The sequence below is a fragment of the Streptomyces sp. NPDC102490 genome, from assembly GCF_044765285.1.
Taxonomy (GTDB): domain Bacteria; phylum Actinomycetota; class Actinomycetes; order Streptomycetales; family Streptomycetaceae; genus Streptomyces.
This window is the reverse complement of sequence record NZ_JBIWJU010000011.1, coordinates 113,899-167,347: the sequence shown is the minus strand read 5'-3', so window position 1 is coordinate 167,347 and position 53,449 is coordinate 113,899. Positions and strand designations below refer to the sequence as shown.

Annotated in this window: 54 protein-coding genes and 6 tRNA genes (1 of these 60 cut by a window edge); 21 read left to right on the top strand and 39 right to left on the bottom strand. The window is 73.0% G+C overall.

The window, feature by feature from the left end; genetic code table 11:
• From ACIRGB_RS25770 to ACIRGB_RS25760, 3 genes are all read right to left on the bottom strand, one after another.
• On the bottom strand, positions 1-746 hold the 5' portion of the coding sequence (locus ACIRGB_RS25770) for an ABC transporter substrate-binding protein (RefSeq protein ID WP_403869910.1). 556 nt of this gene lie to the left of the window's left edge; only the first 746 of its 1,302 coding nucleotides appear in the window; the start codon lies at positions 744-746; the stop codon falls past the left edge of the window.
• 352 nt (positions 747-1,098) lie between these two features.
• Positions 1,099-1,170: transfer RNA gene (locus ACIRGB_RS25765), tRNA-Val, on the bottom strand.
• A 78-nt stretch (positions 1,171-1,248) separates the two neighbouring features.
• The gene (locus ACIRGB_RS25760) at positions 1,249-1,701 is read right to left on the bottom strand and encodes a TIGR02611 family protein (protein ID WP_403869505.1); all 453 of its coding nucleotides are present in this window, start codon (positions 1,699-1,701) and stop codon (positions 1,249-1,251) included.
• Between the two features lie 191 nt (positions 1,702-1,892).
• On the opposite strand from ACIRGB_RS25760, the gene ACIRGB_RS25755 reads away from it, so the two are divergent.
• Both ACIRGB_RS25755 and ACIRGB_RS25750 read left to right on the top strand, forming a co-directional pair.
• Positions 1,893-2,306, top strand: coding sequence for an SsgA family sporulation/cell division regulator (locus ACIRGB_RS25755; RefSeq protein ID WP_004002642.1), 414 nt, complete (start codon positions 1,893-1,895; stop codon positions 2,304-2,306).
• A gap of 299 nt (positions 2,307-2,605) precedes the next feature.
• A complete protein-coding gene (locus ACIRGB_RS25750; RefSeq protein ID WP_403869502.1) occupies positions 2,606-3,166 on the top strand; it encodes a CGNR zinc finger domain-containing protein in 561 nt (186 codons plus the stop codon).
• A gap of 93 nt (positions 3,167-3,259) precedes the next feature.
• On the opposite strand, the gene ACIRGB_RS25745 is transcribed toward ACIRGB_RS25750, so the two are convergent.
• Together ACIRGB_RS25745 and ACIRGB_RS25740 are read right to left on the bottom strand one after the other, a co-directional pair.
• Complete coding sequence (locus tag ACIRGB_RS25745) at positions 3,260-3,439, bottom strand: hypothetical protein (RefSeq protein ID WP_003977283.1); 180 nt, start codon at positions 3,437-3,439, stop codon at positions 3,260-3,262.
• Between the two features lie 178 nt (positions 3,440-3,617).
• Positions 3,618-4,070, bottom strand: a complete 453-nt coding sequence (locus ACIRGB_RS25740; protein WP_403869499.1) for a hypothetical protein — start codon at positions 4,068-4,070, stop codon at positions 3,618-3,620.
• A 191-nt stretch (positions 4,071-4,261) separates the two neighbouring features.
• Here ACIRGB_RS25740 and ACIRGB_RS25735 point away from each other — a divergent pair, with 191 nt between their 5' ends.
• A complete protein-coding gene (locus ACIRGB_RS25735; RefSeq protein ID WP_403869496.1) occupies positions 4,262-4,786 on the top strand; it encodes a DsbA family protein in 525 nt (174 codons plus the stop codon).
• Positions 4,787-4,819: 33 nt separating this feature from the next.
• On the opposite strand, the gene ACIRGB_RS25730 is transcribed toward ACIRGB_RS25735, so the two are convergent.
• The 3 genes from ACIRGB_RS25730 to ACIRGB_RS25720 form a co-directional block, all read right to left on the bottom strand.
• On the bottom strand, positions 4,820-5,644 hold the full coding sequence (locus ACIRGB_RS25730; RefSeq protein ID WP_403869493.1) for a GNAT family N-acetyltransferase: 825 nt from the start codon (positions 5,642-5,644) through the stop codon (positions 4,820-4,822).
• 115 nt (positions 5,645-5,759) lie between these two features.
• A complete protein-coding gene (locus ACIRGB_RS25725; protein ID WP_403869491.1) occupies positions 5,760-6,581 on the bottom strand; it encodes an aminotransferase class IV in 822 nt (273 codons plus the stop codon).
• Positions 6,578-7,639 (bottom strand): chorismate-binding protein, encoded by a 1,062-nt coding sequence (locus ACIRGB_RS25720; RefSeq protein WP_403869488.1) that lies wholly within the window; start codon positions 7,637-7,639, stop codon positions 6,578-6,580. Before ACIRGB_RS25720 ends, ACIRGB_RS25725 begins: the two co-directional genes overlap by 4 nt.
• 177 nt (positions 7,640-7,816) lie before the next feature.
• On the opposite strand from ACIRGB_RS25720, the gene ACIRGB_RS25715 reads away from it, so the two are divergent.
• The 5 genes from ACIRGB_RS25715 (at position 7,817) to ACIRGB_RS25695 (ending at position 8,275) form a co-directional block, all read left to right on the top strand.
• Positions 7,817-7,889: transfer RNA gene (locus ACIRGB_RS25715), tRNA-Gly, on the top strand.
• A gap of 38 nt (positions 7,890-7,927) precedes the next feature.
• Positions 7,928-8,001: transfer RNA gene (locus ACIRGB_RS25710), tRNA-Cys, on the top strand.
• 1 nt (position 8,002) lies between these two features.
• Positions 8,003-8,074, top strand: a tRNA-Val gene (locus tag ACIRGB_RS25705).
• 36 nt (positions 8,075-8,110) lie between these two features.
• Positions 8,111-8,182 (top strand) — tRNA-Val (locus ACIRGB_RS25700).
• A 21-nt stretch (positions 8,183-8,203) separates the two neighbouring features.
• Positions 8,204-8,275, top strand: a tRNA-Val gene (locus ACIRGB_RS25695).
• 56 nt (positions 8,276-8,331) lie between these two features.
• On the opposite strand, the gene ACIRGB_RS25690 is transcribed toward ACIRGB_RS25695, so the two are convergent.
• The 3 genes from ACIRGB_RS25690 to ACIRGB_RS25680 form a co-directional block, all read right to left on the bottom strand.
• Entirely contained in the window at positions 8,332-8,619 is a 288-nt protein-coding gene (locus ACIRGB_RS25690; RefSeq protein WP_052837822.1) for a zf-TFIIB domain-containing protein, read from the bottom strand.
• 101 nt (positions 8,620-8,720) lie between these two features.
• Positions 8,721-9,656 (bottom strand): phosphotransferase family protein, encoded by a 936-nt coding sequence (locus tag ACIRGB_RS25685; protein WP_403869485.1) that lies wholly within the window; start codon positions 9,654-9,656, stop codon positions 8,721-8,723.
• Between the two features lie 365 nt (positions 9,657-10,021).
• Positions 10,022-10,204, bottom strand: coding sequence for a hypothetical protein (locus ACIRGB_RS25680; RefSeq protein WP_052837821.1), 183 nt, complete (start codon positions 10,202-10,204; stop codon positions 10,022-10,024).
• A gap of 589 nt (positions 10,205-10,793) precedes the next feature.
• Between ACIRGB_RS25680 and ACIRGB_RS25675 the strand changes: the two genes are divergently transcribed.
• A complete protein-coding gene (locus ACIRGB_RS25675) occupies positions 10,794-12,254 on the top strand; it encodes a protein kinase (protein WP_403869907.1) in 1,461 nt (486 codons plus the stop codon).
• Between the two features lie 21 nt (positions 12,255-12,275).
• On the opposite strand, the gene ACIRGB_RS25670 is transcribed toward ACIRGB_RS25675, so the two are convergent.
• From ACIRGB_RS25670 to ACIRGB_RS25630, 9 genes are all read right to left on the bottom strand, one after another.
• Positions 12,276-13,094, bottom strand: coding sequence for a TrmH family RNA methyltransferase (locus ACIRGB_RS25670; protein ID WP_403869482.1), 819 nt, complete (start codon positions 13,092-13,094; stop codon positions 12,276-12,278).
• A gap of 1 nt (position 13,095) precedes the next feature.
• Positions 13,096-14,328: a uroporphyrinogen-III C-methyltransferase gene (gene cobA, locus ACIRGB_RS25665; protein WP_403869479.1), complete on the bottom strand. Its 1,233-nt coding sequence runs from the start codon at positions 14,326-14,328 to the stop codon at positions 13,096-13,098.
• A gap of 191 nt (positions 14,329-14,519) precedes the next feature.
• Positions 14,520-18,014: a nicotinate-nucleotide--dimethylbenzimidazole phosphoribosyltransferase gene (gene cobT, locus ACIRGB_RS25660; RefSeq protein WP_403869476.1), complete on the bottom strand. Its 3,495-nt coding sequence runs from the start codon at positions 18,012-18,014 to the stop codon at positions 14,520-14,522.
• A gap of 371 nt (positions 18,015-18,385) precedes the next feature.
• Positions 18,386-19,612, bottom strand: a complete 1,227-nt coding sequence (cbiE, locus tag ACIRGB_RS25655) for a precorrin-6y C5,15-methyltransferase (decarboxylating) subunit CbiE (protein ID WP_403869473.1) — start codon at positions 19,610-19,612, stop codon at positions 18,386-18,388.
• Between the two features lie 117 nt (positions 19,613-19,729).
• Positions 19,730-20,368 carry a GNAT family N-acetyltransferase gene (locus ACIRGB_RS25650; protein WP_403869470.1) on the bottom strand — a complete coding sequence of 213 codons (639 nt, stop codon included), beginning with the start codon at positions 20,366-20,368 and terminating at the stop codon, positions 19,730-19,732.
• 171 nt (positions 20,369-20,539) lie between these two features.
• Positions 20,540-21,367: a MetQ/NlpA family ABC transporter substrate-binding protein gene (locus ACIRGB_RS25645; RefSeq protein WP_403869467.1), complete on the bottom strand. Its 828-nt coding sequence runs from the start codon at positions 21,365-21,367 to the stop codon at positions 20,540-20,542.
• Between the two features lie 64 nt (positions 21,368-21,431).
• Positions 21,432-22,169: a methionine ABC transporter permease gene (locus ACIRGB_RS25640; protein ID WP_403869464.1), complete on the bottom strand. Its 738-nt coding sequence runs from the start codon at positions 22,167-22,169 to the stop codon at positions 21,432-21,434.
• Entirely contained in the window at positions 22,166-23,230 is a 1,065-nt protein-coding gene (locus ACIRGB_RS25635) for a methionine ABC transporter ATP-binding protein (RefSeq protein ID WP_403869461.1), read from the bottom strand. Before ACIRGB_RS25635 ends, ACIRGB_RS25640 begins: the two co-directional genes overlap by 4 nt.
• A 427-nt stretch (positions 23,231-23,657) precedes the next feature.
• Positions 23,658-24,308, bottom strand: a complete 651-nt coding sequence (locus ACIRGB_RS25630) for an HAD family hydrolase (RefSeq protein WP_403869458.1) — start codon at positions 24,306-24,308, stop codon at positions 23,658-23,660.
• 60 nt (positions 24,309-24,368) lie between these two features.
• On the opposite strand from ACIRGB_RS25630, the gene ACIRGB_RS25625 reads away from it, so the two are divergent.
• Both ACIRGB_RS25625 and ACIRGB_RS25620 read left to right on the top strand, forming a co-directional pair.
• Positions 24,369-24,728 carry a hypothetical protein gene (locus ACIRGB_RS25625; RefSeq protein WP_087810295.1) on the top strand — a complete coding sequence of 120 codons (360 nt, stop codon included), beginning with the start codon at positions 24,369-24,371 and terminating at the stop codon, positions 24,726-24,728.
• Between the two features lies 1 nt (position 24,729).
• On the top strand, positions 24,730-25,146 hold the full coding sequence (locus ACIRGB_RS25620) for a hypothetical protein (protein WP_403869455.1): 417 nt from the start codon (positions 24,730-24,732) through the stop codon (positions 25,144-25,146).
• A gap of 24 nt (positions 25,147-25,170) precedes the next feature.
• On the opposite strand, the gene ACIRGB_RS25615 is transcribed toward ACIRGB_RS25620, so the two are convergent.
• The 3 genes from ACIRGB_RS25615 to ACIRGB_RS25605 all read right to left on the bottom strand — a co-directional run bounded on the left by ACIRGB_RS25615 (position 25,171) and on the right by ACIRGB_RS25605 (position 27,488).
• Entirely contained in the window at positions 25,171-25,668 is a 498-nt protein-coding gene (locus tag ACIRGB_RS25615) for a GNAT family N-acetyltransferase (RefSeq protein WP_356366095.1), read from the bottom strand.
• A gap of 57 nt (positions 25,669-25,725) precedes the next feature.
• Positions 25,726-26,226 carry a sigma-70 family RNA polymerase sigma factor gene (locus ACIRGB_RS25610; RefSeq protein ID WP_403869452.1) on the bottom strand — a complete coding sequence of 167 codons (501 nt, stop codon included), beginning with the start codon at positions 26,224-26,226 and terminating at the stop codon, positions 25,726-25,728.
• Positions 26,227-26,300: 74 nt separating this feature from the next.
• Positions 26,301-27,488 carry a glycerophosphodiester phosphodiesterase gene (locus tag ACIRGB_RS25605; protein ID WP_403869449.1) on the bottom strand — a complete coding sequence of 396 codons (1,188 nt, stop codon included), beginning with the start codon at positions 27,486-27,488 and terminating at the stop codon, positions 26,301-26,303.
• Between the two features lie 508 nt (positions 27,489-27,996).
• Here ACIRGB_RS25605 and ACIRGB_RS25600 point away from each other — a divergent pair.
• On the top strand, positions 27,997-28,617 hold the full coding sequence (locus ACIRGB_RS25600; protein WP_231909120.1) for a 1-acyl-sn-glycerol-3-phosphate acyltransferase: 621 nt from the start codon (positions 27,997-27,999) through the stop codon (positions 28,615-28,617).
• 76 nt (positions 28,618-28,693) lie between these two features.
• Here the strand turns inward: ACIRGB_RS25600 and ACIRGB_RS25595 are convergent, their stop codons facing one another.
• The 4 genes from ACIRGB_RS25595 to argH form a co-directional block, all read right to left on the bottom strand.
• Entirely contained in the window at positions 28,694-30,226 is a 1,533-nt protein-coding gene (locus ACIRGB_RS25595) for an MFS transporter (RefSeq protein ID WP_403869446.1), read from the bottom strand.
• Positions 30,223-30,774, bottom strand: coding sequence for a TetR/AcrR family transcriptional regulator (locus tag ACIRGB_RS25590; RefSeq protein WP_403869443.1), 552 nt, complete (start codon positions 30,772-30,774; stop codon positions 30,223-30,225). Before ACIRGB_RS25590 ends, ACIRGB_RS25595 begins: the two co-directional genes overlap by 4 nt.
• Before the next feature lie 97 nt (positions 30,775-30,871).
• Positions 30,872-31,843 (bottom strand): aldo/keto reductase, encoded by a 972-nt coding sequence (locus ACIRGB_RS25585; RefSeq protein WP_403869440.1) that lies wholly within the window; start codon positions 31,841-31,843, stop codon positions 30,872-30,874.
• A 144-nt stretch (positions 31,844-31,987) separates the two neighbouring features.
• Positions 31,988-33,415 (bottom strand): argininosuccinate lyase, encoded by a 1,428-nt coding sequence (argH, locus tag ACIRGB_RS25580; protein WP_403869437.1) that lies wholly within the window; start codon positions 33,413-33,415, stop codon positions 31,988-31,990.
• A gap of 119 nt (positions 33,416-33,534) precedes the next feature.
• Between argH and ACIRGB_RS25575 the strand changes: the two genes are divergently transcribed.
• The 5 genes from ACIRGB_RS25575 to ACIRGB_RS25555 all read left to right on the top strand — a co-directional run bounded on the left by ACIRGB_RS25575 (position 33,535) and on the right by ACIRGB_RS25555 (position 37,914).
• On the top strand, positions 33,535-34,122 hold the full coding sequence (locus ACIRGB_RS25575) for a pyridoxamine 5'-phosphate oxidase family protein (protein WP_403869434.1): 588 nt from the start codon (positions 33,535-33,537) through the stop codon (positions 34,120-34,122).
• A gap of 3 nt (positions 34,123-34,125) precedes the next feature.
• Positions 34,126-34,842 carry a L,D-transpeptidase gene (locus ACIRGB_RS25570; protein WP_403869431.1) on the top strand — a complete coding sequence of 239 codons (717 nt, stop codon included), beginning with the start codon at positions 34,126-34,128 and terminating at the stop codon, positions 34,840-34,842.
• A gap of 89 nt (positions 34,843-34,931) precedes the next feature.
• Positions 34,932-36,314, top strand: coding sequence for a ferric reductase-like transmembrane domain-containing protein (locus ACIRGB_RS25565; RefSeq protein ID WP_403869428.1), 1,383 nt, complete (start codon positions 34,932-34,934; stop codon positions 36,312-36,314).
• Between the two features lie 27 nt (positions 36,315-36,341).
• On the top strand, positions 36,342-37,118 hold the full coding sequence (locus tag ACIRGB_RS25560; protein ID WP_403869425.1) for an FMN-binding protein: 777 nt from the start codon (positions 36,342-36,344) through the stop codon (positions 37,116-37,118).
• Positions 37,119-37,173: 55 nt separating this feature from the next.
• On the top strand, positions 37,174-37,914 hold the full coding sequence (locus ACIRGB_RS25555) for an FAD:protein FMN transferase (protein ID WP_403869902.1): 741 nt from the start codon (positions 37,174-37,176) through the stop codon (positions 37,912-37,914).
• Positions 37,915-38,066: 152 nt separating this feature from the next.
• Here the strand turns inward: ACIRGB_RS25555 and ACIRGB_RS25550 are convergent, their stop codons facing one another.
• From ACIRGB_RS25550 to ACIRGB_RS25520, 7 genes are all read right to left on the bottom strand, one after another.
• Positions 38,067-38,606: an arginine repressor gene (locus ACIRGB_RS25550; protein WP_007447727.1), complete on the bottom strand. Its 540-nt coding sequence runs from the start codon at positions 38,604-38,606 to the stop codon at positions 38,067-38,069.
• A gap of 7 nt (positions 38,607-38,613) precedes the next feature.
• Positions 38,614-39,822 carry an acetylornithine transaminase gene (locus tag ACIRGB_RS25545; protein ID WP_403869422.1) on the bottom strand — a complete coding sequence of 403 codons (1,209 nt, stop codon included), beginning with the start codon at positions 39,820-39,822 and terminating at the stop codon, positions 38,614-38,616.
• A complete protein-coding gene (gene argB / locus ACIRGB_RS25540) occupies positions 39,819-40,739 on the bottom strand; it encodes an acetylglutamate kinase (protein ID WP_403869419.1) in 921 nt (306 codons plus the stop codon). Before argB ends, ACIRGB_RS25545 begins: the two co-directional genes overlap by 4 nt.
• The gene (gene argJ / locus ACIRGB_RS25535) at positions 40,736-41,887 is read right to left on the bottom strand and encodes a bifunctional glutamate N-acetyltransferase/amino-acid acetyltransferase ArgJ (protein ID WP_403869415.1); all 1,152 of its coding nucleotides are present in this window, start codon (positions 41,885-41,887) and stop codon (positions 40,736-40,738) included. The genes argB and argJ overlap by 4 nt, the downstream gene beginning before the upstream one ends.
• Positions 41,884-42,912: an N-acetyl-gamma-glutamyl-phosphate reductase gene (argC, locus tag ACIRGB_RS25530; protein WP_403869412.1), complete on the bottom strand. Its 1,029-nt coding sequence runs from the start codon at positions 42,910-42,912 to the stop codon at positions 41,884-41,886. The genes argJ and argC overlap by 4 nt, the downstream gene beginning before the upstream one ends.
• A gap of 93 nt (positions 42,913-43,005) precedes the next feature.
• Complete coding sequence (locus tag ACIRGB_RS25525; protein WP_403869409.1) at positions 43,006-43,530, bottom strand: AAA family ATPase; 525 nt, start codon at positions 43,528-43,530, stop codon at positions 43,006-43,008.
• A 73-nt stretch (positions 43,531-43,603) separates the two neighbouring features.
• Positions 43,604-46,078: an alpha-L-arabinofuranosidase C-terminal domain-containing protein gene (locus tag ACIRGB_RS25520; RefSeq protein WP_403869406.1), complete on the bottom strand. Its 2,475-nt coding sequence runs from the start codon at positions 46,076-46,078 to the stop codon at positions 43,604-43,606.
• A gap of 142 nt (positions 46,079-46,220) precedes the next feature.
• Here ACIRGB_RS25520 and ACIRGB_RS25515 point away from each other — a divergent pair, with 142 nt between their 5' ends.
• Positions 46,221-46,673: a DUF6314 family protein gene (locus ACIRGB_RS25515; protein WP_403869403.1), complete on the top strand. Its 453-nt coding sequence runs from the start codon at positions 46,221-46,223 to the stop codon at positions 46,671-46,673.
• Here the strand turns inward: ACIRGB_RS25515 and ACIRGB_RS25510 are convergent.
• The 3 genes from ACIRGB_RS25510 to ACIRGB_RS25500 all read right to left on the bottom strand — a co-directional run bounded on the left by ACIRGB_RS25510 (position 46,636) and on the right by ACIRGB_RS25500 (position 49,264).
• Positions 46,636-47,256 (bottom strand): histidine phosphatase family protein, encoded by a 621-nt coding sequence (locus tag ACIRGB_RS25510; RefSeq protein ID WP_403869400.1) that lies wholly within the window; start codon positions 47,254-47,256, stop codon positions 46,636-46,638. The two genes, ACIRGB_RS25515 and ACIRGB_RS25510, sit on opposite strands and share 38 nt — an antisense overlap.
• 73 nt (positions 47,257-47,329) lie before the next feature.
• Positions 47,330-47,770 carry a GNAT family N-acetyltransferase gene (locus ACIRGB_RS25505; protein WP_403869397.1) on the bottom strand — a complete coding sequence of 147 codons (441 nt, stop codon included), beginning with the start codon at positions 47,768-47,770 and terminating at the stop codon, positions 47,330-47,332.
• Between the two features lie 54 nt (positions 47,771-47,824).
• On the bottom strand, positions 47,825-49,264 hold the full coding sequence (locus ACIRGB_RS25500) for a PLP-dependent aminotransferase family protein (RefSeq protein ID WP_403869394.1): 1,440 nt from the start codon (positions 49,262-49,264) through the stop codon (positions 47,825-47,827).
• Here ACIRGB_RS25500 and ACIRGB_RS25495 point away from each other — a divergent pair.
• Positions 49,263-50,189 (top strand): DMT family transporter, encoded by a 927-nt coding sequence (locus tag ACIRGB_RS25495; protein ID WP_403869391.1) that lies wholly within the window; start codon positions 49,263-49,265, stop codon positions 50,187-50,189. The genes ACIRGB_RS25500 and ACIRGB_RS25495 overlap by 2 nt on opposite strands.
• A 74-nt stretch (positions 50,190-50,263) precedes the next feature.
• Positions 50,264-50,458 (top strand): DUF1918 domain-containing protein, encoded by a 195-nt coding sequence (locus ACIRGB_RS25490; RefSeq protein ID WP_403869388.1) that lies wholly within the window; start codon positions 50,264-50,266, stop codon positions 50,456-50,458.
• A gap of 30 nt (positions 50,459-50,488) precedes the next feature.
• On the opposite strand, the gene ACIRGB_RS25485 is transcribed toward ACIRGB_RS25490, so the two are convergent.
• A complete protein-coding gene (locus tag ACIRGB_RS25485; protein ID WP_403869385.1) occupies positions 50,489-51,748 on the bottom strand; it encodes a glycoside hydrolase family 10 protein in 1,260 nt (419 codons plus the stop codon).
• A gap of 137 nt (positions 51,749-51,885) precedes the next feature.
• Between ACIRGB_RS25485 and ACIRGB_RS25480 the strand changes: the two genes are divergently transcribed.
• Positions 51,886-52,797: a 3-hydroxybutyryl-CoA dehydrogenase gene (locus ACIRGB_RS25480; RefSeq protein ID WP_398917280.1), complete on the top strand. Its 912-nt coding sequence runs from the start codon at positions 51,886-51,888 to the stop codon at positions 52,795-52,797.
• Here ACIRGB_RS25480 and ACIRGB_RS25475 read toward each other — a convergent pair.
• The gene (locus ACIRGB_RS25475) at positions 52,788-53,330 is read right to left on the bottom strand and encodes an NUDIX domain-containing protein (protein WP_403869382.1); all 543 of its coding nucleotides are present in this window, start codon (positions 53,328-53,330) and stop codon (positions 52,788-52,790) included. The two genes, ACIRGB_RS25480 and ACIRGB_RS25475, sit on opposite strands and share 10 nt — an antisense overlap.
• Positions 53,331-53,449 lie beyond the last annotated feature (119 nt).

Sequence of the window (53,449 nt, the reverse complement as noted above, 5' to 3'; positions counted from 1 at the left end):
ACGCCCTTCTCCGCCTTGGTCCACCAGGTGGTCAGGTCCGCCTCGGTGAAGCCGAGTCCGTCCTCGGTGAAGAACGCCTTTCCGTTCTGACGCAGGTACAGGTCGTAGAGGTACATGACGCCGTACATGCCGCTGTCTCCGGCCCGGCCGGTCTTGTCGCGGATCTTCGTCATCGCCGCGTCGAAGTCGTCCCACGTCCAGCCCTGTTCGGGGGTGACGCCGGCCCGGGTGTAGACGGGCTTGTCGATGACCAGCGCCATCGAGTTGGAGCCGACGGGCACGCCGAGGAGTTTTCCGTCGATCTCGCCGAACTTCTCCAGGCCCGCGCGGAAGCCGTCCATGGCGAGATTCCCCGCCTTCACCTGCTCGCCGAGATCGAGCAGGACATTCTTGGCGTCGTATTTGCGGAGGAATCCGATGGCATTCTGGAAGACGTCCGGTGGATTCCCCCCGGAAGCCTGGGTGTTGAACTTCTTCCAGAAGTCGGTGTACGGCTGGAAGTCGGTCTTGACCTTGATCTTCGGATACTTCTTCTCGAAGAGCGCGATGGTCTTGTTGATGCGTTCCGCCCGGTCCTCGGCACCCCACCAGGAGTAACGGATCGTCACCGTTCCGTCCCCCGAGCCGCTCCCGCCGCCGCAGGCGGTGGCCGTGGCACCCAGCCCCGCGACGGCCAGCGAGGCCCCCGCCGCCTTGAGGATCGTCCGCCTCCCGGCCTGCCGCTCCGCATTCCCGCCCTGCTGCATACGAGCCTCCCCGCGCCATCGCGTTCGCTTCATGAATCGTTTCAAGTAAGCGCTTGCTGGCACAAGGTACGGAGGGCCCGGGGGCGCGTCAATGATTCGGACAGGAATTCACCGGCTCCGCCCGGGGACGAGGCCGGCGCCCGACCGGAACCCGCCGGTCACCACCGTGCGGAACCCACAGGTCGACGCGGCGTGACCGACGGGCCGAACGCGCGCCGGGCCGCTGTGGACGGCGGCGCGGAAGGTCACGGTTGAGTGAAGGCGGGCCGCGGCGCACTGCCCGGGCACCCGCGGCACCGCACACGAAGACGGCCCCGCTCACGAAGGTGAACGGGGCCGTCTGATGATCCGGTGGGCGATACTGGGTTCGAACCAGTGACCTCTTCGGTGTGAACGAAGCGCTCTCCCACTGAGCTAATCGCCCGGACGCAGGAAGAACATTACCCCATGTCAGGGGCGCCCGTGACCAGCGGGGGCCGCGACGGCGACCCCCGGCGGGCGATCACTGGTCCTTGATCTTCCAGGGCATCTGGAGGCCGAACTTCCACAGGTAGATCCCGGCCAGCACGGCGATGATCACCACGCCGATCACGGTCAGGGTGATGTTCCGGCGCCGCACCTTCGGATCGAGGGCACGCTGCGCCGCCTCGGTGACCTTGCGCTTGGTCCAGCGCAGCACCAGCTGGGCCCAGACGAACTCGGTCGCCCAGATCGCCATGCCGCCGAAGATCACCACCCAGCCCGGTCCGGGCAGCGGCAGCATGATGATGCCGGCCACCACGACCGCGAGGCCGACGATGAAGACGCCGACCTGCCAGCTCAGGTGCAGCGCACGCCGCGCCTTGATGAATTCCGGTGCCCGCGAACCGAGCGCTCGCTCGACCGTGGCCTCGTCCGTCCCCGTACGGTCTGCCGCCACGGCCGCCTCGCCGGGCTTGTTACTCCCCGTGTTCATACGGCCAAACACTACCGGAGCGAAACCTGTCACCGGAATGGGCGTACGACCCGAACGATCTCTCGGCCGGAAGAGTTACGTAAACACACGCAAAACACTCAGAGGGGTTTACAACGGCACCGTAGGTGGCATGTCGATTTCGCCGACGTGCGAATCCCCGAGCGCACACTGAGCGAAAGGCCCTGGCGCTTATGAACACCACGGTCAGCTGCGAGCTGCACCTGCGCCTCGTTGTGTCGAGCGAGTCCTCCCTGCCTGTCCCCGCAGGCCTGCGGTACGACACGGCCGACCCCTACGCCGTGCACGCCACCTTCCACACCGGAGCCGAGGAGACCGTCGAGTGGGTGTTCGCCCGCGACCTCCTCGCCGAAGGCCTCCACCGCCCCACAGGTACCGGCGACGTCCGTGTCTGGCCGTCCCGCAGTCACGGCCAGGGCGTCGTGTGCATCGCTCTCAGCTCCCCGGAGGGCGAAGCACTGCTCGAGGCCCCGGCGCGGGCCCTGGAGTCCTTCCTGAAGCGCACAGACGCCGCCGTGCCCCCCGGCACGGAACACCGGCACTTCGACCTCGATCAGGAGCTCTCGCACATCCTGGCGGAAAGCTAGGGCGGGGCCCCGCGTGAAGCCGCCCGTCGCCGTCGACTCGGGGTGACGGCACGGGCTCGGACAACCGCATACGGCACACACGGCACATACGGCGTCGTCGCCGCGGGATCATCCGCGGGGGCGGCGCCGCCGTGTGCGCGGTACCGGGGAACGAAGGCGGGCCGGCCGCCGTTGTAGGGGCAACCGACGACCGGGGCCGGCTCGCGGCCGGCTCGCGGCCGGTTCGCCCGCCGCGCCGGCCGCTACCATCGGCCAGCATCGGCGGGCGCCCGCCCGACCCCCAGGCCAGGGAGCGAAACGTGCTGATCACCCACGACACCCGGTGCGCGCTCGACACCGTGGTGGATCTGGTGAACACGGTGCCGGAGGACGAATCGACTCCGGACGGGCTGCCGGACGTCGCGGCCCTCCAGGAATTCGTGGCGGCGCACGACATCAGCGAGGTCGGCGTGCTCACGGAGCTCGATCTCTCGGCGGTGCGGGGCATCCGCGGCCGGTTCGCGGCGGTCTTCGCCGCTCCCGACGCCCGGACCGCGGCGGGGCTGATCAACGACCTGGTCGCGGCCGCCGGGACCACGCCCCGGCTCACCGACCACGACGGCTACGACTGGCACATCCACTACTTCGCGCCCGGCGCCTCCGTCGCGGACCACCTCACCGCGGACTGCGGGATGGCCCTGGCGTTCTTCGTGGTGGCCGGGGAGCAGGAGCGGCTGCGGCGGTGCGAGGCCCCCGACTGCCGGCGCGCCTTCGTCGACCTGTCCCGGAACCGCTCGCGGCGGTACTGCGACAGCCGCACCTGCGGGAACCGCTTGCACGTGGCCGCCTACCGGGCCCGGCGCAAGGAGGCGGCGGGCTGACACCGCCCTCGGGAGATTGGTGCGGCCGCGGCCGCGGATGCGCGGACGGCCACGCGGCCCCCGGCGGGTGGCGCCGGGGAGCGCGGGTACGGCTCACAGCAACAGCAGATCGTGCAACGAAGCCATGAGCAGCAGACACCCGATCACCGCCAGGAAGATCATGAGCGGTGGCTGGGATAGGGCGAAGAGGCAGCCGCGTGGTTCGTCCTGCACCCGCGCGGTTTCGCTCTGTCTCGTGTCCAGCTGGGAATCCAGCTGAGTGGTGTCCGGCATCTCGCCGCGATGATGACGCAGCAGGTGGGGTCCACGCGATCAACACGCCCGTGACGACCAGGTGTTGGTTGAATGTCGCAATGTCCGGTCGGATCGTGATCATTACGGAGCGCGCACTGTCGGCCTCGGACCGCTGTGTCGTTTCAGCCCCCGGCGCCAGGCCGTCAGGCCGCGCGCTTCATATCCCGTGCTTCTTGAGGATGGCCTCGATGTCGCTGAAGTCGTCGTCACCGCCCCGGGACGCCTTCGCCGGGCGGGGCGCGGGCTGGGCCGCCGGACGGGAGGGCGCCCCCAGGGAGGGGGCGGGGGCGCCGGGGGCCACCGCGTCGCGCTGTGCCGCGGCCCGGGCCTCCTTGCGCTCCTTGCGGGTGCCGCCGCGGCGGCGCTCCACCGCGCGGGTGGTCATGAAGAGCACCCAGGACACGCCCAGCACACCGAAGCCCGCCCAGGCCACCGGGCTGAAGGCCGTGTCGGCCAGCCACTCGACGACTCCGGTCATCACCAGGCCGATCGGGACCAGTGCGTAGGCGGCGATCCGGGCGGCGGCGAGGAAGCGCTTGCGGTACGCGGTGACCGCCGCGATACCCAGGCCCGCCGCGGACACCGCGGAGCAGACGGTCTCGGCAATCATCCGGTCCTCCAGGGCTGGGCTCGGTCGGGCGTGAGTACGTCGCCTCTTCCATCCTGCACCGTCCGCCCGCCGTGAGGCCATGCCGTGGGACCGAGATCAGGGAGATCTAGGGGTCGGCTCCTCCGCAGGTGCCGGGCTCGCGGTACGAGGCCGGTTGGGGCGGCACGCCGTGGGCTGGGAGGATGGAGGGCATGAGCGACTCCTCCCCCGTCCGTCCCGCCGCGCCCGTCCTCGACGTCTGGTGCGAGCTCCAGTGCCCGGACTGCCACACCGCCCTGGACGACCTCCGCGCCCTGCGCGCCCGCTACGGCGACCGGCTGGACGTGCGGCTGCGGCACTTCCCGCTGGACAAGCACAAGCACGCCTTCGCCGCCGCGCAGGCCGCCGAGGAGGCGTTCGCCCAGGGCCGGGGCTGGGCGTACGCCGAGGCCGTCCTGGACCGGGTCGCGGAGCTGGACCGCGCGGGAGAACCCCTCCTGGTCGAGGTGGCCCGGGAACTGGGGCTGGACGCGGAGGAGTTCGACACGGCGCTCATCGACGGCCGGCACATCCTGATCGTCGACGCCGACCAGGCCGAGGGCAAGGCGATCGGCGTGACCGGCACCCCCACGTACGTGATCGGCGGCGAGCGCCTCGACGGCGGCAAAAGCCAGGAAGGGCTGCGCGAGCGCGTCGAGGAGATCGCGGACCGGCTGCTGGGCGAGCAGCGGGACTGAGGACGGCGGGCGGCCGGGACCGGTCGCCCGCCGTCACAGCAGCGGCTTGCAGTAGCTGTACCGCGTGGTCTCGTAGCCGAGCGACTCGTAGAGCCGCTCGGCCGCGGTGTTCCCCGCGAAGACGTTGAGGCCGATCAGGGGGCGGCCGGCGGCGATCGCCTGGGCCTCGGCCAGCAGCATCAGGGTGCGGCCGTGGCCCCGGCCCCGGTGGGACGCGTCGGCCTCGACGTCGAAGACGAAGGCCCGGTCCTCGCGCAGCGCCAGCCACAGGGTCCCGACCCGTTCACCGTCGTGTTCCAACACGCTGAACAGCGTGTTCTCGGTGTCCAGCCCGTGGGGCAGCAGCACCTCGTGGTCACGGCGGGCCTTCTCGTGCGCGTCGGCCTCGGGCACGCCCCGCTCCATCCAGGTGCGGGCGTACCGCTCCGTCTCGTACGCCTGCCAGGCGGCGAACTCTTCCGGCGTCATGGGCCGGGCCCGGCTGCCCGCGGGCAGGGCGGGCGGGGTCGCGCCGAGCGGCTTGACCATGGTGCGGTTGCGCAGGGCGTAGCCGAGTGCCTGGGCGAGCCGGGTGCCCGCCTCGGCGTCGCCGGCGACGCCCGCCTCGATCTGGCGGCAGCCCCAGGAACGCGCCACCTCCTCCGCGGCGAGCGCGGCCACCGTGCCCCGGCCGCGCCGGCGGTCCGGCTCGTCGACGCGCAGCTCGTGGATCACGGCCACCGAGTCGCCGAGGGAGGAGGAGGTGCCGAGGTGCAGCACACCGACGGGGCGGCTGTTCACGCACACCTGGTAGTGGCGCGAACGGGTCCCGTCGGCGGCGCGCTGGAGCGGCTCGGTCGGCCGCAGGGTCGTGGTCATCACGGCAGTTCTACCCACCGTGGACGAGAACGGCAGCCGAATATCGGCGGCTTCGCGGCTCCGGCTCACCGGTCCCGGCCCGCGGAACCGGGCTCACGGGCTCACGGCCCCGGGCTCACGGGTCCAGGTCGTCCCCGGATCGCTCCTCGAAGATCCGCACGGCCTTGGCGGTCACCGGTCCCGGGGTGCCCGGTAGTTCGCGGTCGTCGACACGGTGCACGGCCTGGACGTCCCGCAGGGTCGAGGTCAGGAAGATCTCGTCGGCACGCTCCAGGACGTCCATCGGAAGGTCGGTCTCGCGGGCGTCGGTCCACTCGACGGCCAGGGCGCGGGTGATCCCGGCGAGGCAGCCGGAGGCGACCGGCGGGGTGTGGATCTCGCCGTCGAGGACGACGAAGACGTTGGACCCGGTGCCCTCGCACAGCTGCCCCACCGTGTTGCCGAACAGCGCCTCGGAGGCGCCCCGTTCGCGGGCGCGGGCGAGGGCGACGACGTTCTCGGCGTAGGAGGTGGTCTTCAGGCCGGTGAGCGCGCCGCGTTCGTTGCGGGTCCACGGCACCGTGATCACGGCCGTGGAGCCGGGGCGGCGGGCGGCCTCGCCGAGGGCGACGACGAGGGTCGGGCCGTGCTCGCCGCGGTCGGAGCCGAGGGGGCCGTGGCCGCCGGTGTAGGTGATGCGCAGCCGGCCGAGCCGCATCGGGTTGGCGTCGAGGACGGCGGCACAGGCGCGGCGCACCTCGTCGAGGTCGGGGTCGGGCAGGCCCAGTCCCCGGGCCGAGCGGGTCAGCCGGTCCAGGTGCCGGGTCAGCGCGAACGGCCTGCCGTCCACCGCCTTCACCGTCTCGAAGATGCCGTCGCCCACGGTCAGCCCGTGGTCGAGGACGGAGACGCGGGCGGACCCGATGTCCTGCAACCCGCCGTCGAGCCAGATCTTCACGTCGTCAGCGCCTCTCCGGTTCCGTTCGCCTCGTACGCCCCCGACGCTATCGCGAGCAGCCGGGAGGCCTTCAGTTCGGTCTCCCGCCACTCGCCCTCCGGGTCGGAGCCCCAGGTGATGCCGGCGCCGGTGCCGAAGCGCAGCCGCGCGGCGCCGTCGGGGGCCCGGTCGATCCAGAAGGTGCGGATGCCCACGGCCAGCTCGCCCGTGCCCCGGTCGGCGTCGACCCAGCCGACGCCCCCGCAGTACGGGCCCCGGGGCGCGGTCTCCAAAGCGTCGATGATCCGCAGGGCGCTGGACTTGGGCGCGCCGGTGACGGACCCGGGCGGGAAGGCGGCGTCGAGCAGCTCGGGCCAGCCGGCGTCCGCGGACAGCTCGCCGCGCACCGTGGACACCAGGTGGACGAGGCCCGGATGCTTTTCCACGGCGCACAGGTCGGGCACCGTGACCGTGCCCGTGGCGCAGACCCGCCCCAGGTCGTTGCGGACCAGGTCCACGATCATGACGTTCTCGGCGTAGTCCTTTTCCAGCAGGTCGGCCTCGGTCCGGCCGGTGCCCTTGATCGGCCCGGACTCGACCGTCCGGCCGTCCCGGCGCAGGAACAGCTCGGGCGAGGCGGTGGCGATCTCGACGCCGTGCCCGGGCAGCCGGATCGTTCCGGCGTACGGCGCCGGGTTGCCGCGGGCCAGCAGGGCGGTGAGCGCGTCCACGTCGGCGCCGGGGCCGACGGGTGCCGAGAGCACCCGGCAGAGGTTGGCCTGGTAGACCTCGCCGGCGGCTATGTGGGCGCGGATGCGCCGTACGCCCGCCGTGTACGCGCCGTGGTCGAGCGAGGACGTCCAGTCGCCGACGGCGGGGCCCCGCCACGCTCCCGGCCCGGGCGCGGGCACCGGCTCGGTCCGTACGTGCGCGAAGCGCGCGCAGGTCAGGCGGCCCTCGAAGCCCGCGCACACCGCCCAGAACCCCTCGGAGTCGAGGGCGGCGGGATCGCTCGTGACGTCGAGGAGACCGGTGGCGAGACGGTCGCCGAAGCGGGCGAGGGGAGGGAGGTCGAGCACGCTGTCGAGTCTAGGCCGGTGGCCCTGAGGTGACCCGAACGTGTCCTTCCGGGTGCCCTGACCTGGTGCGCGGGCGCACGCACCGCAGCACGCTGCGCAAACGCGTTTTTGTGCTGGCCCCGGAATCCGCTAGAGTTCATCACGTCGCCGGGCCGCGCAAGCGGACCGAACCGACAGGCGGACGTAGCTCAGTTGGTAGAGCGCAACCTTGCCAAGGTTGAGGTCGCGAGTTCGAGCCTCGTCGTCCGCTCGCAGGAACAGGGGGCCTCCCGGGCCTTCTGCACTCCTGGTGGAGTGGCCGAGAGGCGAGGCAACGGCCTGCAAAGCCGTCTACACGGGTTCAAATCCCGTCTCCACCTCCAAGGACGATTAGCTCAGCGGGAGAGCGCTTCCCTGACACGGAAGAGGTCACTGGTTCAATCCCAGTATCGTCCACTGATCCGCAAGGATCACCGATCCGTACGGATCCCCGCGCGATTAGCTCAGCGGGAGAGCGCTTCCCTGACACGGAAGAGGTCACTGGTTCAATCCCAGTATCGCGCACGCAGTCATCGCACCACTCCCGGACGATTAGCTCAGCGGGAGAGCGCTTCCCTGACACGGAAGAGGTCACTGGTTCAATCCCAGTATCGTCCACACGTAAACGAAGCCCCCGGCCGCCTCGAGCGGCCGGGGGCTTCGTCGTGGGCGGTTCAGCTGGAGAAGAGCATGCGGCCGAAGCTCTTCTGGCGGTGGTGGCCGTAGTGACCGTGGCCGCCGTGCTGCGGGGCGCCCCATGCCGGGGCCTGGGCCGCCGGGTACGCCTGCGGCGCGGCGGGCGGGGGCGGCGGCGCGGGCTGGGACCACTGGGCCTCCAGGCGGGTCAGCGACTCCAGCTCGCCGTAGTCGAGAAAGATGCCGCGGCAGCCGCTGCACTGCTCGATCTGAACGCCGTTGCGGTTGTAGGTGTGCATCGGTGCGTGGCACTTGGGGCACTGCATGCTCGGCTCAACTCCTCGCCGGTCGGTCCTGCTTCACGTATCGCCAGGACAGACTCTGTCCCGCCGCGGGTCGGTTGCACCCTACTTCGCGGAACTTCGGCTCAGCTCCGTGGGGCGGCGGGCCGGGCGGACGCCATGCGCGCGCAGGCGTCGACGAGGGCATGCTCCACCTCGTCCAGCGGCCGGTCCTCCCGGGCCGCCTTGGTGACGGCCCGGGCGGCGGTCTGCGCGGTGAGGGCGCGGGCCGGGACGTCCAGGGCGGGCCAGGGGTCGCCGTCGGCGGGGACGGCGGGGCCGCCGGAGGCGCGGTAGGCGGTCAGGAAGCGGTGCCACTCCTCGGGCGGGAGCAGCCCGCACGCGTACCAGGCCGCGGGGCGGGCCAGGTCCCAGGCCGGGACGCCGGTGCCGAGGTCGTCGACGTCGATCAGCAGCCAGGGTCCCTCGGGGGCGGGGTGGCGTATGAGCTGGCCGAGGTGGAGGTCGCCGTGGCAGAGGGTGGTCGTGTCCGGCATGGCGGCCTCGCCGCGCGCCCAGGCGGGGAGCGCCGCCCAGGCCGCGAGTACGGGCGCGGTGGCGGGGTGGCCGGGGGCGGTGTGCCGGAGGCGGGCGGCGGCCAGGGCCGCCTTCGCGGGGCCGCGCATGGGGGGTACGGGGGCGGGGGCCGGCGTGCGGTGGAGGCGGGCGAGGAGGGTGGCCGCGGCCTCCCACGGAGCGGCGTCCGGGTCCTGCGGGTCGACGGGTGTGCCGTAGGGCCAGTACGTGACGAGCCGCCCGTGCAGGTCGAGGGGGGCCGGGGCGAGCGGGGGCAGGAGCACGCCGGGGAGCCGGGCGGCGGCCGTGACACGGAGGGACAGCTCGGCGGGGTCGGCGTCCGCGGCGTGGGCCTTGGCGACGGTGTCCCCGTGCCGGACGACGGTGGCGTCGGGGCGGTCGGCGAGGGTGGCCGCGCCGCAGGGGCAGGCCGAGGCGCGGGCGTGGGCCGTTTCCCTGACGCGGGCTTCGAGGGCGGGGAGCAGAGCGGGGGCGTCCGTGGTCACGTGGGTGAGGGTACGCAGGCGCGGCGTGCGGCCGTGCTCCCCGGCCCGCCCTGGCCCACCGTGCCCGCCCTGGCCCACCGTGCCTGCCCCGGCCTACCGTTCCGGCCCCCGTCCTGCCGCGCTCCGGCGTCGGGTCCCGCCCCGGGCCGACGCGGCGGTCCCGCCTTCCGGGCGGCGCCCCGTACCGGCGCGGGGCCGGGCGCGTCCCTCCGGGCCGGATGTCTCGAAGACCCTGAGGGCAAAGCAATGCCGGCGCAGCTCCCCAGCTGCGCCGGCATTTTGCCGTCCGCCGCACCCCCGTCCCCACGGGGTTTCATGGATGGATGTCCCCGCCCGGACCGCTCTTCCGGGCCTGGGGTCGCCGCTCAGCGCCCCAGCACCACACCCACGGACGACGCTTGTGTGGCCACTGTCTCCCACCCGTCGAAGACGAGGAGGAGCAGGACCGCCAGGGGCAGGGCCATGAGCGTCGCCACCGCGGGGTGGCGACGGCCTTGACGGCGGCTTTGCCGTGTGCGGACCAGCGTCCGCGGAACCGTCTGGGCCATGGTCCCTCTCCTGACCGTTTCGTTGTCTCGTTGCAGCGGCGGGTGTCTGACCTCGGGGGACGAGTACTGCACCCGCCGCTTGACCTCAAATCTATGCGTCGGGCGATCGCCCGACGTCATGCCCTCGTACCGATTGCCGGGCCTCCCGGAGGATGAGCCACCCCCTGTCGAGTACTCCCCTGGGTGGAGACCGGCTTCCGGGTCTCGGGGTCTTCCCGGACGGGGTGCCCACTGTGTCCCGGTATCTCCGGACTGTCCGGTGACATCCCTCACTCCGGTCGCCCCCAGGGACGCCTCCGCCCCCGCCCCGGGGCCCACCGGGCCCGCCACCACGCCGTGGGTGCGCGGCCTCTCCCCGCCGCCCACGGCCGTCCCCGCCCGGTCACCCTCCCCCGGCCCAATCCCCCCGCCCCGGCGGCCGGTTGGGATCACGGGCGCGGGGTGCCCGCTCCGTGCACGCGTTCGCTGATCCCGCCTCAACTCTCGCACCGGGCACTGACAATCCGTTCTCGCGAGAGGGCGCGGCCTCTGCGCGCGGGCGGCCGTGGAAACGTAAGCTGTGGCACGTCACAGGGACCGGGCAGCGGGGATGAACATGGCGATGATGCGCCTGAGGCGCGAGGACCCGCGCGTCGTCGGCTCGTTCAGGCTTCACAGGCGGCTCGGCGCGGGTGGGATGGGCGTGGTCTACCTGGGCTCCGACAAGAAGGGGCAGCGGGTCGCGCTGAAGGTCATCCGGCCGGACCTGGCGGAGGATCAGGAGTTCCGGTCGCGGTTCGCGCGTGAGGTCTCGGCCGCGCGGCGCATCCGGGGCGGCTGCACGGCCCGGCTGGTCGCCGCGGACCTGGAGGCGGACCGCCCCTGGTTCGCCACGCAGTACGTGCCCGGCCCCTCGCTGCACGACAAGGTCGCCGACGGGGGTCCGCTCGGCGCGGCCGACGTCGCGGCCGTGGGCGCCGCCCTGTCCGAGGGCCTGGTCGCCGTGCACGAGGCCGGGGTGGTGCACCGGGACCTGAAGCCGTCCAACATCCTGCTGTCCCCGAAGGGGCCGCGGATCATCGACTTCGGCATCGCCTGGGCCACCGGTGCCTCCACCCTCACGCACGTCGGCACCGCGGTCGGCTCCCCCGGCTTCCTCGCGCCGGAGCAGGTGCGCGGGGCCGCGGTCACCCCGGCCACGGACGTGTTCTCGCTCGGTGCCACGCTGGCGTACGCGTCGATGGGCGACTCGCCCTTCGGGCACGGCAGTTCCGAGGTGATGCTGTACCGCGTGGTCCACGAGGAGGCCCAGCTGCACGGCGTCCCGGACGCGCTCGCCCCGCTGGTGCGGGCGTGCCTGGCCAAGGACCCCGAGGAACGCCCCAGCACCCTGCAACTGTCGCTGCGGCTCAAGGAGATCGCCGCCCGGGAGGCCCAGGGCATGGCCGACGTACGGCCGCCCGCGCCGCGCAGTGCTGAGGCGGACGTGCCCACGGGGCGGATCGCCGACACCTACCCGGAGCGTGCCCCGCGGCGTCCGCAGGGCCGGCCGGGCGCGCAGGGCACTCCCCCGCCGCGCGGCACGTCGGGATCGCGGGGAACCGGGTCCCGGGGTTCCGTCCCGCCCCGCGGCGGAGCACCCTCACGCGGTGGCACACCGTCGCGGGGCGGCGGTGCGGGGGCCCGGTCCGGGTCCCGGCCGACGCCGTCCTCCCGCGACACGACCGGCCGGAACTCCTCCCGCGACACGACGGGCCGGAACTCCTCCCGCAACGACGGCGGCAGGTCCGCACCACGCAGTGGAGCCGGCCGTACGGGGCCCAGGACGACGGGGAACGGCTGGCGACGGCCCGCCAATCCGCGGCTGCTGCGGCAGCGCCTGTTCGTGTTCGTGGTCGTGACGCTGCTGGTCGCGCTGGCCATCGCCGCCGCACAGGGCTGCCAGGGGCCCTCGCGCGGGCTCGGCGACGAGCGGGGCGGCCTGCGGGCGACGCAGCAGGAGCGGGTGGGACAGCAGGAGCGCGGGGTCCTGCCCGGCGGACTTCCGGAGCAGCGTGCCTCCGGGCGCTGAGGCCCGCGCCCGGACGGGTGCCTACGCCGAGGGGCGTCCCGCCGTCACCGCGTAGAAGGCGACCGCGGCGGCCGCGCCCACGTTCAGGGAGTCGACACCGTGGGACATCGGGATGCGGACCCACGTGTCGGACGCCGCCAGGGCCCGCCGGGACAGGCCGCTGCCCTCGGCGCCCAGCATGAGGGCCACCCGGTCCATGCGGTGCGGGGCGACCGCGTCGAGCGGCTCGGCCCGCTCGTCGGGGGTGAGGGCGAGCAGCGTGAAGCCCGCCTCGCCGACCGTCGTCAGACCGGCTGGCCAGGTGTCGAGGCGGGCGTACGGCACGGAGAAGACGGCGCCCATCGAGACCTTGACGCTGCGCCGGTACAGGGGGTCCGCGCAGTCCGGGGAGAGCAGGACCGCGTCCATGCCGAGCGCGGCGGCGGAGCGGAAGATCGCGCCGATGTTGGTGTGGTCGTTGACGGACTCCATGACGACGACGCGCCGGGCCGTCGTCAGCAGGTCGGCGGCCGGGGTCAGCGGCTTGCGCTGCATCGAGGCGAGCGCGCCGCGGTGCACGTGGTAGCCGGTGACCCGTTCGGCGAGCGCCGGGTCGACGACGTACACCGGGGCCGGGGCCTCGTCGATGATGTCGCGCATGGTGTCGACCCACTTGGCGGACAGCAGCATCGAGCGCATCGCGTAGCCCGCCTCGCCGGCCCGCCGGATGACCTTCTCGCCCTCGGCGATGAACAGGCCCTCGGCGGGTTCGCGGCGGCGCCGCAGTTCGACGTCGGTCAGGCCGGTGTAGTCGTGCAGGCGCGGGTCGTCGGGGTCGTCGATCGTGACGAGGCCGGCCACGTCAGACCGTCCCGTGCGGGCCGACTCCGACGACCTCGCCGACGACGATGACGGCGGGCGGCCTGACGTCCTCGGCGACAACGGTCTCGGCGACGGTGGCGAGGGTCGCGTCCACCCGGCGCTGGGCGGCCGTGGTCCCCTCCTGGACGAGGGCGACCGGGGTGCCGGGGGACCTGCCGTGCGCGACGAGGGTCTCGGCGATCCGGCCGATCTTGTCCACGCCCATGAGGATCACGAGCGTGCCGGTGAGCTTCGCGAGGGACGGCCAGTCGACCAGGGAGCGCTCGTCGTCGGGGGCGACATGCCCGCTGACCACGGTGAACTCGTGGGCGACGCCCCGGTGGGTCACCGGGATGCCGGCCGCGCCGGGGACCGAGATCGAGCTGGAGATGCCGGGGACGACGGTGCACGCGATGCCCGCCTCGGCCAGGGCCTGCGCCTCCTCCATGCCCCGGCCGAAGACGAACGGGTCGCCGCCCTTGAGCCGTACGACCGCCTTGCCCTGCTTGGCGTGCTCGATCAGCGCGTTGTTGATGGCCTCCTGGGCCATGAAGCGCCCGTACGGGATCTTGGCCGCGTCGATGACCTCGACGTGCGGCGGCAGTTCGGCGAGCAGGTCGCGGGGGCCGAGCCGGTCGGCGATGACGACGTCGGCCTCGGCGAGCAGGCGGCGCCCGCGGACGGTGATCAGGTCGGGGTCGCCGGGGCCGCCGCCGACCAGGGCGACGCCGGCGGTGCGGGTGCGCTGGTGCGGGGCGACGAGGGTGCCGTCGCGCAGGCCCTCCACCACCGCGTCCCGGATGGCGGCGGTGTGGCGGGGGTCGCGGTAGCGCGCGTCGGTGGTGAGCACGGCGACGGTGACGCCCTCACTGTGTCCGGTCGCCGGGGTCCAGGCCGTGGCACGGTCGGCGTCGTCGGAGCGGACGCACCAGACGCGGTGCCGCTCGGCCTCGGCGGAGGCGGCGTTGTTGGCCTCGGGGTCGCTGGTGGCGATCAGGGCGTACCAGGCGTCCGCGAGGTCCCCGTCCGCGTACGGGCGGCGCTCCCAGGTGATCTCGCCCGCGTCCGCCATGGCCTCGACGGAGGGGGTCGCCTCGGGCGAGACGAGGCGGATGTCGGCGCCGGCCGCGATGAGGGCGGGCAGGCGGCGCTGGGCTACCTGTCCACCGCCGAGGACGACCACGCGGCGGCCGGTGAGGCGGAGGCCAACGGGGTAGGCGGGGTGTTCGGCCATGAGGGGACGGCTCCTCTTGCGGCGGTGGCGCTGACGTGCGGATTTTACGGCGGGGTGGCCGGTGGGGCCCAGGTGGTCCGGTGGTTGGACCAGTGGCCCGGTGACGGGACCCCGTCGCCGGACGGGGCGGGAAACGCGGCAGCCGGCGCGGGGCCCGGCACCGTGGTCCCGGGCCCCGCGTCGTGCGACCGCTACTTCTCGGTGACGCCCGCCGAGTCGAACGTCGCCACCTCGTGCATCGCCCGCGCCGTGCTCTGCACCATGGGCAGGGCGAGCAGCGCGCCGGTGCCCTCGCCGAGGCGGAGGTCGAGGTCGACCAGCGGACGCAGGCCCAGCTTGTTGAGCGCGGCGACATGGCCGGGCTCCGCGCTGCGGTGGCCCGCGATGCAGGCGGCGAGGACCTCGGGGGCGATCGCACGGGCCACCAGGGCGGCGGCACCGGCGCTGACGCCGTCCAGGATCACCGGGGTGCGCAGGGAGGCGCCGCCGAGCAGCAGGCCGACCATGGCCGCGTGCTCGAAGCCGCCGATCGCCGCGAGCACGCCGATCGGGTCGGCCGGGTCCGGCTGGTGGAGTTCGAGGGCGCGGCGGACGACCTCGGTCTTGCGGGCCAGCGTCTCGTCGTTGATGCCGGTGCCGCGGCCGGTGACCTCGGCCGGGTCGGCGCCGGTGAAGACGGAGATGAGCGCGGCGGACGCGGTGGTGTTCGCGATGCCCATCTCGCCGGTGAGCAGCGCCTTGTTGCCGGCCGCCACCAGGTCGCGGGCGGTCTCGATGCCGACCTCGATGGCCTGCTTGGCCTCCTCGCGGGACATGGCGGCACCGGTCGTCATGTCGGAGGTGCCCGCGCGCACCTTGCGGGGCAGCAGGCCCGGCGTGGCGGGCAGGTCGGAGGCGACACCGACGTCCACGACGCACACCTCGGCACCGACCTGGGTGGCGAAGGCGTTGCAGACCGCTCCGCCGCCCAGGAAGTTGGCCACCATCTGGGCGGTGACCTCCTGCGGCCAGGGCGTGACGCCCTGGGCGTGCACCCCGTGGTCCCCGGCGAAGACCGCGACGGCCGCGGGCTCCGGGACCGGTGGCGGGCACTGCCGGGACAGTCCGGACAGCTGGGCGGAGATGATCTCCAGCATGCCGAGCGCGCCGGCCGGCTTGGTCATGCGCTTCTGCCGCTCCCACGCCTCGCCGAGCGCCTTGGCGTCCAGCGGGCGGATCTGCGCGACGGTCTCGGCGAGCAGGTCGTGCGGTGCCTCGCCGGGCAGGGCGCGGCGGCCGTACGTCTCCTCGTGGACCACCCAGGACAGCGGGCGGCGCTTGGACCAGCCGGCCTGCATCAGCTCGGGCTCGTCCGGGAACTCGTCGACGTAGCCGACGCACAGGTAGGCGACGATGTCCAGGTGCTCGGGCAGGCCGAGCGCGCGGACCATCTCGCGCTCGTCGAAGAAGCTGACCCAGCCGACGCCGAGGCCCTCGGCGCGGGCGGCGAGCCAGAGGTTCTCGACGGCGAGCGCGGAGGAGTACGGCGCCATCTGCGGCTGCGTGTGGCGGCCGAGGGTGTGCCGGCCGCCGCGGGTCGGGTCGGCGGTGACGACGATGTTGACCGGCGTGTCGAGGATGGCCTCGATCTTCAGTTCCTTGAACTGCTTGGCCCGGCCCTTGGGCAGCGACTTCGCGTAGGCGTCGCGCTGGCGCATCGCCAGTTCGTGCATCGCGCGGCGGGTGTCGGCGGAGCGGATGACGACGAAGTCCCAGGGCTGCGAGTGGCCGACGGAGGGCGCGGTGTGCGCGGCCTCCAGGACGCGGAGCAGCACCTCGTGCGGGATGGGGTCGCTGCGGAAACCGTTGCGGATGTCGCGGCGCTCGCGCATGACCTTCAGTACGGCCTCGCGCTCGGCGTCGTCGTAGGCGGGGGCCGCCGGGGCGACGGACCGTGGTGCCTCCGCCGCCGCGGCCGCCTGGTCCTCCTGGCCGGCGTCGCGGGTGTCCAGGTCCTCGACGCTCTGGGCGACTTCGGGGTCGGCCTCGCGCGGCGCCGGTACCGCGGTCGCGGCGTCCTCGGCCGCCGGGGCCTCGGCGACTGGCTCCGGTGCCGGGGTCTCCGGCGGGACCAGGACCGCCTCGGGCGGTGTGGGGGCGAGGTGCGGCGTCGTGGGCACCTGACCGCCGTCGACGGGCAGGAACTGGCCCACGGGCTCGGCAGTGCCGTCGGCCACGGCCACGGCCATGGCCGTTTCCGGCTGCGGCTCCTGCTCCTGCTCCTGCTCCTGCTCCTGCTCCTGCTCCTGCTCCTGCTCCTGCTCCTGCTCCTGCGGCATGGTGGCGTCCGCGAGGGACTGGGGGCCCTGGGCGGGTTGCGGTGCGGGGGCGGGGGCCTCGGCGGCCTGCGGCTCCGGATCGGCTTCCGGGAACGGCTGGGGGACGGCGAACTGCGGCGCGGGCGGGACGTCCGGCTGCGCCTCCGGCTGCGCGGGCTCCACCTGGACCGGAGCGGGCTGCTCCGGTGCCGGGGCCGGCTCGGGCTCGGCGGCCTCGGGCACGACCGGCTCTGGTTCCGTGACGGCCACGGGTGCGGGTGCGTCGGACGTCTGGGCGTCGCCGCGCTCGGGCTCGGGCACGGGTGCCTCGGCGGGCGGGGCTTCCTGGGGCCCGGGGGCCTCCGGGGTGTCTGCGACCGCGGGTTCGCCGAGTCCCTGCGGTGCTTCGGCCGGTACCGCCGCCGGTGCGTCTTCCGGAACCGCCTGCACGGGGGCCACCGGGGCCACGGGGACCTCCTGGGCCTCCGGAACCGCAGGGGCCTCCTCGGGCCCGGCGTCGTCCTGAGCCTCCTGGGCGGGCTCGGTCACCGGGATCACGGGCTCCGCCGGGACCGCCTCGGGAGCCGGCACGGCCTCCGCCGCGGGGGCGGTCACCTGCTCCGCCTCTTCCGGCGCCGAAGCCTCCGCCTGAGCAGGAGCCTCCACCTGCGCGGGAGCCTCCTGCGGTTCGCCGGGCTCGTCGGCGCTCCCGGACGTTCCGCCCGTCGCCGCCACCGCCTCCGTCGCCACGCGGGTCACGAGCGCCTGGGCCGCACCCACCGGCTCGGCAGACTGCTGCTCCGGTACCGGAACAACCGTTTCCGCAGACCCCTCCCCGGCGTTCACCGGGGTCTCCTGGGCCTGCGGCGCCGACTGCGCCGGCTGCGCTCCCCAGGGTGCCGCCGCCTGCGGGACCGGCGCGGCGGCCTGCGGCGCGTCGAGGTACTCGGGCCCCGCGGCCGGCGGGCCGGGGTGCCGTACCGGCGCGTCGGCGGGGCCGCGGTCGGCGAGTGAGCGGACCGGGCTCGCGGAGGTGTCCGGGATCGGCGGACCGAGGTGGAGGGGCCTGCGCGGCGGAACCGGGGTGGACGCGGTGTCCTGCGCCGGGTCGGGCAGCCGGACGCCGTTGAGGTCGACCGAGCCGCTGTCGCGACCGGACATCTCGTGCGGGCCGGGCTGGTGCACGGTCTCCACGACCGGCTCCGGCGCCGGCGGCGCGACCTCGTTGCCCCAGGCACTCTGGGCTCCCGGCAGCAACAACAGGTCCTCGTCCTCGGCGGTGGCCTCGGAGAGGTAGGTGAACGCGCCGGGTGCGGGGACGCCCGGCTGCTCCACCATGCCTGCGTTCTCCGGCAGCCCCTCGCCCGGGATCTGGCCGGTGTCGGTCATGCGTAACCCCTCGCCCATCGGTTAGTGCTTCTACGACCAGCTCACCCGGGACGGCGCACCGACCGCCCGTAGTGAAGAACGAGCGGGCGTGCCCAGCGGCACGAACGACCCGCGGGAAAAGACGACAAAGCCATTGAGTGGCATTGTCGCGGTCGTTCCCCCGCCACGACAGCTTGATCCGCGACGGCCCGCTGTGGACTGCGCCACGTTGCGCGTCCTCCGGTTGTGCCGTACCGCACCCGCCCCCGAAGGAGTGGGTTTTACGGACATCGACCGACGAACTGCCGGGTGTCCGCATGCGGTACAACAATCCGCCAGCCTACCCCGCGCGGTATGAACAACAGATCACGGGGCGCGGTCGCGGTGGGTCCTCAGCGGGGTGCCTCGCGCCGCACGATCTCTCCGCTGAGCAGGAACGCAACGCTCCGCTCCGTCTCCGTCCAGGCCCGGGTGTCGAGTCCGACGGACTGCAACAGGGCGCACTCGACGCGGTAGCCGTGCTCCGTCAGGTCCCTGCCGACGAGTTCGGCCGCGTCGCGGGTCGCGGCGTGCGCGACGATGCGCTGCGGGCGGCGGTCCGCGACCGCGGAGACCACGGCCGCTCCCCCGCCGCCGACCCGGACGACGTCCGGTTCGGGGAGGTTCTCCAGGATGTGCGGGGCGTTGCCGTGCACGGTCTGGAGCTGGACGCCGAAGTGCCGTGCGGTGGCCTCGGTGCGGGCGCAGGCGTCCGGGTCCCGGTCGACCGCGATGACGGCGGCGCCGCCGCGGGCGGCCTCGGTGGCGAAGGCGCCGCTGCCGCAGCCGATGTCCCACACGAGGTCGCCGAGGCGCGGTCCGAGCCTGGCGAGTTGGGCGGTGCGCAGCAGGTCGGTCTCGCCCTCGCCCAGTTCACCGGCGTACGCCGCGGCGGGCAGGGACCAGCCGCGCGGTCCGGTGGCGGGGTCGCGGCCGGCGATCCAGCCGGTGCCGTCGGCCGCGGGAGCCGGACCGGCGCTGCCGCCCGCCACGATCACGACGTTCGGGTCGCGCCAGCTGTGGTCGGCGGCCTTGTCGGAGGTGACGACGGTGACCCGCTCGCGGGTGGTGCCGAGTTCCTCGCAGATGACGAAGGTGCGGTGGACGCCCTCCATCAGCAGGCCGAGTTCGGCCGGTCCGGCGCCCGGTGAGGTGAGGACCGCGACCTTGGGGTGGGCCCGGCACACGTTCACCGCGCGCCGCAGGGTGCGGGGGTGGGCGACGACCACCTGGGCGTCGTCCCAGGGCATTCCGGCGCGGGCGAAGGCGGCGGCCACGGAGGAGACGGCGGGGACGACCTCGACCTCCAGGCCGAATTCGGGGGCCCGCAGGGTGCGTACGACGCCGAAGAAGCCGGGGTCGCCGTCGGCCAGCACGACCGTGGTGCCGCGGTGGGCGGCGAGGCGGCGGGCGGCGAGGGCGACGCTGCCGAGGCGGATGCGCTCGGCGGCGGGCGGCACCTCGGGAAGTGCCAGGTGGTGTGCGGCGCCGGCCACCAGGGTGGCGGCGCCCAGTGCGGAGCGTGCCGCGGCGGTCAGCGGCGAACCGTCCCAGCCGATCACCGTGACCCGGTCGGCCATCGTCGTCGTCTCCAGGGTTTTCGCAGGTCGTGGTCGCGGTAGCGTCGCGGGCGTGCCCCGTGAGGGTACCTGGTGCGGCCTGGGTCCGGGGTGGTGGCGCCGGTCGGCCCCCGGCTGTCAGTTCCAGTCCGTGAAGGTGGTGAAACCGTCGGTGTCGGTCAGCTGTCCGGTGCTGCCCTCGAGGTCCTCCGGCAGCAGGCTCCACACGATGAAGTCGGTGCGTACGTCCGTCCAGACGCCGTCGTCGCTGCGTACGCGCGCTATGCAGGCGCCGCGCAGGACTCCTTCGCTGATGCAGCCGATCTTCTGGGCGACCTGCTGGGAGGCGGTGTTGTCGGCCGCGGTGCGCAGCTCGACGCGTTCGAATTTCTGGTCGCCGAAGAGCCACTGGGCGGTGGCGAGCGCCGCCTCGGAGGCGTACCCCTCGCCCCGGGCCCAGGGCGCGACTATGTACGAGAGTTCGGTGGACCGCACGTGCCAGTTGGTCTTGGTCAGCTGGATGACGCCGACCAGCCGCTGGGTGAGGAACTCGGTGACGGCCAGGTCGAGCCCCCGGCCCGCGGTGCGCTCGGCCGGGGCGTACTCGTCGATCCAGGTGGCGGCGTTGTCCTCGGTGAAGGGCTGGGGGACGTGGGTCCAGGCGGCGACCTGCTCGTCGTTCATCATGGCGGCCAGCGCGGGGACGTCGTCCTCGTCGAGGGGGCGCAGCACCAACCGCTCCGTGCTGATGGAGATGTTGGGGAAGGTGCTCGTCATGCGCCGCTCCGTAACCTGTGTGACCGTCAGGGCCTGCTCGAACTGCCCAGCATGCAGCATGAAAGCACTCAACCACACCTCCGGGTCCGCCCCGTGAGCACGGAGCGGACCCGGTGGGTGACGCGGGGTTCGGGCCGGACGGCGGGCCGGAGCGAACCTCGGGGTCGGGGGTCAGAAGGAGGGCAGGACCGCGCCGGCGTACTTGTCCTCGATGAACTTCTTCACCTCGGGCGAGTTGAGGAGCTTCGCGAGCTTCTTGACGCGCGGGTCGTCCTCGTGGCCCTCCTTGACGGCGAGGAGGTTGCTGTTCGGGTTGCCCTTGGCGCTCTCCAGGACGAGGGCGTCCTGGGCGGGCTTCAGGTCGGCCTCGATGGCGTAGTTGCCGTTGACGACCGCCGCGTCCACGTCGTCCAGGGAGCGCGGGGTCTGGGCCGCCTCCAGCTCCTTGAACTCGAGGTTCTTCGGGTTCTTGGTGATGTCCGAGGGGGTCGCCGCGGTGCCGACGCCGTCCTTGAGGGTGATGATCCCGTGGGCGGCGAGCAGTTGCAGGGCGCGGCCCTCGTTGACGGTGTCGTTGGGGACGGCGACGGTCGCACCGCTCTTCAGGTCGTCGGCCTTCTTCACCTTGTGCGAGTAGAGGCCGAGGGGCTCCAGGTGCACGTCGACGACGGACACGATGTGGGTGCCGTTCTTCTTGTTGAAGTCGTCGAGGTAGGGCTGGGTCTGGAAGTAGTTGGCCCCCACGGAGCCGTCCTCCGTCGCCGTGTTCGGCGTGACGTAGTCGGTGAACTCCTTGACCTCGAGGTCGAGACCCGCCTTCTTCGCCAGGTTGTCCTTGACGTAGTCGAGGATCTCGGCGTGCGGGGTGGGGCTCGCGGCGACGACCAGCGGTCCGGAGGTGTCGGAGGCGGAGTCCTTGTCGGAGCCGCAGGCGGTCAGCCCGAGGGTGAGGGCTCCGGCGGCGAGGACGGCGGTGGTGAACTTGGCGGTGTTACGCACGAAAAGTGCCTTTCCTGAGGTGGTGCGACCCCGTCCGGGTGGGGCGGGGAGTCTTCGGGGTGCGTCAGGCGACCTTGCTCACGTCGGCCGCGGCGGGCTCCTTGGCCCTGAGCAGCCGGAGCCTGGGCGCCGCTCCGCCGCGTCCGCCGCGGCGGTGCAGGGTGCGGGCCGCGTAGTCGCCGGCGAACTGGATGAGGGAGATGGCGACGGCGAGGAGCGCGACGGTGATCCACATGAAGCCGGGCTCGAAGCGCTGGTAGCCGTAGCGGACGGCGAGGTCGCCGAGGCCGCCGCCGCCGACGGTGCCGGCCATGGCGGAGTAGCCGATGAGGGCGATGACCGTGGTGGTGGTGGAGGCGATCAGGGAGGGGAGCGCCTCGGGGACCAGGACCTTGCGGACGATGGTCCAGGTGTTGCCGCCCATGGACTGGACGGCCTCCACGAGCCCTCCGTCGACCTCGCGCACGGCGGTCTCGACGAGCCGCGCGAAGAAGGGGATGCCGCCGATGGCGAGCGGCACGATCGCGGCCTCGCTGCCGATGGTGGTGCCGGTGACCCAGCGGGTGAAGCTCATCAGCGCGACCATGAGGATGATGAACGGCATCGAGCGGCCGATGTTCACGATCTGCCCGATGACCTTGTTCACCAGGACGTTCTGCAGCAGGCCGCCGCGGTCGGTGAGGACGAGGAGGACGCCGAGCGGAAGTCCGAGGACGACGGCGATCAGGGTGGACCAGCCGACCATGATCAGGGTCTCCCAGGAGGCCTGCTCCAGCAGCGGCTGCATCTGCGACCAGGTCACTTGGCACCTTCCTTCACCAGCGAGGCGGACGCGGACGGCGCGGTGGCCGCGTTCGGCTTCTCGTTCACCACGTCGATCTGGAGGCCCTGTTCGCGCAGGAAGCCGACGGGCACGACGTTGTCCTCGTAGCGGCCGGGCAGTTCGATGCGCATCCGGCCGACCTGGAGGCCGCCGACGGTGTCGATGGCGGCGCCGAGGATCGATATGTCGATGTTGTAGGTGCGGGAGAGCTGGGAGATGACGGGCTGGGTGGCGGCCTCGCCCTGGAAGGTGACGTCGAGGACGGTGCGGTCCTCGGCGGAGGCGTCGCCGCCGACCGGGAAGAGCGCGGCGGCCAGTTCGGAGCCGGGGGTGGCGAGGAGTTCGCCGACCGTGCCGGACTCGACGATGCGGCCCCGGTCCATGAGGGCGGCCGAGTCGCAGATGCTCTTGACGACGTCCATCTCGTGGGTGATGAGCAGGACGGTCAGCCCGAGCTGCCGGTTCAGGTCGCGCAGCAGCTGGAGGATGGAGCGGGTGGTCTCCGGGTCGAGGGCGCTGGTGGCCTCGTCGGAGAGCAGCACCTTGGGGTCGCCGGCCAGGGCGCGGGCGATGCCGACGCGCTGCTTCTGGCCGCCGGAGAGCTGGGCCGGGTAGGCGCTCGCCTTGTCGGCGAGACCGACGAGGTCGAGCAGTTCCAGCGCCTTGCGGGAACGTTCCTTCCCCGACTTGCCGAGGATTTCCAGCGGCAGTTCGACGTTGTCCCGCACGGTCCGCGACGAGAGCAGGTTGAAGTGCTGGAAGACCATGCCGATCCGGCTGCGCGCCTGCCGCAGTTCCCGGCCCGCGCGGGGGCCGCGGCCGGCCAGCGCGGTGAGGTCCTGGCCGGCGACGGTGACCGTGCCGGCGGTGGGGCGCTCCAGGAGGTTGACGCAGCGGATGAGCGAGGACTTGCCGGCGCCGGACTGGCCGATGACGCCGTACACCTCGCCCTCGCGGACGTGCAGGTCGACGCCGTCCAGGGCGGTGACCTCGCGGCCGCGTGAACGATAGACCTTGGTGAGGCCCGATGTGGTGATCACGTGGATTTCCGTCACTGTCGTGTGCGCGGCGCGGTGGTGTGCGCCGGGCACGGGGCGTTGTTCTTCGGGTTCTCGGGGCCCTTCGGAACGCGGCACGGTTCTCGCGGTGGCGGTGCGCCGTGGCGGTGGGACCGGGGAGAAACGTGTGCGCGGGGCGTGGCCCGGCCGCGTGCGCGCGTCGGGCGCGGGCGGACCGGGGCGGGCGCTCGCTTCGGGGCGCGAGGCTCAGGTGGTGCGGGGGCCCTCTAGCAGGCGCACATTCGCAGGCACATACAACGAGCACCGGGCGTCGTGGTCGCCTCGGTCGCAGGGGTGCGGTCGCTCGTGGTGCTCATGCCGATCAGTAAAGCAGACGTATGCCCCGGTCCGGAGACCGCTGTCCGGATACTGGACAGCGGTGGACGGCGGGTGGTCGCGGGGGCGTGGATCAGCCCCGGACGGTGATCTCGATTCCGGCGTCGGTGGCCAGTGCCGACAAGGCCGAGAGGTCGGTGACCACCAGGTCGGCGTCGAGTTCGTCGGCCCGGTGGGTTGTGGCCAACGCCACGGTCCGCATGCCGGCGGCGCGGCCGGCCTGGAGCCCGGCGGGGGCGTCCTCGAAGACGACGCAGTCGGCCGGGTCTACGCCCAGGGCGCGGGCACCGAGGAGGTAGGGCTCGGGGTCGGGCTTGCCGCGGGTGATGTCGTCGGCGGCCACGAGGGTCTTGGGGAGGATGCCGACGGCGTCCAGGCGGGCCTCGGCGAGGCGGCGGGTGGCGGAGGTGACGACGGCCCAGCGGTCGGCGGGCAGCGCGTCGAGGAACGCGCGGGTGCCGGGCAGCAGGCGCACGCCCCCGTTCGGCACGTCTTCGACCTCCAGGTCCTCGATGCGGGCGACGGCCTCGGCGACGACCTCGGCGGGCAGCAGGTCGGCGGCTATCTCGGCGGCCGGCCGCCCGTGCAGTTCCACCCGCCCGAACCGCTCGGCCGTGATCCCGTACTCGGCGGCCCACCGCGTCCAGCAGCGGCGTACGGAGGCGAGGGAGGAGACGAGGGTGCCGTCGTTGTCGAACAGGAGGGCCTGTGCGTGGAGCTTCATGCCCCCGACCCTACGGGGCCGGGGACGGCGGGCCTTTTGGGCCGTAATAGGCTCGCTGCCATGCTTGACGTCCTGACGCTGGTGACCGGCGTCGCCGCACTGCTGCTGGCCGCCTGGTGCGGCTGGGCCGCCTACCGTGACCAGCCGACGAAGGACTGGCACTTCATCGGCATGGCCGTGGTCTCGGCGCTGGCGCTGATCCAGCTGGTGGTCGGCGTCGTGCAGCTGGCGCGGGGCGAGGAACCGGAGCAGGGCACGACGATCTTCGTGGCGTATCTGCTGGGCGCCTTCGCGTGTGTGCCGGCGGCGGGGTTCATGTCGCTGGCCGAGCGCACCCGCTGGGGTTCGGTGACGGTCGCGGCCGGCGGTGTCGTCCTGGCCGTCCTGGAGGTCCGGCTCTATGACATCTGGGGAGGCTGAGATGGCGGCCACGGAGGAGAAGCGGACCGGGCAACGGCTGATCGGCGGGCCCGGCATCCTGCTGGTGTGGCTGTACGGCGTGATGGTCGTCGGCGCGGTGTCGCGGTCCGCGTACCAGATCGCCACCGAGTTCGACCGGGCGCCGCTCGCCTACTCGCTGTCGGCTCTCGCGGGCGTCGTCTACGGGTTCATCACCTACACCCTGGTGCGCGGCGGCGAACGGGCCCGCAGGGCGGCGCAGGTGTGCTGCGCCGCCGAACTGGTGGGGGTGCTGACGGTCGGCACCTGGACGCTGGTGGAGCCGTCGGCCTTCGCGGACGCGACCGTGTGGTCGGACTACGGGATGGGGTACCTCTTCATTCCCGTGCTACTGCCGCTGTCGGCCCTGTACTGGCTGCGCCGGGCCCGCACCGCGTAGCGGCCGTCGGGGCCCGGCGGTCGTTCAGGCCGTGGTCGCGTACGTCTCCGCCGGCTTCTCCAGGACGATCATGGGCACGCCGTCGGTGCCCTCGGCGGTGCCCACCGTCTCGTAGCCGACCCGGCGGTACAGCCGCAGGTTGCCCTCGCTGCGGTGCCCGGTGTGCAGCCGGAACCGCTTGGCGCCGCGCTGCTCGGCCAGGGCGGACTCGGCGGCCCGCAGCAGCCGGGCCCCGATGCCGTGTCCCTGGAGGCGGGGGTGGACGCAGAGCTTGCCGATGGACGCCGCCCCGTCCTCGGTCACCCGCCCCCGCACCGAGCCGACGACCTCGTCGCCGAGCCGCGCCACGAAGACGCAGTCGGCGGCGACCTCTTCGCGCACCGAGTCCAGGGTCTGGACGAGCGGGTCGATGCGGTAGTTGGCGTACAGCGCCGCCTCGCTCTGGAAGCAGAGGTACTGCAGCCGGAAGATCTGCTCGGCATCCTGTTCGGTCGCCGCCGAGATGGTCACGCTCATGCCCATGTGCGCATGCCTCCCGCTCACCTGATCACCTGTGGTCCCCCACTCCTATCCCCGTCCTCAGCCGGCCGCAACCTCCGGCGTCAGCAATCGACGCAGACATCCCAGACATCGGGCGCGTTCCGGCCCAAGACTGCCCTGTGAGATACCCAACTCCCCCGCGATTTCCCGGTATGTGAGGTCCCTGGGCGACAGCAGCGCCTCCATCAGGCGGGGGCAGCGGCCGGGCAGCCGGCGCACGGCGTCGCGCAGGGCGCGGCGGCGGGCGGCGGCGAGCGCGAGCCGCTCGGGCTCGTGGGCGTACTCGGCGACGCCGGCGGGTTCGGTCCCGTACGGCCGCTCGTTGCGGGCCGTGCGGCGGGTGCGGCGGATCTCGGTGCGGACGGCACTGCGCAGCCAGCGGTGCGGGTCGGGGGGCGGGCCGTCGACCGCCAGGCGTTCCAGCAGCCGCAGCCAGACCGCCTGTTCCAGGTCGCCCGGCTCGGTTCCGGACGCATATGCCTCGGCCGAGGCCTCGGCGGTGAGCAGGGGGCGCAGGGAGGTGAGCAGGTCGTGCGTCATATGCACGTCGACGCGGCCGCCCGGGCGGCGGGTTGCCCGGGCGGCCGAAGGTCACCCCAACCGGGGGTGCGGGCTCAGCCGTTGACGCCGTTGACGAAGTCCTCGCGGGCCAGCACGCCGGTGTCCGGGTTGTCGGTGAAGATGCCGTCGATGCCGGTGGCGAAGTACGTCCGGAACGCGCCGAAGACGTCGCCGTAGGCGTCGGGGTCGCCGCCCTTGCGGAACTCGGCGGGCAGGAAGGGGTTCTCGTTGCGCAGGGTGTAGGGGTGCAGGATCAGGCCCGCCCGGTGCGCGTCGCGGACGAGCGTCGTCGGCTCGGTGAGCCGCCCGGCGGAGTCCTTCGGGATGATCAGGTCCAGGGTGGGGCCGATGCCCTGTGCGTAGGAGGCGATCTCCTTCAGGCCCTCGGGCGTGACGAGGTCGGCCGTGGTGCGCGGGTCGCCGGTCTCGACGAAGTCCCAGGGGCGGCTGTTCGCTCCGGACAGCAGGACGGCGAGGGGGTTGGCGACCAGTTTGTTCATCCGCTGGATGCTGGTGGGTTCGAACGACTGGATGATGACGGGCGAGTTCTTCCGGTCCTTGCCGTACCTGTGCAGCAGCCGGGCCAGGCGCTCCTCCGTGCCGAGGCCCAGCTTGCGGAAGTAGGTGGGGTGCTTGAGCTCGGGGTAGATCCAGACCTGCCTGCCGCGCTTGCGGGTCTGCTCGTTCTGCCAGCGCAGCACCTCCTCGAAGGTGGGGATCTCCCAGCGGCCGTCGTAGAGGGTGTTGTGCGGGCGGTTGGCCGGGATGCGCTCGGTGGCGCGGAGCGTCTTGAGTTCGGCGAGGGTGAAGTCCTCGGTGAACCAGCCGGTGGTGGAGACCCCGTCGAGCAGCTTGGTGCGCTTGCGGTCGGCGAACTCCGGGTGGTCGGCGACGTCCGTGGTGCCGCCGATCTCCGGCTCGTGCCGGCAGACGAGGTGACCGTCCTTGGTGGGGACCAGGTCGCCGGCCTCGACGATGTCGGCGCCGAGGTCGAGGGCCAGCTCGTAGGAGCCGAAGGTGTGCTCGGGGCGGTAGCCGCTGGCGCCGCGGTGACCGATGACGGTCGGCACGGGCAGGTCCTTGACCCCGCCGCCGGGTCGGCCGCCGTGCCGGGTGCCGGCGGCTCTCGCCGTGCCGGGCAGGCCGAGGACCGCTCCGCCCGCGCCGAGCACCGCCGCGCCCAGGAGCGCCCGCCGTCCGGTGCCGCCGCCCGCCCGCTCGTCCGACTCCTGCGTTCCCATGGGGCCCTCCTGCCGTTGACCGTCTCGTGCGCGCCGATCGTAGGGGCGCGTACATGACGAGCGGGAGACCGCGGCCGGAACACGCGGGTGCGCGGGGATGTCGTGCGGGGGCGGGCAGCTGACGTGCCGTCGGCTTGGCGGCGGCGGAGCGGGGTAGGCGAAGGACATGGGCTCGGTGGTGGCACCCGGGCGGCGCGCCTCACCCGGCGCGCGGGCCGCGTGTGCTTCGATCCGGGCCGTGGCCGCGGGGCGTGGACCGGGACGCCGGCCCTCGTGAGCGCGACCTGCCTCACATTCCGGCGTGGGCGTCACCGCCGTGCGACGCCCACGCACCGCAGGTGAACACGCGTCAACGTCGGGCAAGACCCGGGTGACCCGAGGTGCGTGACCCCCCGGGCCGCGAGTAATGTCCTCACCTGCACAGACTCATACCGCATCCCCGACACCGGAGGGCCCGTTGTCCCGCTTCGTGTTCATCAAGGCAGTGCTCGGTCCGATCATGCGCCTGATGTTCCGCACACGGGTGGAGGGTGTGGAGAACATCCCGGGCGACGGTCCGGTGATCCTGGCCGGCAATCACCTCACCTTCATCGACTCGGTGATCATGCCCCTGACCTGCGACCGGCAGGTCTTCTTCATCGGCAAGGACGAGTACGTCACCGGCAAGGGCCTCAAGGGGCGGCTGATGGCCTGGTTCTTCACCGGGGTCGGCATGGTCCCGGTCGACCGGGACGGCGGCCGGGGCGGGGTGGCGGCCCTGATGACCGGCCGCCGCATCCTGGAGGAGGGCCACGTCTTCGGCATCTACCCGGAGGGCACCCGCTCCCCCGACGGCCGCCTCTACCGCGGTCGCACCGGCATCGCCCGGCTCACCCTGATGACGGGCGCCCCGGTCGTGCCGTTCGCCGTCATCGGCACCGACAAGCTCCAGCCGGGCGGCGCGGGTCTGCCGCGGCCGGGCCGGGTGACGGTCCGCTTCGGCGAGGCGATGGAGTTCTCCCGCTACGAGGGCATGGACCGCGACCGCTACGTCCTGCGGGCGGTGACCGACTCCGTGATGACGGAGGTCATGCGGCTGTCCGGTCAGGAGTACGTGGACATGTACGCGAGCAAGGCTAAAGCGGCGTAACGCCGCGGACCCGCCCGCGCGCTACGGCGGACCGCCCGGTGGGCGGTCCGCCGTTTCGCGTTCCCGCGCCGTGCGGCTACGGGTGTTCCACCCCGTCCTCCAGGCGCTGGCCCCGCAGCAGGTACCAGGACGCCGCGGCGGCGGCCAGGAGCACGGCGGCGCCGACGCCCGCCGCGAGGGTCAGGCCGTCGACGAAGGCCTGCCGGGCGGAGTCCAGGAGCGCCTCGCCCCTGGCCGCCGGGAGGCCCGCGGCGGCCTCCACCGCACCGCCCAGTGACTCGTGGGCCGCCTCCGGGGTGCCCGCGGGGCCGGTGAAGTCGCGGTAGACGCCGGTCACGATGGAGCCGAGCACCGCGATGCCGAGGGCGGCGCCGAGTTCGTACGCCGTCTCGGAGACCGCGGAGGCGGCGCCCGCCTGCTCCCCGGGCACGCTGGAGAGGATCACGTCGGCGGTGACGGTGAAGGCGAAGCCCGCGCCGAGGCCGACGACCAGCAGGGCCGCGCCGAGCAGCGGGTAGCCGGTGTGCTGCCCGATGACGGTCAGCGCGGCGAGCGCGAGACCGACGGCGGCGAGTCCGCCGGAGACCACGGCGCGGACCGAGAAGCGCCGGGCCGCCCGGCCCGCGATCAGACCGGCCGCCACCGCGCCGACGGCGGCGGGCAGTTCGGCCAGGCCCGCCTCGAAGGGCCGCCTGCCCTGGACGAGTTGCAGGTACTGGGAGAGGAAGAACACCAGCCCCGACAGTCCCAGGATGGTCAGCAGGTCGGCCAGGACCGCGCCGCTGAAGCCGCGGTGGCGGAACAGCCGCATGTCGAGCAGCGGGACCGGCATGGTCAGCTGGCGGCGGACGAAGCCGTAGAGCGCGGCGGCGCCCAGCAGACCCGCGGCAAGCGTGGCCCAGGCGAACCCGTGGGCGGCGGCCTCCTTGACCGCGTACACGACGCCGACCATGCCGACCAGGGACAGGGTGACGCTGGACAGGTCCCAGGGGCCCGGGTTCGGGTTGCGGGACTCGGGCAGCAGTTTGACGCCGACGACGACCAGGACGGCCATCACGGGCAGGTTGATCAGGAAGACGGAGCCCCACCAGAAGTGCTCCAGCAGGAACCCGCCGACGACCGGACCGACCGCCGCGCCGGCGGAGGCGGCCGCGCCCCAGATGCCGACGGCGAGACTGCGTTCGCGCGGGTCGTGGAAGAGGTTGCGGATCAGGGCGAGGGTGGCGGGCATCAGGGTGGCGCCCGCGACGCCGAGCAGGGCCCGGGCGAGGATCATCACCTCGGGGGTGTGGGCGTAGGCGTTGAGGACGGAGATCGCGCCGAACGCGGTGGCGCCGACGAGCAGGATGCGCTTGCGTCCGATGCGGTCGCCGAGGCTGCCCATGGAGACGAGCAGGCCGGCGATGACGAAGGAGTAGACGTCGCCGATCCAGAGCAGCTGGGTGCCGGAGGGGGCGAGGTCCTCGCTGATGTAGGGGGTCGCGAGACCGAGGACGGTCGCGTCGACGGCCACCAGCAGCACGGCCAGCACCAGGACGGACAGCGCCAGCCAGCGGCCGGGGCGCTTCACCGCCTCGGTCGGGCGGGCCGGCCGCAGGGTGCGGTTCATGGTTCCTCTCTCCGGAGTGCGCCGCCGAGCAGCAGCTCGACGATCATGTGGGTGAAGTCGTTGCGGGCCACGCGGCCCTCGGTCACCGCCCAGGCGCCGGAGGCCAGCAGGCCGTACAGCGCCTCGGTGAGCCAGACGGGCGTGAGGTCGATGCGGAACTCGCCGCTCTCCTGGCCCCGGCGGAACAGCTCGGTGAGCCCGGCGTCGATGCGGGCCCAGCCCTCGTTCTGCTCCTCGCCCTCGAACAGCTGGTTCTCGGTGTAGAGGAAGGCGAGCAGACCGGCGGCGGGTTCCATCGCGCGGACCAGCCGGCGCACCGCGTCGGCCGCCGGGCCCTCGTCGGTGCGGGCCGCCGCGAGGGCGGCCTCGCACTCGGCGATGCCCAGCGACTCCAGCGCGCGGACGAGGGCGTCGCGCCCGGCGAAGTGCCGGTGCAGGGTGGCCCGGCTGAGGCCGGCGGCCCTGGCGACCTCGTCCATGGTCGCGGTGGATTTGCGGGTCAGCAGGGCCGCGGCGCTGCGCAGGACCTGTTCACGATCGACGGCCATGAGACAACGATAACCCACCTGAGACAGTAATGTCTCATGCCGGGCATGCGTGACTCACCTCTCGGGGTGGTCACGGGCTCGGCTGGGGGCGGCGGTCTCAGTGCCAGGGCAGCTGCCCGCGGCGCTCCCAGTAGGCGTGCGGGTCCTCGGCGAGTGCGCCCAGGCGTGCCATCTGGTCGTCGTCGAGGTCGACCACGGCGGCGTGCAGGTTCGAGCCGAGCTGGTTGACCGTCGCCGCGCCGGACAGGACGACACCGGTCCAGGGCTGCCGCAGGATCAGGGCGAGGGCGACCGCGTCGCAGCCCAGCGCCGTCTCCTCGGCGACGGCCCGCAGGACGTCGGGCGCGTGCGGCTCCGCGAGGCGGCCGTTGGCCATGCCCTCCTTGACGATCACCGTGAGCCCGGCGTCGTGCGCCTCGGCCAGCGCGGGCCCGGCGGAGGTCTCCAGCGCGTTGTACGTCGACTGGACGGTACGGAAGAGGGGCTCGCCGTCGACGGTCACGGCGAGCGCGGCGCGGATGGTCTCGGCCTGGGCGGGGCCGCTGGTGGAGAAGCCGACGGTGCTGCCCTGTGCGGCGGCCTCGGCCAGCCTGGCGTGCAGTTCCTTGTCGGTGAGTGCGGGGCTGTCCGGGGTGAGCGAGTGGATCTGGTACAGGTCGAGCCGGTCGCCGAGCAGGGCGTCGGTCTCGGCGCGCTGGCGGTCGTAGGTCGCGACGCCGTGGTCCTTGACCTCGTGCCGGTCGGCGTCGGTGGACCAGTCGGCGGTGTAGGTGTAGCCCCACTTGCTGCCGACGACCACGTCGTCGACGTCGGGGCGGTCCCGGAGCCAGCCGGCCAGGAACTCCTCCGAACGGCCGTAGGAGCGGGCCGCGTCGAAGTAGCGCACGCCCTGCGCGTAGGCGGCGTCGAGGAGGTCGTGGGTGCGTTCGCGCAGCGCCTCGACGGTACGGGCCGCTCCGAGGTCTCGGTCGCGGTCGAGGTTGATGTAGCCGGGGCGCCCGACGGCGGCGAGACCGAGGCCGATGTGACAGGTGGGGGTCGTTGCTGCGGCCAGGCGGGCGAAGGGCATCGCGGGCTCCGTTCGGTCGACTGCTGAGCTGTTGACCAACGTAACCCGCGACCCCCACGGCTTCAGAGCACGGCCCGGACGGTGGTTCGGCGGGTGCGAGCGCGTCGTGGCCGGTCGCGCAGTTCCCCGCGCCCCTGCGGGACGCTACTTCTTGGCGTCCGCCCAGGCGTGCTGGGCCGCCACGTCCGCCTTCACCTCGGCGAGCTGGACGGCGACCGCGCTGGGCGCCGTACCACCGCGGCCGTCGCGGGAGGCGAGGGCGCCGGGGACGTTGAGGACGGTGCGCACCTCGGGGGTGAGGTGCTCGGAGATCTTGGCGAACTGCTCGTCGGTCAGCTCGTCCAGCTCCTTGCCGTCGGCCTCGGCGACCTTCACGCACTCGCCGGCCACCTCGTGCGCGACCCGGAACGGCACGCCCTGCCTGACCAGCCACTCGGCGATGTCGGTGGCCAGCGAGAACCCGGCCGGGGCCAGCTCCTCCATCCGCTCGCGGTGCACGGTGAGGGTGGCCATCATGCCGGTGAAGGCGGGGAGCAGGACCTCCAGCTGGTCGATGGAGTCGAAGACCGGCTCCTTGTCCTCCTGGAGGTCGCGGTTGTACGCGAGCGGGAGCGCCTTGAGGGTGGCCATCAGGCCGGTCAGGTTGCCGATCAGCCGCCCGGACTTGCCGCGGGCCAGCTCGGCGATGTCGGGGTTCTTCTTCTGCGGCATGATCGAGGAGCCGGTGGAGAAGGCGTCGTGCAGGGTGACGAAGGAGAACTCCTTCGTGTTCCAGATGATGATCTCCTCGGCGATCCGGGAGACGTTCACGCCGATCATCGCGGTGATGAAGGCGAACTCGGCGACGAAGTCCCGCGAGGCCGTCCCGTCGATGGAGTTGCCGGCGCTGCCGTGCTCGAAGCCCAGGTCGCGGGCGACGGCCTCCGGGTCCAGGCCGAGGCTGCTGCCCGCGAGCGCGCCCGAGCCGTACGGGGAGACGGCCGTGCGCTCGTCCCACTGGCGCAGCCGCTCCGCGTCCCGGCCCAGCGCCTGGGCGTGCGCGAGCACGTGGTGGGCGAAGAGCACCGGCTGCGCGTGCTGGAGGTGGGTGCGGCCGGGCATCGCCACGTCCGGGTGGGCCTCGGCGAGGCCGATCAGGGCGTCCTGGAGGTCGGCGATCAGACCGCCGACGGTCCTCGCGTGATCCCGCAGGTACATCCGGAAGAGGGTCGCCACCTGGTCGTTGCGGGACCGGCCGGCGCGCAGCTTGCCGCCGAGGTCCGGCCCGAGGCGTTCCAGCAGCCCGCGCTCCAGGGCCGTGTGGACGTCCTCGTCGGCGATGGTGCCGGTGAAGGAGCCGTCGGCGACGTCCGCCTCCAGCCGGTCGAGCCCGGCGATCATCCGGGTCAGCTCGTCCTCGGTGAGCAGCCCGGCCTGGTGCAGCACGCGCGCGTGGGCGCGGGAACCGGCGATGTCGTAGGGGGCGAGCCGCCAGTCGAAGTGGACGGACGCGGACAGCTTCGCCAGGGCCTCGGCGGGACCGTCGGCGAAACGGCCGCCCCAGAGCCGGACGTCACCGCTGTTGCTGCTCACTTGGGTCGCTCCTCACCGTACGATCACTGTCATGCATGAGTATGCAGAACTCTGCATGTTTCGTCAATCTTGCAGGTTGACGCCGCCCACCGCGTCCCGCACCCCCATAATCGTTAGACATGGGAAAGACTTATGAGCGCATAGACGGCAGACTCCGCACCTTCATCGAGGCGCAGCCCCTCTTCTTCACCGCCACCGCTCCCCTGGCCGGGGACGGCACGGTCAACCTGTCCCCCAAGGGCCTCACGGGCTGCTTCGCGGTGCTCGACGAACTGACCGTGGCCTACCTCGACTTCGCCGGGTCCAACGCGGAGACCATCGCCCACCTGCGGGAGAACGGGCGGATCACCCTCATGTGGTGCGCCTTCCAGGGCCCGCCGAACATCGTGCGGGTGCACGGCCGCGGCGAGCCGGTCTTCCGCGACGACCCCCGCTTCCCGGAACTGCTCACCCACTTCCCGGACATCGACACCACCGCGCACGGACTGCGCGCGGTCATCGTCGTGAGCGCCGAGCTCATCCGCGACACCTGCGGTTACGCCGTCCCCTTCATGGCCTACGAGAGCGACCGGGACCTGCACGGCAAGCGGTTCGCGCGGGAGGACGACGCCTCGCTCAGCGCGTACTTCACCAAGAAGGAGCACATCGCGTCCAGCATCGACGGCCTCCCCGGGCTGCCGTTGCCGCTGCCTCCCTCTACCGTCTGACCCATGCGTCCCGGTGCCGTCGCCGTCCTCGTGTCCGCCTCCCTCCTCCTGCTCGGCGCCGCCCCCGCCGACGGGCCCGCGCCACCTCCGCTTCCGGCCCGGATGGCGGACACGGGTGGCGGCACCCAGCTGATCACCGCCGTCGCGCCGGACACCGGCTCGACCACGGGCACCGTCACCTGGTGGGACCGCAGGGGCGGAGCCGACGGACGCTGGGTGGCGGCCGGTTCCGCACCGGCCCGCTTCGGGTCCGGCGGACTCACCGAGGGGCCGACGCGCGTCCAGGGCACCAGCACCACCCCGACCGGCCTGTACGACCTGCCCTACGCCTTCGGCATCGAGCCCGCGCCGCGCGGCACGGCGTACCGCTACCGTCCGGTCCACGAGGACTCCTGGTGGTGCCAGGACAACGCCTCCCGCTCCTACAACCGCTGGACCGAGCCGCGCCCCGCCGACTGCCGGGCCACCGAGTCCGAGCACCTGATCACCTACACCGCCCAGTACGCCCACGCGCTGGTCGTCGGCTTCAACTACGACCGCCCGGTACGCGGTCGCGGCGCGGGCATCTTCCTGCACGTCGACGGGCGCGGGGCGACGGCCGGCTGCGTGTCGGTGCCGAAGGAGGCCATGCGGCGCATCCTGCGGTGGGCCGAGCCGGGGGAACGGCCGCACCTCGCGATCGGCACCGCGGGCGGGGCGACGGCGGTCACCCGCTACTGAACGCGGACGGCACGACCGGCACGGGCTGAACGCTCGCCCGGCACGGCGCGTATCTGTGGGCCAAGGGCCGAGTCCCCCACGGAGGAACCGTGACCACCACGCTCGCCGGCGGCCGTGCCGCCCGCCGTCAGACCATGCGGCGCATCCGTCCGCGCCGCTCCCCCGCCGTCCCCCTGCTGCTCGCCGTGTGGGCGGGCGCGGCGGGCGTGTTGTGGCTGTGGTGGCGCAACACGCCCGCCATCTCCGACCAGACCGGCATGATCCTCAACGCGGGCCGGATCACCGGTCTGCTCGCCGGGTACCTGATGGCGCTGGTGGTGCTCCAGATGGCCCGGGTGCCGGCCCTGGAGCGGCGCGTCGGGTCCGACCGGGTCGCCCGCTGGCACGCCATGACCGGCCGCTACACCCTCTGCCTGGTCCTGGCCCACGTCTTCCTGATCATGTGGGGCTACGCGGCGCAGGCCGGCCGGGGCCTCGGTGACATCGCGGCGCAGACGGTCGACTCGGTGAACCAGCTCCCGGACCTGGGCAAGGCGGCCCTCGGCACCGGCCTGCTGGTCGTCATCGGGCTGCTGTCCGTCGGCCCCGTCCGCCGCCGGATCCCGTACGACGCCTGGTACCACGTGCACCTGCTCACCTACGCGGCGGTGTTCCTGACCTTCTGGCACCAGCTGACCACCGGCAACGACTTCGCCGTCGAACCGGCCGCCAGGACCGTCTGGTACGCGCTGTACGGCTCGGTGACCGCGCTCGTGCTCTGGTACCGGGTGCTGACCCCCCTCCGGCTCAACCTGCGGCACCGGATGCGGGTGGAGGCGGTGATCGAGGAGACGCCCGGGATCGTGTCGGTGCTCATCGGCGGGCGCCGGCTGCACCGGATGGGCGCGGAGGCCGGGCAGTTCTTCCGCTGGCGGTTCCTGGCACCGGGCATGCGGTTCAGCTCGCACCCGTACTCGCTGTCGGCGGCGCCCCGACCGGACATGCTGCGGATCACCGTGAAGGCGATCGGCGACCACAGCGCCCGGCTCCGTGAGCTGACGCCCGGCACCCGGGTGTGGGCGGAGGGCCCGTACGGCGCCCTGACCGCCCAGCGCCGCAGCCGCGGCAAGGTGCTGCTGGTGGCGGGCGGGGTGGGGATCACGCCGATGCGGGCGCTGTTCGAGACGCTGCCCGGCGCGTCCGGCGACATCACGCTGCTCTACCGGGCCAACAGCACCCAGGACCTGGCGCTCTGGGACGAGCTGGCCGAGATCGCCGACGAGCGCGGCGCCCGGCTGATGTACGCGGTCAACAGCCCGGACGGGGAGCGCCCGGACATCTCGGCCGAGACCCTGGCCCGGAAGATCCCGGACATCGAGCGCCACGACGTCTTCCTGTGCGGGCCGCCCGGCTTCGCGCAGTCGGTGTACGAGGCACTGCGCGGCGCGGGGGTCCCCGCTCGCCGTATCCACCACGAGTCGTTCGAGATGTGAGCGACGGACCTCAGGAGTCCAGGACAGATGAGGAAAAGCCACCCCGTTCGGCGTGCCGTGCTCGCCGGGGCCGCCACCGTGTCCGGGATCGTGCTGCTGCTGTCGCTGAAACCGGCGTCCGACCCGGGCTCCGCCTCGGCGGCGGGCGGCGCGGCCCCGCCCGTGGCCGCGCAGTCGCCGCAGGGCGGCCGGGGCGCCGGGGCCGGCACGGTCACGGGTGACGCGGCCGACACGCAGTACGGTCCCGTGCAGGTCCGGCTCACCCTGAACGGCGGGAAGATCACCAAGGCCGAGGCCGTGCAGGCGCCCGAGGGCGGGCAGAGCGACCGGGTCACCGCGGACGCGGTACCCAAGCTCAACCGGGCGGCGGTCGCGGCCGGCAGCGCCGACATCGACGCGGTCTCGGGGGCCACCTACACCAGCGCCGGGTACGCGAAGTCCCTCCAGTCGGCCCTGGACAAGGCGGCCGCGGCAGCCGGGTCCGGCTCGGGAGCCGCCGAGGAGGGCTCGGGCACCGGCGCCGGGCCGGGCACACAGGTGCTCACCGGTGACGCCGCGCGGACCCAGTACGGGCCCGTGCAGGTCCGGGTCACGGTCAGCGGCGGGCGGATCACCGACGTCGAGACCCTCCAGGCGCCCAGGGGCGGCCGCAGCGACCAGGTCACCGCCGACGCCGTACCCCGGCTCGACCGGGCCGCCGTCGCCGCGGGCTCCGCCGACATCGACACGGTCTCCGGCGCCACCTACACCAGCGCCGGGTACCGGCAGTCCCTCCAGTCGGCGCTGGACCGGGCCGGTGGCTGACACCGGGGCCGGGTCCGCACGGGCCCCCGCCGCGGTGCGTCACGTGGAGGAGGCGATGGGGACCGTCTTCTCCTTCGACGTCCGCGGCGGGGAACCCGCGGCCGTACGGGCGGCGCTGGACACGGCGGTCGCCGGGCTGCACCGGGCCGACGAGGTGTTCAGCACCTACCGGGAGGGCAGCCAGATCTCCCGGCTGGCCCGCGGGGAGCTGACCGTCGCCGCGTGCGCCCCGGAGGTCGCCGAGGTGCTGGAGCTGGCGGCCGAGGCGGAGCGGGTGAGCGAGGGCTGGTTCAGCACGCGCTACCGGGGACGGCTCGACCCGACCGGGATCGTCAAGGGCTGGGCCGTGGAGCGCGCCGCGCGGCGGATCGCGGCGGCGGGCGGTGCGAGCGGGGTCAGCGTCAACGGCGGCGGGGACGTGCAGCTGCTCGGCTCACCGGGGGCGGCGCGACCGTGGCGGGTCGGGGTGTCGGACCCGCTGCGGCCGGGCGGGCTCGCCGCGGTCGTCTCGGCGGCGGGGGCGGCGGAGCTGGCGGTGGCGACGTCCGGTTCCGCCGAACGCGGCGCGCACGTCGTCGACCCGCGCACCGGCCGCTCCGCGGTGACCGACCTGCTGTCCGTGACGGTGGTGGCGCCCCGGCTGACATGGGCGGACTGCTGGGCGACGGCGGCCTTCGCGATGGGCGCACGGGAGGGACTGCGGTGGCTGGAGTCGCTGGACGGGGTGGAGGCGCTGCTGATCACGGCGGGGGACGAGGTGCGGTGTACGGGAGGGCTGGCGGCTCGTCTGGGCTGACGTACCGGCGTGGCGCTCGCCCGCGTTCGCGGGGTGCCGCCGCGCCCACCCGTGCCGCCCCAGCGGCACGACTGCCCGCAGTTGAGGGGCGCGGGGAACTGCGCGACCGGCCACGACGCACCCGCACCCGGCAGACCACCGCACCGCCCCCCTCAGCCCCCGTTCTGAGCCAACCGCAGCAGGTGGTCCGCTAGTGCCTGCCCGCCCGCCGGCTCCCGGCTGATCAGCATCAGCGTGTCGTCGCCCGCGATGGTCCCCAGGATGTCGTGCAGCTCTGCCTGGTCGATCGCCGAGGCGAGGAACTGTGCCGCCCCCGGAGGCGTCCGCAGGACCACGAGGTTCGCCGACGCCTCCGCGGAGATCAGCAGCTCCGCGGAGAGCCGCCGCATCCGCTCCTCCTTGGCCGACTCCCCGAGCGGCGCCCGCGGCGTGCGGAAGCCGCCCTCGCTGGGCACCGCGTAGATGAGGTCGCCGTCGGTGTTGCGGATCTTCACCGCGTTCAGCTCGTCCAGGTCCCGGGAGAGCGTCGCCTGGGTGACGGTGAGCCCGTCGTCGGCGAGCAGCTTCGCCAGCTGGCTCTGCGAGCGCACCGCCTGCCGGTTGAGGATGTCCACGATCCGGCGGTGGCGTGCGGTGCGGGTCTGCGGCAGGGCGGGCCCGGCCGTCTGCTCGTGCTCCTGCGCGTGGCTCATCGTCGTCTCATTCTCCGGATCGTCCGTCCCCGTGGGCCGCGTCGGCGGCCTGGTCAAGGATGCCGGGCAGCGCCCCGAGGAACGCGTCGACCACGTCGTCGCCGAGGTTCAGCGCGGGCATCAGCCGTACGACATCGGGTGCGGGCGCGTTCACCAGGATTCCGGCGTCCTGAGCCGCCTGCTGCACCTGGGCGGCGAGCGGCTCGGTGAGCACGATACCCAGGAGCAGTCCGGCGCCCCGGACATGGGCGATCAACGGGTGCCCCAGGCCCTCGATCTCGCCGCGCAGCCGCTCGCTCTGCCGCTTGACGTTGTCGAGCAGTCCCTCGTCCTCGATGGTGTCCAGGACGGCGAGTCCGGCGGCGCAGGCGACCGGGTTGCCGCCGAAGGTCGTGCCGTGGTGGCCGGGCTTGAGCAGGTCGGCGGCGCGGCCGAAGGCGACGGTCGCGCCCAGGGGCAGGCCGCCGCCGAGGCCCTTGGCGAGGGTGACGACGTCCGGCAGGACGCCCTCGTGGGCCTGGTACTCGAACCAGTGCCCGGTCCGGCCGATGCCGGTCTGCACCTCGTCCAGGACGAGCAGCGCGCCGGTGGCGGCGGTGATGGCGCGGGCCGCCTTCAGATAGCCGGGGGGCGGGACGACGACGCCGTTCTCGCCCTGGATCGGCTCGATGACCACCAGGGCCGTCTCCTCGGTGACCGCCGCGGCCAGCGCCTGCGGGTCGCCGTACGGCACGTGCGTGACGTCGCCGGGCAGCGGCAGGAACGGTTCCTGCTTGCCGGGCTGGCCGGTCAGCGCCAGGGCGCCCATGGTGCGGCCGTGGAAGCCGCCCTGCGTGGCGACCATGTGCGGCCGGCCGGTCAGCCGGCCGATCTTGAAGGCGCCCTCGTTGGCCTCGGCGCCGGAGTTGCAGAAGTAGACCTTGCCGTCGCGGCCGAAGTGCCTCAGCAGCCGTTCGGCGAGGGCGACGGGCGGCTCGGCGATGAAGAGGTTGGAGACGTGGCCGAGGGCGGCGATCTGCCGGCTCACCGCGTCCACCACCGCCGGGTGGGCGTGGCCGAGCGCGTTGACCGCGATGCCGCCGACGAAGTCGAGGTACTCCGTGCCGTCGGCGTCCCAGAGCCGGGCGCCCTCGCCGCGCACCAGGGGCAGGCGCGGGGTGCCGTAGTTGTTCATGAGGGTGCCCTGCCACCGCTCGGTCAGCTCCGTGTTGCTCACGACTCCCCCTGTTCGTCGGGCACGACCATCGTGCCGATCCCCTCGTCGGTGAAGATCTCCAGCAGGATCGAGTGCTGGACCCGGCCGTCGATGACCCGGGCGGTGGTGACGCCGTTGCGTACGGCGTGCAGGCAGCCCTCCATCTTCGGCACCATGCCGGACGACAGGTCGGGCAGCAGTTTCTCCAGCTGGCCGGCGGTGAGGCGGCTGATCACCTCGTCGGAGTCCGGCCAGTCCTCGTAGAGGCCCTCGACGTCGGTGAGGACCATGAGAGTCTCGGCGCCGAGCGCCGCAGCGAGTGCCGCAGCCGCCGTATCAGCATTGACGTTGTAGACATGGTGGTCGTCCTGGGAGCGGGCGATGGACGAGACGACCGGGATGCGGCCGTCGGCGAGCAGTGCCTCGATGGCGCCGGTGTCGATCTCGGTGATCTCGCCGACCCGGCCGATGTCGACGAACTCGCCGTCGATCCGGGGCTGGTGCTTGGTGGCGGTGAGGGTGTGCGCGTCCTCGCCGGTGAGGCCGACGGCGAGCGGTCCGTGCTGGTTGAGCAGCCCGACCAGCTCGCGCTGCACCTGCCCGGCCAGCACCATCCGTACGACGTCCATGGCGTCCTCGGTGGTGACGCGCAGCCCGGCCTTGAACTCGCTGACGATGCCGTGCTTGTCGAGGGCGGCGCTGATCTGCGGGCCGCCGCCGTGCACGACGACGGGCTTGAGACCGGCGTGCCGCAGGAAGACGACGTCCTGGGCGAAGGCGGCCTTGAGGCCCTCGTCGATCATGGCGTTGCCGCCGAACTTGATGACGACGGTCTTGCCGTGGTGCCGGGTCAGCCAGGGCAGCGCCTCGATGAGGATCTGGGCCTTGGGGAGCGCGGTGTGCTTCCGCGTGGGTCCGTTGCTCGTTCCGTTGCTCATGACGAGTACGCGCTGTTCTCGTGGACGTAGTCGGCGGTGAGGTCGTTGGTCCAGATGGTGGCCGTGGCGTCGCCGGCGGCGAGGTCGGCGACGATGTGCACCTCGCGGTAGCGCATGTCGACCAGCTCGCGGTCCTCGCCGACGCCGCCGTTCTTGCAGACCCAGACGCCGTTGATGGCGACGTTCAGCCGGTCGGGCTCGAAGGCGGCGGACGTGGTGCCGATCGCGGACAGGACGCGGCCCCAGTTGGGGTCCTCGCCGTGGATGGCGCACTTGAGGAGGTTGTTGCGGGCGATGGTGCGGCCCACCTGGACGGCCTCGTCCTCGGTCGCGGCGTTCACGACCTCGACCTTGATGTCCTTGCTGGCGCCCTCGGCGTCCCGGATGAGCTGCTGTCCGAGGTCGTCGCAGACGGTGCGGACGGCCTCGGCGAAGGCGTCGTACTCCGGGGTGACGCCCGAGGCGCCGGAGGCGAGCAGCAGCACGGTGTCGTTGGTGGACATGCAGCCGTCGGAGTCGACCCGGTCGAAGGTGACGCGGGTGGCGGCGCGCAGGGCGCGGTCCAGGGCCTCGGTCTCCAGGTCGGCGTCGGTGGTGATCACGACGAGCATGGTGGCGAGGCCGGGGGCGAGCATGCCCGCGCCCTTGGCCATGCCGCCGACGGTCCAGCCGTCCCCGGTGACCACGGAGGTCTTGTGCACGGTGTCGGTGGTCTTGATGGCGATGGCGGCCTTCTCGCCGCCGTGCTCGGAGAGCTGACCGGCGGCCGCCTCCACGCCCGGGAGCAGCTTGTCCATGGGCAGCAGCACGCCGATGAGCCCGGTGGAGCACACGGCGACCTCGCCCGCCCCCGTCCCGAGCACCTCGGCGGCCTTCTCGGCGGTGGCGTGGGTGTCCTGGAAGCCCTTGGGCCCGGTGCAGGCGTTGGCGCCGCCGGAGTTGAGCACGACGGCGGTCAGCTCACCGCTCTTGAGGACCTGCTCGGACCAGAGCACCGGCGCGGCCTTGACGCGGTTGGAGGTGAAGACGCCCGCGGCGGAGCGGCGGGGGCCGGTGTTGACCACGAGGGCCAGGTCGGGGTTGCCGCTCTCCTTGATCCCGGCGGCGATGCCCGCCGCCGTGAACCCCTTCGCTGCCGTCACACTCACGGCGCAACTCCGATCGTCGTCAGTCCGGTGGTCTCGTCGAGACCGAGGGCGATGTTCATGCTCTGGACGGCACCGCCCGCGGTGCCCTTGGCCAGGTTGTCGAGGGCGCTGATGGCGATGATCCGGCCCGCGGCGGCGTCGTACGCGACCTGCACCTGGACGGCGTTCGAGCCGTACACGGAGGCGGTCGCGGGCCACCGCCCCTCGGGCAGCAGGTGCACGAACGGTTCGTCGGCGAGCGCCTTCTCGTAGGCGGCCCGCACCGTCTCGGCGGTGACGCCGGGCTTCGCCTTCGCGGTGCAGGTGGCCAGGATGCCGCGGGGCATCGGCGCGAGGGTCGGCGTGAAGGAGACGGTGACCGGCTCCCCCGCCACCGCGCCGAGGTTCTGCATCATCTCGGGGGTGTGCCGGTGGCCGCCGCCGACGCCGTACGGCGACATGGAGCCCATGACCTCGCTGCCCAGCAGGTGCGGCTTGGCCGCCTTGCCCGCGCCCGAGGTGCCGGAGGCGGCGACGATCACCGCCTCGGGCTCGGCGAGCGCGGCGGCGTAGGCCGGGAACAGGGCCAGGGACACGGCGGTCGGGTAGCAGCCGGGCACCGCGATGCGCCGGGTCCCCTCCAGCGCGGCGCGGGCACCCGGAAGTTCGGGGAGGCCGTAGGGCCAGGTGCCGGCGTGCGGCGAGCCGTAGAACGCCTCCCAGTCACCGGCGTCCTTGAGCCGGAAGTCGGCGCCCATGTCGACGACGAGGACGTCCGGCCCGAGCTGCTCGGCGACGGCGGCGGACTGCCCGTGCGGCAGCGCGAGGAAGACCACGTCGTGCCCCGCGAGAACGTCCGCCGTGGTCGGTTCCAGGACCCGGTCGGCCAGCGGCAGCAGCTGCGGTTGAAGCGCGCCCAGCCGCTGCCCGGCGTTGGAGTTGCCGGTCAGGGCACCGATCTCGACCTCGGGGTGGGTCAGGAGCAGACGCAGCAGCTCACCGCCCGCATACCCGCTCGCTCCGGCCACCGCCGCACGTACCGCCATGGAAAACCCTCCTCCTGGATGGCATGACTATACGTTTCGCTGCACGTTTATGCAATCCACTGCATACCGGCCCGCGGCCGGGCCGTCGAGACCTCAGTTCTTGACGGCCTCCGCGATCCGCAGCGCGGCCCGGTCGGGCGTGAGGTGCGTGGTGTCGACGACCTCGGCCTCGGCGTGCAGCCAGGTGCGGGCCGCCTCGGCGTAGGGCTCGAGGTACCGGAGACGGAACGGCGAGTCCGGCCCCAGCACGGTGTCCCCCGCGATGCGCCGCCGCAGGGTCTCCTGGTCGGCGTGGAGGACGAAGTGCCGCACGGGAATGCCGTGCGCGGCGAGGCCGTCCGCGATCTCCCTCCAGTACTCCTCGACCAGGACCGTCATCGGCATCACCAGGGTGCCGCCGGTGTAGTCGAGCACGTGCCGGGCGGTCTCGACGACCAGGGGCCGCCACGGCGCCCAGTGCTGGAAGTTGTCCGTGTCGGGCAGCCCCGGTGTGATGTCCATGAGCGTCTCGCCGACCTTCTCGGCGTCGAACACCCGGGAATCCGGGAGCAGCCGCTGTACGAGCGCGGCGGTCGTCGTCTTGCCGGCGCCGTGGGTCCCGTTGAGCCATACGATCATGCGTCCCCACGCTAGCCCGGACCGGCGACACCGTGTGACGGTTTCGTCGCCGCTCCGGGCCGCGTGCCGGCGGTTACCGCTCCCTGATCCGCAGGAACGTCACCGAGTTCGCCGGGAAGGTGTACGTGAACTCGCTCGCCGCGCCCGAGAAGGTCGACGTCACCGGGGTCACCGGGGTGTCCGTCTCGGTGTTGACCGCGTCCTGGTCGGCGGCCAGCGTGGTGACGCGGGCCCTGGACGCGACCTTGGCTCCGCCGAGGTCGACGGCGGTGCGGGCGGCCGTGTCCTGGGCGTTGACGACCTTGACGATCAGCTCGCCGGTGTGGTCGTCGCGCGTGACGGTCTGGCGGAAGGGCTCGGCGGGCTTGTCGTCGGTGAAGCGGCCCCACTCCTCGCCGTCGAGGTAGAGGGTGACCTGGCGGCCGCGGACCTTGACGTCGATGTCGTATTCACGCCCCGTCTCGATCGACCCGGCCTTGGACAGGAGCGTCGACTTGCCGCCGTCGGAGGTCTGCTCGACCGCGGACTGGGTGTTGTTCCAGCCGCCCAGGTTCCACCAGTAGTAGGCGCCGGTGTCCTTGACGCCGAAGGCGACCAGGAAGCCCTCCTTGCCGGACTTCTTCGTGGCCTTCACGTGCAGGTCGTAGTCGTGCCAGGCCGTATCGCCCGCCGTGACCAGGGTGTTCTCGGCGGCCGGGTCCGTCTGGACGTACTGGCCGTCCTGGACGGTCCAGCTGCCGGTGCCCGAGTGGGTCCACCGCGACGCGTCACCGGAGAAGTCGTCGGACAGGAGCGTGCGGCCGTCGGCCGAGGTCACCCTCACGTCGTCGTAGGCCGCACTGGTCGCCCAGGTCGACAGGCCGACGGCGCCGGTGAGGGGGCCGCTGACGGCGGGGGTGCCGGTGGCCTTCGAGGGGACGACGCGGTCGCCGGTGTTGTTCATGAAGAGCTTCTGGACCTCGTAGTTGGCCGAGCCCCAGGACGCGTGGTTGTTGAACCAGATGAGGTCCGGGCTCCACTGCACGTAGTCCTCGTTGGCGAGCAGCGGGGCGTAGGAAGCCAGCTTGACGATGTCCGCGTTGCGCTCCAGACCGGTCATGAACGCGGCCTCGGACAGCGCGTTCTTCCAGGCGTTGCCCTGGGAGGCGTACTCGCCGAGGAAGACCTTGGGGCCGTTCCTGTCGTAGGCGTCGTAGCGGTCGTTGTTCTGGAGGAACCACTGCGGGCTGTTGTAGTAGTGCTCGTCGACCATCGCGACGCCCGCGTCGCGGTTGAGCTGCCAGGCGGTGTCGAAGACCGCGCCCGAGTCGTCCGGGCCGGAGTTGGAGACGACGGTGACGTCCGGGTACTTCGCCTCGATGGCGGCGCGGAACCTCTCGAAGCGGGCGAAGAACTCCTTCGGGAGGTTCTCCTCGTTGCCCACCTCCAGGTGGGTGAGGCCGAAGGGCTTGGGGTGACCCATCGCGGCGCGCTTGGCGCCCCACTCGCTGGTGCGGGGGCCGTTGGCGAACTCGATGAGGTCCAGGGTGTCCTGGATGTGCCGCTTCAGCAGGGCGTCGTCGTCGACGGCCTTGTTCTGGCCGCAGCCGGTGACCAGGGCGGGGACGACGGGCAGCGGCATGGCGCCGATGTCCTCGGCGAAGCGGAAGTACTCGTAGTAGCCGAGGCCGTAGCTCTGGTTGTAGCCCCAGAAGTTGGCGTTGGTGGCGCGCTCCTCGACGGGGCCGATGGTGTCCTTCCACTGGTAGGAGCGCTTGCGCTGCCAGCCGGAGTCCGCGCTGTAGTCCGCCATGGAGCCGGTGTTGACCAGGCAGCCGCCGGGGAAGCGCAGGAAGCCCGGGTGCAGGGCCTCGATCTTCTCGGCGAGGTCCTTGCGCAGGCCGCCCGGCTGGTGCCGGTAGGTGTCGCGGGGGAAGAGGGACACCATGTCCAGGGCGGCGGGGGCGGTGGTGGTGACGGCGAGGCGGCCGCGGTTGCTGGTGCGGGTCGCGGTGAAGGTGGCGGTGTACTTGCGCCATTTCCCCTCCGCCGCCACCTCGCGCACCTTCGCGAGGGTGCCCGCGGCGTCCCGGAGGCCGACGGTGAGGGTGGTGCCGCTCTCGGCGCGGGCCCAGACCGAGAAGTCGTACTTCTCGCCCTTCTCGACCCGGATGCCGGTGTTGTAGCCCGCGTTGGTGACGGTGGAACCGGCGGCCAGGGAGAGGTAGGCGCGGTTGCGCTCGTTGAGGCGGCCCTCGTCGTTCACCACCTCGGCCGTGCCCTCGGCCGTCCACGCGGTGAGCGGGGTGTACGAGGCGTGGTCGGCGGTGGAGTACTCGAAGGAACGGTTCTGCACCAGCTCGGCGTACAGGCCGCCGTCGGCGGCGCGATTGATGTCCTCATAGAAGACGCCGTACATCGTGTCGTCGATCGCGGGGCCCTGGGCGGACGGGTCGACGGTGATCGTGTAGTCGGCGACGGCCTCGGCGTGTGCCGGGGAGGGCAGCAGGGCCGAGGCCGTCAGGAGGGCGGTGACGCTGAGACCGAGTCTCCAGCGGGTGCGTGACATGGATACTCCGCGGCTCTCACTAGACAGTCGTTCGAGATATCGGACGTTGGTCAGCACTTCGAACGGCAAGATAGGGAGGGGGCCGCGGCGCGTCAATGGGTCGCGCGGCAACGAGTGGGCCGGAGCGGGAAAGCGAGTGGAAATGGGCGAGTGGTGGCCGGTGCCCGACGTACTGGCGTACCTCGCGGGGCGCTGGCGCACCGAGCGCTCGGTGCGGGATCTGGCGAGCGGTCTGGACGGCTGGTTCGAGGGGGTTACGTCCTTCGAGGCACTCGACGGCGGCGGGCTGCTCGGCCGCGAGTCGGGTGCCTTCACCTGGCAGGGCGTGACCCGGCCCGCCGAGCGCACGCTGCGCTACGAGCCGGGGAGCGCGCCGGGCCGCGTGGACGTGCGCTTCGCGGACGGCCGCCCCTTCCACGGCCTGGACCTGACCTCGGGCCACCACGTGGCCGACCATCCGTGCGCCGCCGACCTCTACCGGGGCGAGTTCACCGTCCGGGGCCCGGACCGCTGGCGGACCGTGTGGCGGGTGGGCGGCCCGGCCAAGGACCTGCTGCTCACCACGGATTACCTTCGCCGAACGCCGGACGCGTAGCACCCTGGTCCGGCGCGCCGTCGAAACGGAGGGTCCAGCGGCCCGCGCGGCCCGTCACGGTGGCCGTCGACAGCGGGCGGACGTCCAGGTTCCAGTACGTTCCGGGCGGCGCGTTCAGTACGTAGAGCAGCGCGGCCCGGATCACCGAGGGCTCGGCCACGGCGACGATCCGGTCGCCGTCCTCGCCGGGACGGGTGTCGAGCCAGCCGCCGACCCGGGTGATGAAGCCCAGCAGCGACTCCCCGCCGTGCGGCGCGGAGCGCGGATCGGCGAGCCAGGCGTCCACCGCCCCCGGTTCGCGGGCCATGGCCTCGCCGAGTGTCAGACCGCGCCACCGGCCCATGTCACAGTCCCGCAGGGCGAGTTGGGCCAGTGGAGCGTAGCCGAGGGCGTCGCCGGTGGCGCGGCTGCGGGGCGTGGGTGAGCAGTAGCGCAACTCCGCCGCCGCCAGCGGCAGCAGGCCGGCCGCGGCACGCAGCACCTCGTCCCAGCCGGCCCGGTCCAGCGGGCGGTCGTCGTCGAAGCGCTCCGCCGGCAGCGGTGAGCCGCACGCGGCCGCGACGAACGTGACCCGAAGCGCCATGCGGTGATGGTGGAGCGCGCCGGGGTCGGGGTCAAGGGGTGTTACCTCAGGTTCACGCAGGGTGTGCCGGGATTCACCGGCCGAAGGTGAACGCCATCCACTGCTCCGGCCGGTCCAGCGCGGTGAATCCGAGCTTCTCGTAGACCCCGTGCGCGTCGTGCGTCGCCAGCAGGATGCGCCGCAGTCCGTGGGGTGCCAGGTGCTCCCGGACGGCCGCGACCAGGGCGGTGCCGACTCCCTTGGCCCGCACCGACGGGTCGACGTACACGTCGCAGAGCCACGCGAAGGTGGCCAGGTCGGTGATCACCCGGGCGTAGGCGACCTGCTCGCCCGAGACCGCGTCGTACACCCCGAAGTTGAGCGAGCCCGCGATGGCCTTGTCCTGTTTCTCGCGGGTCCGCCCCAGGGCCCAGTACGCGTCGGTGGACAGCCAGTGGTGCACGCGCCCGGCGTCGATGCGGTGCGGGTCGGTGGAGATCTCGTAGCCCTCGGGGAGCCTCGGCGTGTCGGTCATGCCGGGATGCTCGCAGGGCCGGTGAGAGCGCGTCGACCGGATATCGCGCCGCCGTCAGCCGCCCCACACCTCCCGGCAGGCGGCGCGCAGGCGCCGCACCCCTTCCGCGATCTCCCCGGCGTTCGCGACCGCCGCGAAGCTCAGCCGGACGTGGGCGGCCGGGGGTTCGGCGCTGAAGTAGGGGCGGCCCGGGGTGATCGCGACGCCCGCGCGCAGGGCGGCCGCGGTCAGGGCGCTCTCGTCGGCGCCCTCCGGCAGGCGCGGCCACAGGTGGTAGCCGCCGGAGGGGATGTGGGCCAGGGAGAGGTCGGGGAGGTGCAGACGCAGCGCGGACGTCATGGCGTCCCGCCGGGCCCTCAACTCGGCCGACACCGCCCGCAGATGGCGTGGCCAGGCGGGCGACCCGACGAGTTCCAGCGCCGCCTCCTGGAGCGGCCGGGGCACGAAGAAGGTGTCGACGATCTGGATGGCGCGCAGCCGTTCCAGGACCGGCCCGTGCGCGGCCAGGGCGCTCACCCGGAAACTGGGCGAGGTGGCCTTGGTCAGCGAGCCGACGTGGACGACGACGCCGTCCGGGTCGTCGGCGGCGAGCGGGGCGGGCAGCGGGCCGGCGTCCTCGTGCACGAGGCGGCGCACGAAGTCGTCCTCCACGACGAAGGCACCGGCCGCCCGCGCGATGCTGAGCACCTCCCCGCGCCGCTCGGGGGCGAGCACGGCGCCGGTCGGGTTCTGGAACAGGGGCTGGCAGACGAAGACGCGGGCGCCGGTGGCGCGGAAGGCGTCGGCGAGCAGGGCGGGCCGTACGCCGTCCGCGTCCACGGGGACGGGCACCGGGCGCAGTCCGGCCGCCCGCGCGATGGCCAGCATGCCGGGGTAGGTCGGGGACTCGACGAGGACGGGGGTGCCGGGCGGGGCGAGCGCGCGCAGGGCGGTGGCCAGCGCGGACTGGCCGCCCGCGGTGATCAGCACCTCGGCCGCCGTGATGGCGCCGCCGATGCCGCGCGCGAACCACTCCCGCAGCTCCGGCAGCCCTTCCATCGGCGGCCGGCCCCAGGCGCCCGGCCGCCGCCCGGCCCGGGCCAGGGCCGCCGCCATCGCCCGCTCCGGCTGCAAGGACGGGTGCAGGTAGCCGCCGTTGAACTCCACGACGCCGGGGGGCGGGGCGGCCAGCGAGACCAGCACCCCAGAGGCGTCCACCGAGCGCGGTACGAGGTCGGCGGCGCCGTCGGCGCTGAGCGCGACCTCCTGCCAGGAGGTGTCCCCGGGGGGTACGGCCGAGGGGCGCGGCCGGGCCCGGAAGGCGCCGGCACCGGGCCGGGTGACGACCAGCCCCTCGGCGGCCAGCTGGGCCAGGGCGCGGGAGACCGTCACGGGGCTCACCCGGAACCGCTCCACGAGGGCCCGGCTGGACGGGAGCTTTCCGCCGGGTGAGTAGCGGTCCAGCTCCCGCCGCAACACGGCCACCAGGTCAGCGACGCTGCTACGCTCTTGCATGAGAGCACAGAGTAGCGCTACCGCGTCGCCCCGGATAGCAGTCGGCGCCGCGAGCACGACGCCCCCCGGCGCCGCCTTCGGTACCGCCCTGGCCGCCCTGGGTGTCGTCGCCTTCTCCCTCACCTTCCCGGCCACCGCCTGGGGTCTGGAGGGCTTTGGTCCCTGGTCCCTGATCGCCGTGCGCAGCATCCTGGCCGCCGCGGTCGCCGGTGCGTGTCTGTCGGCCCTGCGGGTGGCACCGCCCGAGCGGCGGCACTGGCTGGGGCTCGCGGTGGTCGGCGCCGGGGTGGTCCTCGGCTTCCCCCTGCTGACCACGCTGGCCCTTCAGACGTCGACCACCGCGCACGCCGCCGTGGTGGTGGGGCTGCTCCCGCTGACCACCGCGCTGCTGTCCGCCCTGCGCGTCGGCACCCGCCCCTCGCGCACCTTCTGGATCGCGGCCCTGGCGGGTGCGGCGGCCGTGATCGCCTTCACGGTCCAGCAGAGCGGCGGCGCGCTGACCTCGGCCGACGCCTATCTCTTCGGGGCGCTGCTGGTGTGCGCGGCCGGCTACACGGAGGGCGGGCGGCTGGCCCGTCAGATGCCGGGGTGGCAGGTCATCGGCTGGGCGCTGGTGCTGTGTCTGCCGCTGACGGTGCCGATGGCGGCGGTGGCGCTGTCGTTCGAGCCGGTGCACCTGACGGCGCACAGCGTGACCGGCCTGCTGTGGGTGGCGATCGGCTCGCAGTTCCTCGGCCTGGTCGTCTGGTACCGGGGCATGGCGGCGATCGGCATCCCGAAGGCCAGCCAGTTGCAGCTGGCCCAGCCGCTGCTCACACTGGTGTGGTCGGTACTTCTCCTGGGCGAGCACCTGCCGGTGGCCGCTCCGCTGACGGCCGCGGCCGTACTGGTGTGCATCGCGGTCACCCAGCGGGCCAGGGGTTAGACCCCCCAGACCCCCAGACCCCCAGACCCTCAGACCCAGCCCCCAGGCGGCACACAGGTGAGGAGGCCTCACGGATGCACGCAACCAAGGGCGACCAGCTGGTCCAGCACGGCCGGGTGGTCGGTGAGCACGACAAGGTCGCGGAGATCGTCGAAGTCATGGGCGACAAGGGCACTCCCCCGTACCGGGTCCGGTTCGAGGACGGGCACGAGGCGGTGTGCTCGCCCGGCCCCGACTCGGAGATCCGGCACCGGGAGACCCAGCGGTAAACCGGTGGCCGCACCCCGCGCGGGTGCGGCTCAGCGGGTGGCGGTGGCCGGCCGCGCGTAGTGGTCGGCGGCCACCCGCGCCATCGCGCCGCCGCGGTCCTCGGCGACGTCCTTCGCGGAGAAGTAGACGTGCCCGCGGACCTCGGGGTAGCGCGCGGCCAGCGTGAGGTGGCGGGACAGCTCGGCCGGGTCCTGCCAGGCGGCGGGCTGCGCCGGGTCCCCGGACTTGTACAGCGCCTCGCCCACGTACAGCTCGGTGCGGCTGCCCTTGGCCACCTCGGCCCACCAGGGCAGCAGCTTCGCGTAGTCGGCGCCGTCCAGGCCGATGTTCCAGTACAGCTGCGGCACGACGTAGTCGATCCAGCCCTCGCGCACCCAGGTGCGGGTGTCCGCGTACAGGTCGTCGTACGTCTGCACGCCCGCCCGGGTGTCGGAGCCGCGCTCGTCGGTGGCGGCGTTGCGCCACACGCCGAAGGGGCTGACGCCGAAGCGGGCGGCCGGCCTGACCTCCTTGACGCGCTGTGCGGTCTCGCGCACCAGCCGGTCGATGTTGTCCCGGCGCCAGTCGGCCTTCGTGGCGAAGCCGGTGCCGAAGGTGCCGAAGGTCCCGCCGTCGTCGAAGCTCTGGCCCGCCACCGGATAGGGGTAGAAGTAGTCGTCGAAGTGGACCCCGTCCACCGCGTACTTCGCCACCGCGTCCATGATCGCGTCCAGCACGAAGGCCCGGACCTCGGGCAGCCCCGGGTTGTAGTAGAGCTTCCCGCCGTACGGCACCACCCACCCCGGGTTCTTGCGCGCCGGGTGGGAGGGGACGAGGTGGGCCGGGTCGTCGTGGGTGGCGACACGGTACGGGTTGAACCAGGCGTGCAGCTGGAGACCGCGGGCGTGGGCCTCCGTCACGGCGGTGCCCAGCGGGTCCCAGCCCGGGTCGCGGCCCTGGCTGCCGGACAGGTACTGCGACCACGGCTCGTGCGCCGAGGGCCACAGCGCGTCGGCCGTCGGGCGCACCTGGAGGATCACCGTGTTGAGGCCGTGCCGGACCGCGTTGTCGAGGTGCTCGACCAGCTCCGCGCGCTGCTCGGCGGCGCGCAGCCCCGCGCGGGTGGGCCAGTCGCGGTTGGCCACGGTGGCCAGCCACATCCCCCGCATCCCGGCGGCGGCGGTGCGCGAGGCCGCCGGCGCGGCGGGGCCCTGGCCGGTGGACGCCGCTGACGCCCCCGAGGCCCCGGATACCGCCGTGAACGCCGACAACGCCGCCACCGTGAAGGCACGGCGCGAGACACCGCCCATGGGAAGACCTCCTGAACGCTGTGGATCCGTACGGTCACGGATCGTGTACGGGGCCTCAGCATGCCCGACCCGGGAGACGGATCCGTGACCATTCGGGGGTAACGTGCTCGATCGGAGCAGGCGACGGGGACCCCGGCATGCCTGCTGCCAGCCGTGGAGTCAGCGAAAGGGACGATGTGACCGGCATCTCGGGAGATATCGCACGCGTCGGCGTGGTGGGCTGCGGTCAGATGGGGGCGGGCATCGCCGAGGTGTGCGCCCGCTCGGGTCTGGAGGTGATGGTCGCCGAGACGACCGGTGAGGCCCTGGAGATCGGCCGCACCCGGCTGTACAACTCGCTGACCAAGGCGGCCGAGCGCGGCAAGATCACCGAGGAGGAGCGGGACGCGACGCAGGCGCGCCTCAGCTTCACCACCGACCTCGGCGAGTTCGCCGACCGTGATCTGGTGATCGAGGCGGTCGTCGAGAACGAGCAGGTCAAGACCGAGATCTTCCAGGTGCTCGATCAGGTCGTGACCCGGCCGGACGCGATCCTGGCCTCCAACACGTCCTCGATCCCGCTGGTGAAGCTGGCGGTCGCCACCTCGCGGCCCGACCACGTCATCGGCATCCACTTCTTCAACCCGGCCCCGGTGCAGCAGCTGGTCGAGCTGATCCCGGCGCTCACCACCTCCGAGGGCACGCTCAGCCGGGCCCAGCTGTTCACCGAGAAGGTGCTGGGCAAGCACGCGATCCGGGCCCAGGACCGCTCCGGCTTCGTGGTGAACGCGCTGCTGATCCCGTACCTGCTCTCCGCGATCCGGATGTTCGAGTCGGGCATCGCCAGCCGCGAGGACATCGACAACGGCATGGAGATGGGCTGCGCCCACCCGATGGGCCCGCTGAAGCTGGCCGACCTGATCGGCCTGGACACGGTCGCCTCGGTGGCGTACTCGATGTACGAGGAGTACAAGGAGCCGCTGTACGCCGCTCCCCCGCTGCTCCAGCGCATGGTCGACGCGGGCCGCCTCGGCCGCAAGACCAGCTCGGGCTTCTACGCCTACGGCTGATCCCGCCCGAGCCTGAGGTGGTGCAGCAGGAGTAACGCGGCCGCCATGGTGGCGGCCGGGACCTCCCCGCGGGCGACGAGGTCGGGTACGAGCTTGAGGGGCACCCATTCCCGGCGGTCCGACTCGAAGTCGTCCACGGGGTGTCCGACGTACGTGCCCTCGTCGCTGACGTAGACGTGGTGCCGGGCGTCGGTGAGGCCGTTGGAGGGCTCCACGCTCATCAGGTGGTGCAGGGGTCCCGGCCGCCAGCCGGTCTCCTCCTCCAGTTCCCTGGCCGCCGCCGCCGCGACGTCCTCGCCGTCCTCGACGACGCCGGCCGCGAGTTCCCAGCCCCAGCTGTCGGTGATGAAACGGTGCCGCCACAGCAGGAGGACCTCGTCCGCCGCGTTCACGACCGTGGCCACGGCCACGGGACGCATCCGGATCAGGAAGTGGTCGAGGTGCTGTCCGTCCGGTAGGGCGACATCGGCCAGATTGACGCTGAACCAGCGATTTGAGTACACATTCTGTTCGCTCTGTTTCGTCCACTGCACGGTTCTGCCACCTTTCGTCGAGTAGGTGGCAATATCGCAGCAGCGGCGTTCCGGCAGCAGGCGCACGACGGCCGCTCACGGCGCAGGGGTGGGCGCGGGGTCCGCGCGGACGGGCCCGC

What these genes read in the sequence shown, in the direction of transcription:
- ACIRGB_RS25760 (WP_403869505.1), bottom strand. Translation starts at nt 1,701, where the DNA reads ATGAACACGGGGAGTAACAAGCCCGGCGAGGCGGCCGTGGCGGCAGAC.
- ACIRGB_RS25755 (WP_004002642.1), top strand. Translation starts at nt 1,893, where the DNA reads ATGAACACCACGGTCAGCTGCGAGCTGCACCTGCGCCTCGTTGTGTCG.
- ACIRGB_RS25745 (WP_003977283.1), bottom strand. Translation starts at nt 3,439, where the DNA reads ATGCCGGACACCACTCAGCTGGATTCCCAGCTGGACACGAGACAGAGC.
- ACIRGB_RS25740 (WP_403869499.1), bottom strand. Translation starts at nt 4,070, where the DNA reads ATGATTGCCGAGACCGTCTGCTCCGCGGTGTCCGCGGCGGGCCTGGGT.
- ACIRGB_RS25735 (WP_403869496.1), top strand. Translation starts at nt 4,262, where the DNA reads ATGAGCGACTCCTCCCCCGTCCGTCCCGCCGCGCCCGTCCTCGACGTC.
- ACIRGB_RS25730 (WP_403869493.1), bottom strand. Translation starts at nt 5,644, where the DNA reads ATGACCACGACCCTGCGGCCGACCGAGCCGCTCCAGCGCGCCGCCGAC.
- ACIRGB_RS25690 (WP_052837822.1), bottom strand. Translation starts at nt 8,619, where the DNA reads ATGCAGTGCCCCAAGTGCCACGCACCGATGCACACCTACAACCGCAAC.
- ACIRGB_RS25680 (WP_052837821.1), bottom strand. Translation starts at nt 10,204, where the DNA reads ATGGCCCAGACGGTTCCGCGGACGCTGGTCCGCACACGGCAAAGCCGC.
- ACIRGB_RS25675 (WP_403869907.1), top strand. Translation starts at nt 10,794, where the DNA reads ATGAACATGGCGATGATGCGCCTGAGGCGCGAGGACCCGCGCGTCGTC.
- cobA (WP_403869479.1), bottom strand. Translation starts at nt 14,328, where the DNA reads ATGGCCGAACACCCCGCCTACCCCGTTGGCCTCCGCCTCACCGGCCGC.
- cobT (WP_403869476.1), bottom strand. Translation starts at nt 18,014, where the DNA reads ATGACCGACACCGGCCAGATCCCGGGCGAGGGGCTGCCGGAGAACGCA.
- cbiE (WP_403869473.1), bottom strand. Translation starts at nt 19,612, where the DNA reads ATGGCCGACCGGGTCACGGTGATCGGCTGGGACGGTTCGCCGCTGACC.
- ACIRGB_RS25650 (WP_403869470.1), bottom strand. Translation starts at nt 20,368, where the DNA reads ATGACGAGCACCTTCCCCAACATCTCCATCAGCACGGAGCGGTTGGTG.
- ACIRGB_RS25630 (WP_403869458.1), bottom strand. Translation starts at nt 24,308, where the DNA reads ATGAAGCTCCACGCACAGGCCCTCCTGTTCGACAACGACGGCACCCTC.
- ACIRGB_RS25625 (WP_087810295.1), top strand. Translation starts at nt 24,369, where the DNA reads ATGCTTGACGTCCTGACGCTGGTGACCGGCGTCGCCGCACTGCTGCTG.
- ACIRGB_RS25620 (WP_403869455.1), top strand. Translation starts at nt 24,730, where the DNA reads ATGGCGGCCACGGAGGAGAAGCGGACCGGGCAACGGCTGATCGGCGGG.
- ACIRGB_RS25615 (WP_356366095.1), bottom strand. Translation starts at nt 25,668, where the DNA reads ATGGGCATGAGCGTGACCATCTCGGCGGCGACCGAACAGGATGCCGAG.
- ACIRGB_RS25610 (WP_403869452.1), bottom strand. Translation starts at nt 26,226, where the DNA reads ATGACGCACGACCTGCTCACCTCCCTGCGCCCCCTGCTCACCGCCGAG.
- ACIRGB_RS25605 (WP_403869449.1), bottom strand. Translation starts at nt 27,488, where the DNA reads ATGGGAACGCAGGAGTCGGACGAGCGGGCGGGCGGCGGCACCGGACGG.
- ACIRGB_RS25600 (WP_231909120.1), top strand. Translation starts at nt 27,997, where the DNA reads ATGTTCCGCACACGGGTGGAGGGTGTGGAGAACATCCCGGGCGACGGT.
- ACIRGB_RS25595 (WP_403869446.1), bottom strand. Translation starts at nt 30,226, where the DNA reads ATGAACCGCACCCTGCGGCCGGCCCGCCCGACCGAGGCGGTGAAGCGC.
- ACIRGB_RS25590 (WP_403869443.1), bottom strand. Translation starts at nt 30,774, where the DNA reads ATGGCCGTCGATCGTGAACAGGTCCTGCGCAGCGCCGCGGCCCTGCTG.
- ACIRGB_RS25585 (WP_403869440.1), bottom strand. Translation starts at nt 31,843, where the DNA reads ATGCCCTTCGCCCGCCTGGCCGCAGCAACGACCCCCACCTGTCACATC.
- ACIRGB_RS25575 (WP_403869434.1), top strand. Translation starts at nt 33,535, where the DNA reads ATGGGAAAGACTTATGAGCGCATAGACGGCAGACTCCGCACCTTCATC.
- ACIRGB_RS25570 (WP_403869431.1), top strand. Translation starts at nt 34,126, where the DNA reads ATGCGTCCCGGTGCCGTCGCCGTCCTCGTGTCCGCCTCCCTCCTCCTG.
- ACIRGB_RS25560 (WP_403869425.1), top strand. Translation starts at nt 36,342, where the DNA reads ATGAGGAAAAGCCACCCCGTTCGGCGTGCCGTGCTCGCCGGGGCCGCC.
- ACIRGB_RS25555 (WP_403869902.1), top strand. Translation starts at nt 37,174, where the DNA reads ATGGGGACCGTCTTCTCCTTCGACGTCCGCGGCGGGGAACCCGCGGCC.
- ACIRGB_RS25550 (WP_007447727.1), bottom strand. Translation starts at nt 38,606, where the DNA reads ATGAGCCACGCGCAGGAGCACGAGCAGACGGCCGGGCCCGCCCTGCCG.
- argB (WP_403869419.1), bottom strand. Translation starts at nt 40,739, where the DNA reads ATGAGCAACGGAACGAGCAACGGACCCACGCGGAAGCACACCGCGCTC.
- argC (WP_403869412.1), bottom strand. Translation starts at nt 42,912, where the DNA reads ATGGCGGTACGTGCGGCGGTGGCCGGAGCGAGCGGGTATGCGGGCGGT.
- ACIRGB_RS25525 (WP_403869409.1), bottom strand. Translation starts at nt 43,530, where the DNA reads ATGATCGTATGGCTCAACGGGACCCACGGCGCCGGCAAGACGACGACC.
- ACIRGB_RS25520 (WP_403869406.1), bottom strand. Translation starts at nt 46,078, where the DNA reads ATGTCACGCACCCGCTGGAGACTCGGTCTCAGCGTCACCGCCCTCCTG.
- ACIRGB_RS25515 (WP_403869403.1), top strand. Translation starts at nt 46,221, where the DNA reads ATGGGCGAGTGGTGGCCGGTGCCCGACGTACTGGCGTACCTCGCGGGG.
- ACIRGB_RS25510 (WP_403869400.1), bottom strand. Translation starts at nt 47,256, where the DNA reads ATGGCGCTTCGGGTCACGTTCGTCGCGGCCGCGTGCGGCTCACCGCTG.
- ACIRGB_RS25505 (WP_403869397.1), bottom strand. Translation starts at nt 47,770, where the DNA reads ATGACCGACACGCCGAGGCTCCCCGAGGGCTACGAGATCTCCACCGAC.
- ACIRGB_RS25495 (WP_403869391.1), top strand. Translation starts at nt 49,263, where the DNA reads ATGAGAGCACAGAGTAGCGCTACCGCGTCGCCCCGGATAGCAGTCGGC.
- ACIRGB_RS25500 (WP_403869394.1), bottom strand. Translation starts at nt 49,264, where the DNA reads ATGCAAGAGCGTAGCAGCGTCGCTGACCTGGTGGCCGTGTTGCGGCGG.
- ACIRGB_RS25490 (WP_403869388.1), top strand. Translation starts at nt 50,264, where the DNA reads ATGCACGCAACCAAGGGCGACCAGCTGGTCCAGCACGGCCGGGTGGTC.
- ACIRGB_RS25485 (WP_403869385.1), bottom strand. Translation starts at nt 51,748, where the DNA reads ATGGGCGGTGTCTCGCGCCGTGCCTTCACGGTGGCGGCGTTGTCGGCG.
- ACIRGB_RS25480 (WP_398917280.1), top strand. Translation starts at nt 51,886, where the DNA reads ATGCCTGCTGCCAGCCGTGGAGTCAGCGAAAGGGACGATGTGACCGGC.